The organism is Agrobacterium sp. T29 (assembly GCF_006970545.1).
GTDB lineage: Bacteria > Pseudomonadota > Alphaproteobacteria > Rhizobiales > Rhizobiaceae > Agrobacterium > Agrobacterium leguminum.
The window spans coordinates 1-56,867 of the sequence record NZ_CP040641.1 but is presented as its reverse complement, the minus strand read 5'-3'; the positions used below and the strand labels follow the sequence as shown (position 1 = coordinate 56,867).

General features: G+C 59.5%; 51 protein-coding genes and 7 pseudogenes (1 of these 58 running past the window's edge). 31 read left to right on the top strand and 27 right to left on the bottom strand.

What is annotated here, in order from left to right; translation table 11 throughout:
• From FGF54_RS15275 to FGF54_RS15265, 3 genes are all read right to left on the bottom strand, one after another.
• Positions 1-646: the 5' portion of an ABC transporter permease gene (locus FGF54_RS15275; RefSeq protein WP_142780294.1), read on the bottom strand. Its footprint begins 224 nt before the window's first position; 646 of the gene's 870 nt are visible here — the first part of the coding sequence; it begins with the start codon at positions 644-646; its stop codon lies off the left edge, out of view.
• The gene (locus FGF54_RS15270) at positions 643-1,638 is read right to left on the bottom strand and encodes an aliphatic sulfonate ABC transporter substrate-binding protein (protein WP_142780293.1); all 996 of its coding nucleotides are present in this window, start codon (positions 1,636-1,638) and stop codon (positions 643-645) included. Before FGF54_RS15270 ends, FGF54_RS15275 begins: the two co-directional genes overlap by 4 nt.
• Positions 1,639-1,791: 153 nt before the next feature.
• Positions 1,792-3,117: an LLM class flavin-dependent oxidoreductase gene (locus tag FGF54_RS15265; protein ID WP_142780292.1), complete on the bottom strand. Its 1,326-nt coding sequence runs from the start codon at positions 3,115-3,117 to the stop codon at positions 1,792-1,794.
• 375 nt (positions 3,118-3,492) lie between these two features.
• Between FGF54_RS15265 and FGF54_RS15260 the strand changes: the two genes are divergently transcribed.
• From FGF54_RS15260 to FGF54_RS15220, 9 genes are all read left to right on the top strand, one after another.
• Positions 3,493-4,992: an FAD/NAD(P)-binding protein gene (locus FGF54_RS15260; protein WP_142780291.1), complete on the top strand. Its 1,500-nt coding sequence runs from the start codon at positions 3,493-3,495 to the stop codon at positions 4,990-4,992.
• Entirely contained in the window at positions 4,985-5,629 is a 645-nt protein-coding gene (locus tag FGF54_RS15255) for a 2-hydroxychromene-2-carboxylate isomerase (protein WP_142780290.1), read from the top strand. Before FGF54_RS15260 ends, FGF54_RS15255 begins: the two co-directional genes overlap by 8 nt.
• Positions 5,626-6,627, top strand: a complete 1,002-nt coding sequence (locus FGF54_RS15250) for a dipeptidase (protein WP_142780289.1) — start codon at positions 5,626-5,628, stop codon at positions 6,625-6,627. Before FGF54_RS15255 ends, FGF54_RS15250 begins: the two co-directional genes overlap by 4 nt.
• A gap of 30 nt (positions 6,628-6,657) precedes the next feature.
• Positions 6,658-7,731, top strand: a complete 1,074-nt coding sequence (locus FGF54_RS15245) for an ABC transporter substrate-binding protein (protein ID WP_142780288.1) — start codon at positions 6,658-6,660, stop codon at positions 7,729-7,731.
• A 20-nt stretch (positions 7,732-7,751) separates the two neighbouring features.
• Positions 7,752-8,807 carry an ABC transporter ATP-binding protein gene (locus FGF54_RS15240; RefSeq protein WP_142780287.1) on the top strand — a complete coding sequence of 352 codons (1,056 nt, stop codon included), beginning with the start codon at positions 7,752-7,754 and terminating at the stop codon, positions 8,805-8,807.
• A complete protein-coding gene (locus FGF54_RS15235; RefSeq protein ID WP_142780286.1) occupies positions 8,807-9,682 on the top strand; it encodes an ABC transporter permease in 876 nt (291 codons plus the stop codon). The genes FGF54_RS15240 and FGF54_RS15235 overlap by 1 nt, the downstream gene beginning before the upstream one ends.
• 8 nt (positions 9,683-9,690) lie before the next feature.
• The gene (locus FGF54_RS15230) at positions 9,691-10,479 is read left to right on the top strand and encodes an ABC transporter permease (protein WP_080854750.1); all 789 of its coding nucleotides are present in this window, start codon (positions 9,691-9,693) and stop codon (positions 10,477-10,479) included.
• A 1-nt stretch (position 10,480) separates the two neighbouring features.
• Complete coding sequence (locus tag FGF54_RS15225) at positions 10,481-11,989, top strand: carboxylesterase/lipase family protein (protein ID WP_142780285.1); 1,509 nt, start codon at positions 10,481-10,483, stop codon at positions 11,987-11,989.
• 75 nt (positions 11,990-12,064) lie between these two features.
• Positions 12,065-13,012: a LysR family transcriptional regulator gene (locus FGF54_RS15220; RefSeq protein WP_142780284.1), complete on the top strand. Its 948-nt coding sequence runs from the start codon at positions 12,065-12,067 to the stop codon at positions 13,010-13,012.
• Between the two features lie 308 nt (positions 13,013-13,320).
• On the opposite strand, the gene FGF54_RS15215 is transcribed toward FGF54_RS15220, so the two are convergent.
• The 6 genes from FGF54_RS15215 to FGF54_RS15190 form a co-directional block, all read right to left on the bottom strand.
• On the bottom strand, positions 13,321-14,442 hold the full coding sequence (locus FGF54_RS15215; RefSeq protein ID WP_142780283.1) for a sn-glycerol-3-phosphate import ATP-binding protein UgpC: 1,122 nt from the start codon (positions 14,440-14,442) through the stop codon (positions 13,321-13,323).
• A 32-nt stretch (positions 14,443-14,474) separates the two neighbouring features.
• The gene (locus FGF54_RS15210) at positions 14,475-15,359 is read right to left on the bottom strand and encodes an ABC transporter permease subunit (protein WP_003520206.1); all 885 of its coding nucleotides are present in this window, start codon (positions 15,357-15,359) and stop codon (positions 14,475-14,477) included.
• 7 nt (positions 15,360-15,366) lie between these two features.
• Entirely contained in the window at positions 15,367-16,257 is an 891-nt protein-coding gene (locus tag FGF54_RS15205; protein WP_142780282.1) for a carbohydrate ABC transporter permease, read from the bottom strand.
• A gap of 82 nt (positions 16,258-16,339) precedes the next feature.
• Positions 16,340-17,683: an extracellular solute-binding protein gene (locus FGF54_RS15200; RefSeq protein ID WP_004432875.1), complete on the bottom strand. Its 1,344-nt coding sequence runs from the start codon at positions 17,681-17,683 to the stop codon at positions 16,340-16,342.
• 264 nt (positions 17,684-17,947) lie between these two features.
• Entirely contained in the window at positions 17,948-18,421 is a 474-nt protein-coding gene (locus FGF54_RS15195) for a VOC family protein (protein ID WP_142780281.1), read from the bottom strand.
• 129 nt (positions 18,422-18,550) lie between these two features.
• Entirely contained in the window at positions 18,551-19,141 is a 591-nt protein-coding gene (locus FGF54_RS15190; protein ID WP_142780280.1) for an isoprenylcysteine carboxylmethyltransferase family protein, read from the bottom strand.
• A 292-nt stretch (positions 19,142-19,433) separates the two neighbouring features.
• Between FGF54_RS15190 and FGF54_RS15185 the strand changes: the two genes are divergently transcribed.
• The 3 genes from FGF54_RS15185 to FGF54_RS15175 all read left to right on the top strand — a co-directional run bounded on the left by FGF54_RS15185 (position 19,434) and on the right by FGF54_RS15175 (position 23,024).
• Positions 19,434-21,218, top strand: a complete 1,785-nt coding sequence (locus tag FGF54_RS15185) for a PAS domain-containing methyl-accepting chemotaxis protein (RefSeq protein WP_142780279.1) — start codon at positions 19,434-19,436, stop codon at positions 21,216-21,218.
• A gap of 326 nt (positions 21,219-21,544) precedes the next feature.
• Positions 21,545-22,438, top strand: coding sequence for a transglycosylase SLT domain-containing protein (locus tag FGF54_RS15180; protein ID WP_142780278.1), 894 nt, complete (start codon positions 21,545-21,547; stop codon positions 22,436-22,438).
• Between the two features lie 172 nt (positions 22,439-22,610).
• The gene (locus FGF54_RS15175; RefSeq protein WP_142780277.1) at positions 22,611-23,024 is read left to right on the top strand and encodes a hypothetical protein; all 414 of its coding nucleotides are present in this window, start codon (positions 22,611-22,613) and stop codon (positions 23,022-23,024) included.
• 36 nt (positions 23,025-23,060) lie between these two features.
• On the opposite strand, the gene FGF54_RS15170 is transcribed toward FGF54_RS15175, so the two are convergent.
• Positions 23,061-23,963, bottom strand: a complete 903-nt coding sequence (locus FGF54_RS15170; protein ID WP_142780276.1) for a hypothetical protein — start codon at positions 23,961-23,963, stop codon at positions 23,061-23,063.
• A 191-nt stretch (positions 23,964-24,154) separates the two neighbouring features.
• Here FGF54_RS15170 and FGF54_RS15165 point away from each other — a divergent pair, with 191 nt between their 5' ends.
• The 6 genes from FGF54_RS15165 (at position 24,155) to FGF54_RS15140 (ending at position 30,342) form a co-directional block, all read left to right on the top strand.
• A complete protein-coding gene (locus FGF54_RS15165; protein ID WP_142780275.1) occupies positions 24,155-25,135 on the top strand; it encodes a 3'-5' exonuclease in 981 nt (326 codons plus the stop codon).
• A gap of 182 nt (positions 25,136-25,317) precedes the next feature.
• Positions 25,318-26,403, top strand: coding sequence for an ABC transporter ATP-binding protein (locus FGF54_RS15160; RefSeq protein ID WP_059758744.1), 1,086 nt, complete (start codon positions 25,318-25,320; stop codon positions 26,401-26,403).
• A gap of 30 nt (positions 26,404-26,433) precedes the next feature.
• The gene (locus tag FGF54_RS15155) at positions 26,434-27,723 is read left to right on the top strand and encodes a PotD/PotF family extracellular solute-binding protein (protein ID WP_142780274.1); all 1,290 of its coding nucleotides are present in this window, start codon (positions 26,434-26,436) and stop codon (positions 27,721-27,723) included.
• A 69-nt stretch (positions 27,724-27,792) separates the two neighbouring features.
• Positions 27,793-28,704 carry an ABC transporter permease gene (locus tag FGF54_RS15150; protein ID WP_142781541.1) on the top strand — a complete coding sequence of 304 codons (912 nt, stop codon included), beginning with the start codon at positions 27,793-27,795 and terminating at the stop codon, positions 28,702-28,704.
• 4 nt (positions 28,705-28,708) lie between these two features.
• Complete coding sequence (locus tag FGF54_RS15145) at positions 28,709-29,527, top strand: ABC transporter permease (protein WP_004432890.1); 819 nt, start codon at positions 28,709-28,711, stop codon at positions 29,525-29,527.
• An 11-nt stretch (positions 29,528-29,538) separates the two neighbouring features.
• Positions 29,539-30,342 (top strand): aspartate/glutamate racemase family protein, encoded by an 804-nt coding sequence (locus FGF54_RS15140; protein ID WP_142780273.1) that lies wholly within the window; start codon positions 29,539-29,541, stop codon positions 30,340-30,342.
• Here FGF54_RS15140 and FGF54_RS15135 read toward each other — a convergent pair.
• Complete coding sequence (locus tag FGF54_RS15135) at positions 30,234-30,860, bottom strand: hypothetical protein (protein ID WP_142780272.1); 627 nt, start codon at positions 30,858-30,860, stop codon at positions 30,234-30,236. The two genes, FGF54_RS15140 and FGF54_RS15135, sit on opposite strands and share 109 nt — an antisense overlap.
• Before the next feature lie 774 nt (positions 30,861-31,634).
• Here FGF54_RS15135 and FGF54_RS15130 point away from each other — a divergent pair.
• The 5 genes from FGF54_RS15130 (at position 31,635) to chrA (ending at position 37,302) form a co-directional block, all read left to right on the top strand.
• Complete coding sequence (locus tag FGF54_RS15130) at positions 31,635-32,603, top strand: hypothetical protein (protein WP_246666989.1); 969 nt, start codon at positions 31,635-31,637, stop codon at positions 32,601-32,603.
• A gap of 58 nt (positions 32,604-32,661) precedes the next feature.
• The gene (locus tag FGF54_RS15125) at positions 32,662-34,530 is read left to right on the top strand and encodes a tyrosyl-tRNA deacylase (protein ID WP_142780271.1); all 1,869 of its coding nucleotides are present in this window, start codon (positions 32,662-32,664) and stop codon (positions 34,528-34,530) included.
• Between the two features lie 219 nt (positions 34,531-34,749).
• Positions 34,750-35,292 (top strand): hypothetical protein, encoded by a 543-nt coding sequence (locus FGF54_RS15120; protein WP_142780270.1) that lies wholly within the window; start codon positions 34,750-34,752, stop codon positions 35,290-35,292.
• Between the two features lie 132 nt (positions 35,293-35,424).
• Positions 35,425-35,907 (top strand): hypothetical protein, encoded by a 483-nt coding sequence (locus FGF54_RS15115; RefSeq protein WP_059758764.1) that lies wholly within the window; start codon positions 35,425-35,427, stop codon positions 35,905-35,907.
• A 165-nt stretch (positions 35,908-36,072) separates the two neighbouring features.
• On the top strand, positions 36,073-37,302 hold the full coding sequence (gene chrA, locus FGF54_RS15110) for a chromate efflux transporter (RefSeq protein ID WP_142780269.1): 1,230 nt from the start codon (positions 36,073-36,075) through the stop codon (positions 37,300-37,302).
• 3 nt (positions 37,303-37,305) lie between these two features.
• Here chrA and FGF54_RS15105 read toward each other — a convergent pair whose 3' ends face one another.
• Positions 37,306-38,187 (bottom strand): LysR substrate-binding domain-containing protein, encoded by an 882-nt coding sequence (locus tag FGF54_RS15105; protein ID WP_142780268.1) that lies wholly within the window; start codon positions 38,185-38,187, stop codon positions 37,306-37,308.
• Positions 38,188-38,320: 133 nt separating this feature from the next.
• Between FGF54_RS15105 and ampC (FGF54_RS15100) the strand changes: the two genes are divergently transcribed.
• Positions 38,321-39,478, top strand: coding sequence for a class C beta-lactamase (ampC, locus tag FGF54_RS15100; RefSeq protein ID WP_142780267.1), 1,158 nt, complete (start codon positions 38,321-38,323; stop codon positions 39,476-39,478).
• A 104-nt stretch (positions 39,479-39,582) separates the two neighbouring features.
• Here the strand turns inward: ampC (FGF54_RS15100) and arsK are convergent, their stop codons facing one another.
• Together arsK and FGF54_RS15090 are read right to left on the bottom strand one after the other, a co-directional pair.
• Positions 39,583-40,761, bottom strand: coding sequence for an arsenite efflux MFS transporter ArsK (gene arsK, locus FGF54_RS15095; RefSeq protein ID WP_142780266.1), 1,179 nt, complete (start codon positions 40,759-40,761; stop codon positions 39,583-39,585).
• A 48-nt stretch (positions 40,762-40,809) separates the two neighbouring features.
• A complete protein-coding gene (locus FGF54_RS15090; protein ID WP_142780265.1) occupies positions 40,810-41,157 on the bottom strand; it encodes a helix-turn-helix transcriptional regulator in 348 nt (115 codons plus the stop codon).
• 42 nt (positions 41,158-41,199) lie between these two features.
• Between FGF54_RS15090 and FGF54_RS15085 the strand changes: the two genes are divergently transcribed.
• Positions 41,200-41,715, top strand: coding sequence for a DUF6428 family protein (locus tag FGF54_RS15085; protein ID WP_142780264.1), 516 nt, complete (start codon positions 41,200-41,202; stop codon positions 41,713-41,715).
• Positions 41,716-43,473: 1,758 nt separating this feature from the next.
• Here the strand turns inward: FGF54_RS15085 and FGF54_RS15070 are convergent.
• Positions 43,474-43,976: pseudogene (locus FGF54_RS15070) on the bottom strand (DUF6428 family protein).
• Between the two features lie 40 nt (positions 43,977-44,016).
• Here FGF54_RS15070 and FGF54_RS27560 point away from each other — a divergent pair.
• A pseudogene (locus FGF54_RS27560) lies at positions 44,017-44,412 on the top strand (ArsR/SmtB family transcription factor).
• Between the two features lie 1,268 nt (positions 44,413-45,680).
• Here FGF54_RS27560 and ampC (FGF54_RS27770) read toward each other — a convergent pair.
• A pseudogene (gene ampC, locus FGF54_RS27770) lies at positions 45,681-46,741 on the bottom strand (class C beta-lactamase).
• A gap of 180 nt (positions 46,742-46,921) precedes the next feature.
• Between ampC (FGF54_RS27770) and FGF54_RS15050 the strand changes: the two are divergent.
• Positions 46,922-47,786: pseudogene (locus tag FGF54_RS15050) on the top strand (LysR family transcriptional regulator).
• 82 nt (positions 47,787-47,868) lie between these two features.
• Here the strand turns inward: FGF54_RS15050 and FGF54_RS27805 are convergent.
• Positions 47,869-48,429: pseudogene (locus FGF54_RS27805) on the bottom strand (chromate transporter); the annotation flags it as partial.
• On the opposite strand from FGF54_RS27805, the gene FGF54_RS27245 reads away from it, so the two are divergent.
• Complete coding sequence (locus tag FGF54_RS27245) at positions 48,407-48,703, top strand: hypothetical protein (RefSeq protein WP_168208142.1); 297 nt, start codon at positions 48,407-48,409, stop codon at positions 48,701-48,703. The pseudogene FGF54_RS27805 and the gene FGF54_RS27245 sit on opposite strands and share 23 nt — an antisense overlap.
• A gap of 676 nt (positions 48,704-49,379) precedes the next feature.
• On the opposite strand, the gene FGF54_RS27545 is transcribed toward FGF54_RS27245, so the two are convergent.
• Positions 49,380-49,628 carry a hypothetical protein gene (locus FGF54_RS27545; RefSeq protein ID WP_246666987.1) on the bottom strand — a complete coding sequence of 83 codons (249 nt, stop codon included), beginning with the start codon at positions 49,626-49,628 and terminating at the stop codon, positions 49,380-49,382.
• Positions 49,629-50,033: 405 nt separating this feature from the next.
• On the opposite strand from FGF54_RS27545, the gene FGF54_RS27240 reads away from it, so the two are divergent.
• Entirely contained in the window at positions 50,034-50,249 is a 216-nt protein-coding gene (locus tag FGF54_RS27240; RefSeq protein ID WP_168208141.1) for a hypothetical protein, read from the top strand.
• Positions 50,250-50,674: 425 nt separating this feature from the next.
• Here FGF54_RS27240 and FGF54_RS27540 read toward each other — a convergent pair whose 3' ends face one another.
• The 3 genes from FGF54_RS27540 to FGF54_RS27530 form a co-directional block, all read right to left on the bottom strand.
• Positions 50,675-50,914 carry a hypothetical protein gene (locus tag FGF54_RS27540; protein ID WP_246666986.1) on the bottom strand — a complete coding sequence of 80 codons (240 nt, stop codon included), beginning with the start codon at positions 50,912-50,914 and terminating at the stop codon, positions 50,675-50,677.
• Between the two features lie 225 nt (positions 50,915-51,139).
• Positions 51,140-51,559, bottom strand: a complete 420-nt coding sequence (locus FGF54_RS27535; protein ID WP_246666985.1) for a hypothetical protein — start codon at positions 51,557-51,559, stop codon at positions 51,140-51,142.
• A 239-nt stretch (positions 51,560-51,798) separates the two neighbouring features.
• On the bottom strand, positions 51,799-52,038 hold the full coding sequence (locus FGF54_RS27530; protein ID WP_246666984.1) for a hypothetical protein: 240 nt from the start codon (positions 52,036-52,038) through the stop codon (positions 51,799-51,801).
• Between FGF54_RS27530 and FGF54_RS27525 the strand changes: the two genes are divergently transcribed.
• A complete protein-coding gene (locus FGF54_RS27525) occupies positions 52,037-52,219 on the top strand; it encodes a hypothetical protein (RefSeq protein WP_246666983.1) in 183 nt (60 codons plus the stop codon). The two genes, FGF54_RS27530 and FGF54_RS27525, sit on opposite strands and share 2 nt — an antisense overlap.
• A gap of 339 nt (positions 52,220-52,558) precedes the next feature.
• On the opposite strand, the gene FGF54_RS27520 is transcribed toward FGF54_RS27525, so the two are convergent.
• Both FGF54_RS27520 and FGF54_RS27515 read right to left on the bottom strand, forming a co-directional pair.
• Positions 52,559-52,828: a hypothetical protein gene (locus FGF54_RS27520; RefSeq protein ID WP_246666982.1), complete on the bottom strand. Its 270-nt coding sequence runs from the start codon at positions 52,826-52,828 to the stop codon at positions 52,559-52,561.
• A gap of 55 nt (positions 52,829-52,883) precedes the next feature.
• The gene (locus FGF54_RS27515; RefSeq protein ID WP_246666981.1) at positions 52,884-53,042 is read right to left on the bottom strand and encodes a hypothetical protein; all 159 of its coding nucleotides are present in this window, start codon (positions 53,040-53,042) and stop codon (positions 52,884-52,886) included.
• Between the two features lie 41 nt (positions 53,043-53,083).
• Between FGF54_RS27515 and FGF54_RS27510 the strand changes: the two genes are divergently transcribed.
• Positions 53,084-53,443 (top strand): hypothetical protein, encoded by a 360-nt coding sequence (locus FGF54_RS27510; RefSeq protein ID WP_246666980.1) that lies wholly within the window; start codon positions 53,084-53,086, stop codon positions 53,441-53,443.
• A 1,195-nt stretch (positions 53,444-54,638) separates the two neighbouring features.
• Here FGF54_RS27510 and FGF54_RS27735 read toward each other — a convergent pair.
• The 4 genes and pseudogenes from FGF54_RS27735 to FGF54_RS15010 all read right to left on the bottom strand — a co-directional run.
• Complete coding sequence (locus tag FGF54_RS27735; RefSeq protein ID WP_371734017.1) at positions 54,639-54,995, bottom strand: aspartate/glutamate racemase family protein; 357 nt, start codon at positions 54,993-54,995, stop codon at positions 54,639-54,641.
• Complete coding sequence (locus FGF54_RS15020; RefSeq protein WP_256366671.1) at positions 54,935-55,435, bottom strand: aspartate/glutamate racemase family protein; 501 nt, start codon at positions 55,433-55,435, stop codon at positions 54,935-54,937. The genes FGF54_RS27735 and FGF54_RS15020 overlap by 61 nt, the downstream gene beginning before the upstream one ends.
• A gap of 11 nt (positions 55,436-55,446) precedes the next feature.
• Positions 55,447-56,264 (bottom strand): annotated as a pseudogene (locus FGF54_RS15015) (ABC transporter permease).
• 4 nt (positions 56,265-56,268) lie between these two features.
• A pseudogene (locus tag FGF54_RS15010) lies at positions 56,269-56,867 on the bottom strand (ABC transporter permease); the annotation flags it as partial.

Below are 56,867 nucleotides of genomic sequence, written 5' to 3'. Positions count from 1 at the left end.
CGAGCGACAGCCCGTAACGCAGGCCCGTGAAGAGATGCGGCAGCGAGGCGGGAATGAAAATCCGCCACACCAGCACGGGCAGCGGCTGGCGATACATCTCGCCCACCTCCACCAGCTTGCGGTCGACATTTCGGATGCCGGAAAAGAGGTTGAGATAGACCGGGAAAAACGCGCTTTTGGCGATCAGCACGATTTTCGAGGTTTCGCCGATGCCGAACCAGATCATCAGCAGCGGCACCCATGCAAGGCTCGGAACCGCCCGTAGCGCCTGAAACGTCGGCTCGAGATAACGTTCGGCGGCAATCACCAGACCGACGAGCGAACCGACGAAGATGGCGAGCAGGGAGCCGATGACGAAGCCGACGAAGACGCGGGCGGTACTGGCCGCAACATTCGTCCACAGCGGACCCTCCGCAAGCCGCAGGAACGTATCGTAAAGTTCGGAAGGCGGCGGCAGCACATAGGGGCTGACCCAGCCGAGGCGAACGAAAAGCTCAAGCAGCAACAGCGATCCGACGGGCACGATTGCGCCGCGCAGGTCGAAACGGCCAAGGAAATTCCCCACCCTTTGCACAGGCGGCAATCGGGAAGGGAATTGTCCCGCAGTCTGTTTCACGCGCTGGAATTCGCGCGGATGGGAATTCATGCGCCAAGCGCCTTTTTCGCCGGTGCCGGATCGCTCAGCGAGGACAGGACATTGTCGACATTGACGCCGGGGCGCAGGACGTCGTCACCCAGAAGCGGCGTGACGATGCGGATCGAGTTCAGCAATTCCTCGCCCGGAACGGGATTGTTCCAGTCGCGCTTCTCGATTGTCAGCCGGGTGATCTTGGGATCGTTGCCGGTGACCTGCGCGACGAAATCGATGAATTCGCTTTTGTTTTCACGAATCCACTTCTGCGTCTGCACCCAGACGCCGAGAAGTCTGTCGACCGCTTTCGGATATTTGGCCAGAAACTCCTCGGAGACGCTGAAGACGCTGCCGTCGCGCCAGCTACGCTCGTCGAAAATCGCCCGGTCGCCGGCAAGCTCGGCCTGGGATGTGTGCGGATCGATGCCGACCCAGGCGTCCACCTGACCCTGCTGAAGCGCGTTGAACCCTTCCGGATGCTGCAGGTTCACGACCTTCAGGTCGTCGATGGACAGCTTGTTCTGGTCAAGCGCGCGGACGAGGGTGAAATAGGGCGCGGTGCCCTTGGTGACCGCAATGGTCTTGCCCTTGAGATCGGCGACGGTTTTGATGGGTGAATCCGGGCGCACCTGAATGATGGACGAACCGCCCCAGCTCGCCACATAGATCACCTTCAGCGGCACGCCGTTGGCGCGGGCGAGAAAGGCGGAAAGTGCGGCCGAGCCGGCAAAATCCGTCGAGCCGACCTTCAGGAATTCGAGCGAATTGTTGCTGCCGCGGGATTGTACCCAGGTGATCTTCGTGCTGACATCCTTGAAAGCCTCCTCAAGCCAGCCCTTGTTCTTTATCAGCAGCGTATGGGAGGAGTAAAATCCCCAGTCCAGCTTCAGCTCGGCAGGAAACTCCGGGGAACTCTGGGCCAGCGCCTTGCCCGTGGCAAGCGGCGCGGCAAGAGCGCCGGCAATGCCGAATTTGAGGATCTGGCGGCGGGAATGTTCAGCCTTCATATTAATTAACCTAATTTATGTATTTTGTGTATTTAAAGGGTATGGGCGGGTGTTTTCGAGGTCAATCCGCCCTTCTGGAACCACATGCCAAACTTTGCGAGCCGCGTGGAAAATCTCCCTACCGGGAGCGCGATCGGCGCGACGGCGCTTTATTCAGCTGAAAAAACGATTGGCCGGTCGTTGCAGGCCAAGATGGTCGCGCAATGTCGGCCCCTCATAGTCCTTGCGGAACAGCCCGCGCGTTTGCAGTTCCGGCACTACCTGCGTCGTGAAGTCGTCGAGGCCGGCAGGCAGGAAAGGGAAGGTGACATTGAAACCGTCCGAACCCTCCTCATGGAGCCATTGCTCCATCTCGTCGGCGATGGTCTTTGGCGTGCCGACGAAGGCAAGACCCGCATAACCGCCCAGCCGCTGGGCAAGCTGGCGCACCGTCAGGCCCTCGCTTCGAGCAAGCTCGATCACCCTTTCACGGCTGGATTTGCTGGCGTTCGTTTCCGGAATATCAGGCAGGGGACCATCGGGATCGAAGCCGGAAACATCGTGGCCGAGCGCAATCGAGAGCGAAGCGATTGCGCTGTCATAATGGACGAGACTGTCGAGCCTGGCGCGTTTGGCCTTGGCCTCTTCGACGCTGTCGCCGACGAGAACGAAAGCGCCCGGCAGGATGACAATTCCGTCGCGCGAACGGCCAGCGGCGACGGTCCTGTCCTTGACGTCCTTATAAAAAGCCTTGCCCGCCGCAAGCGTGGGGGTTGCGGCAAAAACCACCTCTGCCGTCTCGGCGGCAAGCTGGCGTCCCGGCTCGGAAGCTCCGGCCTGCACGATGACGGGCCAACCCTGCACCGGGCGTGCGATGTTGAGCGGTCCGCGCACTGAAAATTCAGGTCCCTTGTGGTCCAGCACATGCATCTTTTCGGGATCGAAGAACAGCCCGCTATCGACATCCCGGATAAAGGCGTCGTCGGAAAAGGAATCCCAGAGACCGGTGACGACATCGTAAAATTCCCGCGCGCGGCCATAGCGCTCGGCATGATCCGGCTGTTCCTCGCGGCCGAAGTTCCGGGCCGCGTCGGGATTTGACGTGGTGACGATGTTCCAGCCGGCGCGACCGTTGCTGAGGTGATCGAGCGAGGCGAAACGCCGGGCGACGTGATAGGGCTCATCGAAGGTGGTGGAGGCGGTGGCGACCAGCCCGATGCGGGAGGTGACGGCGGCGAGCGCCGAAAGCAGGGTGAAGGGCTCGAAGGAGGTGACGGTGTGGCTGCGGCGCAGCGCCTCGGTGGGCATATTCAGCACCGCCAGGTGATCGGCCATGAAAAATGCATCGAACTTCGCGGCCTCGAGTTGTTGTGCGAAGCGCGCCAGATGGGCGAAATTGAAATTCGCATCCGGGAAGGCGCCGGGATAACGCCATGCACCCGTGTGGAGACTGACGGGCCGCATGAAGGCGCCGAGATGCAGTTTGCGATCATTTGCCATTGGGCTTCACTTTCATCGATGTTTTGGCTTGCGCGGTGCGTTGCGGAAGGCTTCAGCCGCAGGCAGGCCCTTGCTCGTCGCGACGATATCCCCGCCGGGGGATTGGCGCGGCAAAGACTATTCCGATTATGATTTCCGAACCGAAAGATTTTTGCTGAAATTCTGCATTTGGCGATGATCCCGTCACCCGCGCCGGTCTCGTTTCCATCCCGTCGCGCGGAAGAATCGGCGGGTCGAGCTTCACTCCCTGCCGCTCGCGCGAAAATTTGCCGAAAACTGCGAATGATTAGAAGATTTTTGCTTTCCGGATTTCCGCTTCTGTGTTTCTTATAATGCTTAAATAGAATTTTTAACGCTCATTAATTCAGAAATAACATGATGGAAGATCGCAAAACCGACGCAGTGTCTGTGAATGCGGGCGGCTTGCCGGCGCTGGAGGCGAGGCTTGCGCAGGAACTCGCCCTGCTTGAGCGACCGGCAAAGCCGTGGGTGCCGCGCACCTCTCTCAACGGTTCCGAGGTGCTGGATGTCGCCGTCATCGGCGCCGGGCTCTGCGGGCTGACCGCGCTTGCGGCTCTTTCATTTGCCGGGATCGACAATATCCGCGCTTTTGACAGGGCGCCCAGCGGGCGGGAAGGCCCGTGGGTGACCAGTGCGCGCATGGAGACATTGCGCACCCGCAAGGAGCTGGCCGGGCCGGCGCTCGGCGTACCCTCGCTGACATTCCGCGCATGGTTCGAGGCGCAGTTCGGCGCGCGCGCCTATGAGGAGATGGTGCTCATACCGCGTGAAGCCTGGATGGCTTATATGGTCTGGTATCGCAATGTGCTGGCGCTGCCGGTGAGCAACGAAACCGAACTTGCCGGTCTCGTTCTGCGCGAGGATGGCCTGCTCGCTCTCGATTTTCTGGGGCCGGAAGGTCCAGCAAAAGTTCTGGCGCGTCGGGTGATCCTGGCGACGGGGCTCGATGGCCTCGGTGCGCCGCGCCTGCCGGATGTGGCGAAAACGGTTCCCGCCCGCTTCGTGCGCCATAGCGGCGATATATTCGACGTGGGCGCTTGGCGCGGCAAACGTGTCGCGGTGGTCGGCGCCGGCGCTTCGGCGATGGACAATGCAGCCGCAGCACTGGAGGCGGGGGCGGCCCGCGTCGATCTTTTCATTCGCAGGACCGATATCCCCCGGGTCGAAAAATTCGGCGGTATCGCCAGCCTCGGCATGACCCACGGTTATATCGGCCTGCCCGATGCCGACCGCTGGGCCTTTATGGTCGAGGCGGAGCGCACACAGATCCCGCCGCCGCGCCACAGCGTCCTCCGGGTCTCGCGCCATGACAATGCGTTCTTCCATCTGAGCAGTCCCGTTCTCAGCTTGACGGAAGCGGGCGATGCGGTGGAAATCGAGACCCCGAAGGGGCGCTATCCGGCCGATCTCATCATTTTCGCCACCGGCTTCGATGTCGATTTCGCCCGGCGGCCGGAATTTACCGCCTTGAGCGACCGCGTTCTGCTCTGGCGTGACGCCTATCAGCCGCCGGCCGGTGAGGAGAATGACGCGCTGGGGTCTTATCCCTATCTCGGGCCGGCTTTCGAGTTTCTGCCGAAACCGGGTCTGCCGGCCGCCGAGGCGGAGGCGATTTCCCGTATCCATTGCTTCGCCTATCCGGCTGTTCCCTCCCACGGGAAAATCACCAGCGGCATTCCGGCCGTCAGCCCGGGCGCGGAGCGTCTGGCGCAGGGCATCGCCCGGTCTCTCTTCGTCGAAGACCGTGCCCGTCATTTCGAAACTTTCATGAACCACGACGCCGCTGAAATCACCGGCGAGGAATGGCGCGATGCGGACGCGCAGGACAGGATCAAGGAGCATGCCAATGGCTGAAGCGGCGCTGAAACTGGAGATATTTTACGGCATTTCTTCGCCATGGGCCTATTTCGGCGCGCCACGGGCCGTGGAAGTCGCCCGCACACATGGCGCCGCAATCGTGCTGCGCCCCATCCGCATCATCGAGGCCAATGGCGGCATTCCGCTGCGCAGCCGCCCGGACGCCCGGCAGAGCTATCATGCCGTGGAGCTGGACCGGTGGCGGCGTTATCTCGACATGCCGCTCAACCTGACGCCGAAGTTTTACCCCTGCGCCACCATCGAACGGGCCGCTCAGCTCGTCATCGCCGCGCAGAAGGCCGGGCTCGATGCGATCAGCCTGTCCTTCGCCATCCAGCGCGCCTTGTGGAGCGAAGAGCGCGACATTGCCGATCTCGACACACTGCGTACCATCGCACAGGCCGTCCTCGGCTCGGAAGGTGCAGCCCTCGTTCGCGATCCGCAGCCGGAAGACATCGTGGCGGAATGGCAGGGAAATCTGGCAGAGGCCGAACGTCTCGGGATTTTCGGCGCGCCGACCTATGTGGTGAATGGCGAGCTTTTCTGGGGGCAGGACCGTCTGGAATTCGTCAGCCGCGCCCTTGGGGCGCTCAAGCAGCAGCTTTCGCAATCCGCAGTGAGGACATCCGCATGACCGATGCCGCAAAACTCCATAATGACGCCATCGTCATCGACGGTCTGCAAACCTGCCAGTGGAGCAGGTCGATATTCGAGGACATGCGCGCCGGCGGCCTCACCGCCGTCAATGTCTCCAGCGTGATCTGGGAAAACTTCCGCGAGGGCATCGGTTATGTCAGCGAATGGAAGCGTTTCCTGCGGGAAAACGACGACCTGATCCGCCCGGTGCGCACGGTCGCCGATATTCATGCGGCCAAGGCCGAGAACAGGACCGGAATCATCATCGGCTGGCAGAACACCTCGCCGCTCGAGGACAAGCTCGATTACGTCGAAATCTTCAAGGATCTCGGCGTCGGCATCATGCAGCTGACCTACAATACCCAGAATTATTCCGGCGCCGGGTATCTGGAGGAAAACGACAGCGGCCTGACCGGCTTCGGCCGCGAGGTACTGGCGGAGATGAACCGCGTCGGCGTGCTCTGCGATTTGAGCCATGTCGGCGACAGAACGACGGCGGATGTCATCGCCCGCTCGCAAGCGCCGGTCTGCATCTCGCATGTGCTGCCGCGGGCGCTGCGCGATGTGAAGCGCAACAAGCCGGATGAACTTTTCAAGGCCTGCGCGGAAAAGGGCGGCATCATCGGCATCAGTCTTTTTGCGCCGGGACTTGCTGCCGGAAACGACGCCACGGTCGAGGATTATCTCGACGCCATGGCCTATGTCATCGATCTCGTTGGCGAGGATCATGTCGGCATCGGCACGGATTTTTCGCAGGAACGGCCGCGTCCCGGCCCCTGGCAGCTCTGGGCCAACCGCGACAAGGGCACGGCCCGCACGCTGACGGAATTCGCGACGGTCAAGATTTCCAAGCCGAAGGGCATCGAGCGCATCGGCGAGGTGCCCAACATCACCGCCCGCATGCTGGCGCGCGGCTGGAGCGAAACGCTCGTTCTCAAACTTCTCGGCCAGAACTGGCTGCGTGTGCTGGATGCCGCCTGGCGGCCCGCAAACTGACAATATCGAAAACAAACGGAGGCAACTGAAATGAAAAATGCTCATCAGCGCCGCAAGGCCGCTCTCGTCGTCGGCATCGTTGCCGCCGGAATCGCATCGCTCTCGGGCACCGTCTTCGCACAGGATGCGACGAAGGGCACCGTCAACATCGTCGGCTTCTCCGGCGTTTTTGCGGATAACTACCAGAAATTCATCATCGACGCCTTCAAGGCCAAACATCCCGGCATCGAGGTGAATTATCAGCAGAGCAAGAATTCGGCCGAAACGCTGGCGCTCCTCACCCTTCAGCGCGCCGAGCCGAAGGTCGATGTCGCCCTGATCGACGTTTCGGTGGCGATCAAGGCGAACAAGGAGGAGCTGTTCACCAAGCTTGATGCCGCAAAGGTGCCGAACCTTGCCGAACAGCCGGAATGGGCGCGCATCGATGGCGACCGCGCCGTCGCCTTCTCGCAGGACAATCTCGCCATCCTCTACAATACCGACGCGGTGAAGGAGCCGCCGACCAGCTGGGCCGATCTCGGCGATCCGAAATATAAGGGAAAGATCGCCGCCAAGCTTTCCGATACGCGCGGCGTCATTCTCCTGCCGATCCTCACCAAGCTGAAGGGCGGCGACTACAAGACCTCCATCGATCCGGCCATCGATTTCCTGAAGGAGGTTGCACCGAGCGTCTCGACCTTCGAACCCGCGCCGGATTGTTATGCGGTGGTGCAGAGCGGCGAAGTCGATCTCTCCATCTGCTGGAACGGCCGCGCGCAATATCTGCACGACACGCAGGGCGGCAAGATCGGCGTGGCGCTGCCAAAGGAAGGTTCCATCGGCCAGACCAACACGATCGGTCTGGTCGAAGGCTCCGCCAACAAAGAGGCCGCCGAACTCTTCGTCAATTATGCGCTGAGCGCCGAGGCGCAGGCGACATTCGCCGAGAAGAGCTTTTACGGTCCGGTCAACAGCAAGGTTGCGCTGAGCGAACCCGTCGCCGCCCGCATCTATGGCAGCAAGGAAGCCCAGGCCGCGCAGTCTTCCCTCGACTGGAACTTCGTGGCGGACAAATATTCGGCGTGGATACAGCGGATCAACCGCGAGGTCATCGCGGCGAATTGAGACAGGAAGCAGAGGACGCCATGGCCGATCATCATGTCGAGATCGACAATCTCGTGAAGACCTATCCGGGCGCCCTCAAGCCCTCCGTGGATCACGTCAGCCTTTCCCTGCCGCGCGGGGAAATGCTGGCGCTGCTGGGGCCTTCCGGCTGCGGCAAGACGACGATCCTGCGCATGATCGCCGGCCTCATTCCGGTAACCTCGGGTGAAATCCGGCTGGACGGTCGCGATATTTCCGCAACCCCGGTCCACCGGCGCAATATGGGCATGGTCTTTCAGGCCTATGCCCTGTTTCCGCATATGAATGTCGCCGAAAACATCGCCTTCGGGCTGGAAATGCGCGGCATTGCGAAGTCCGAGCGCAAGGAGCGGGTGGCGAAGGCGCTCGATCTGGTCAAGCTTTCCGGCTTCGGCGAAAGGCGCGTCTCCCAGCTTTCCGGCGGCCAGCAGCAGCGGGCGGCGATTGCCCGCTCTCTCGTCATCGAACCCGCTCTGCTGCTGTTCGATGAGCCGCTTTCCAATCTCGATGCCAAGCTGCGCGACGAGATGCGCGATGAAATCCGCGATATCCAGAACCGCACCGGCGTCACCAGTATTTTCGTCACCCACGATCAGGACGAGGCCCTGTCCATGGCCGACCGGCTCGCGGTCATGTCCGAAGGCCGGCTGGAGCAGATCGGCACGCCGCGCGAGATTTTCGACCGGCCGAAAACGGATTTCGTCGCTTCCTTCATCGGCGCCGGCTCATTCCTTACGGGCACCGTGGTTGCGCCGGGCCGTGCGGAGATTCCCGGTCTCGGCTTCCTGCATTTCTCGGGCGCTGTCCCGGTCGGCCAGAAAGCGCGGTTTCTGGTCCGCCCGCACCGCTTTCTCCTCGGCGATGGCGTCAATGCTTTCTCCGGCATTGTCGAGCACGTCACCTATCGCGGGCAGATGTTGACGCTCGGCGTGCGTGCGGGCGATCATCGCCTGCAGGCCGATCTGCCCACCCATGCCGCCGCTTTGCCGGCAAAGGGCGAGCGCGTGACGCTGTCGGTTGCGCCGGAGGATGTGACGCTGATCGGGGAGGCGGCCTGATGGCGGCGGCAAGCCATGCTTCCGGCGGCGGCACGTCGCATCGCGGCGTTTTGCTTCTTCTGCTTCTGCCGGGCCTCGTCGCACTGCTGACGACGTTTCTGTTGCCGCTCATCTGGCTGGTGCGCGCCTCCTTCGCCTCCTCGTCCATGGCCGCCCTTCGCGGCGGCGACTGGACGCTCGAATCCTACAGAACCGTGCTGTTCGATCCGTTTTACTGGAAGATCGCCTGGAACACGCTTTATCTCGGGGTGAATGTCGCCATTTTCGCGGTCGTTCTTTCCTATCCCATCGCGCTTTTCCTTGCCCGCACCCAAAGCCGCTGGCGCGGCGTGCTGACAGCGCTGGCCGTCGCGCCGCTTCTCACCTCCTCGGTGGTGCGTACCTATGGCTGGATGGTCATTCTGGGGGATCGGGGCGTCATCAACACCGCGCTGCAATCTTCCGGGCTGACGGATGGTGTCATACGGCTCACCAATAATTATTTCGGTGCAACCGTCGCGCTGATCGAAATCCTGATGCCCTATGCGATCCTGGCGATGCTGAGCGGTTTCGGCCGGCTGAACACGCAGATGGAGGAAGCCGCCGCCATGCTCGGCGCGAACCGCCTGCGCGTGTTCACCCGCATCGTGCTGCCGCTTTCGTTGCCCGGCGTTCTCACCGCGGCACTTCTCGTTTTCGTGCTGGCGATTTCCTCCTTCGTCACACCGCGCCTGATGGGCGGCGGCCGTGTCTTTGTCATCGGCACGGAGGTTTATAACGAAGCGACGGTGACGCTGAACTGGCCGCTGGCGGCTGCACTTTCGGTGCTGCTGCTCGTGCTGTTCGGCAGCGTGATCGTAATTTACCAGCGCGCCATGCGCGCGCTTGAGACGTGAGGCCGGCCATGGATGCGAAATTCGGACGTCTTGCCCACGCGCTTCTGCTGACACTGCTTTACCTGTTTCTTCTGGCGCCGATCATCGTCGTCCTGATTATTTCCTTCGATACGCGGCAATATCTGGCTTTTCCGCCGGAAAGCCTGTCCTTCGGCTCCTATGCCAAGGTTTTCGCCAATGCCAAATTCATCTCCGCCTTCTGGCGAAGCCTCGGCATCGGTCTTCTTGTCGGTTTCGTCTCGATCTTCGCGGGGCTGCTTCTGTCGCTGGCGCTCTCACGGCACGAATTCCGCGGCAAGGGCGCGATCAATTTCCTCATTCTCGCCCCCTTCCTCGTGCCGCATATCGTGCTCGCCGTCGGCGTCATGCTGGTGCTCGGGCCGCTTGGCCTGCTGGACAGCTATACCGGCATTTTCCTCGCGCATCTCGGCATCACCACGCCCTATACGGTGCGCACCATCACCATGAGCCTGATGGCGGTGGATCGCCGTGTCGAGGAGGCGGCGCGCGTTCACGGGGCATCGCCGGCCATGGTGCTGTGGCGCATCACCCTGCCGCTGGTCCGACCCGGCCTCATCGCCGGTGCCGTCATCGCCTTCCTGATTTCTTTCGATGAGGCGACGATCTCGCTCTTCATCGTCTCGGTCAAATCCTCGACGCTGCCGACGGAAATCTATCATTATCTGGAATATTCCACCGATCCGCAGATTGCTGCTCTCTCCGTTATCCTCATCCTGATTTCGGTCATCGTCGTGGTGGCGGTCGAGCGGTTGATCGGGCTGCGCAAGGTGTTGTGACATGACGATGGTGAAAGTGGCAGCCGGTGCATTGCGGGGCAGTCTGGAAAACGGAATTCACACCTTTCTCGGTGTGCCCTATGCCGCGCCCGTCACGCCCGAACGCCGCTTCGAAGCGCCGCAGCCCGTGTCGCCATGGCAGGGCGCGCGGGATGCCACCCGGCTTGGCCCCGTCTGCCCGCAAATTCCCACTTACGGCCCGGTGGGCACCGCCGCGACCTCGAAACTGGCCTTCGGCGAGGATTTCCTCACCGTCAATATCCGCACGCCCGATCCGGCGGGCAGGGCGCCGGTGCTGTTCTGGATCCATGGCGGCGGTTACGCGGTCGGTTCCGCCAATGAACCGGTGCTGCAGAGCGGCGCTTTTGCGGCAAGCGGTATCGTTGAGGTCACGGTCAATTATCGCCTTGGCGCGCTCGGTTTCCTCCATCTTGAAGGCAGGCCCGACAATCGCGGTCTGCTCGATCTTGTCGCCGCACTGGAATGGGTGCGCGACAATATTGCCGCCTTCGGTGGCGACCCTGACCGGGTGACGCTGGCCGGGCGTTCGGCGGGCGGCTTTGCCGTCGCGGCGCTGATGGCCATGCCGGGCGCGCAGGGGCTTTTCCACCGGGCCATGCCGCAGAGCGGCGCAAGCACGGGCATCGCCTCGATGGACGATGCCGCCAAACTGACGCGCCGGTTTCTGGCGGCTGCAAATGCCGATGAGGCTTCGCTTGCAGCCCTGCCCATTCACCGGCTGCTCGAAATTCAGCGCGATCTCTGCAACCAGTCCTATGAGCAGCATGATTTTGCCCGCGACGGCGCAGCCTCGATGCTCGGCGTGCCCTTCGTCCCGGTTATCGATGGAGTAAGCCTGCCGGAACATCCGGAAACTGCCGCACGCGAAGGCCGCACCGCCGCCGTGCCGATGATGATCGGCTGCACGACGGGAGAATATGTGACCCATGCGACAGCGCAGCCGAAAATGGATTTCGCGCTTTGCGCGGAATTGCTGCATGAGCGGGTTCTGCCGCGTGGCCTCACCGGCTCCCTTATTGTCGAGCGTTATCGCAGGGCGCTGCCGAGCCACAGCCCACGCGGCATCTGGCGCGCGGTTGCCGGCGATCTCGTCTTCCAGCTTCCGGCGATCCGTTTCGCCGGGCTGCATGCCCGTTTCAATCCGGTCTATAAATATCTCTACGGCCCGCTGGAGGCCGATGAGCTGGGTGCGCCGCACGGGGCGGAGGTCGGCTCGGTCTGGTATCGCGATGGTTCGAATGGCCGCGAACTGCCCGAGCGCCAGCGGGTGGCGGATGCGGGCTTTGCAAGAGCGATCCACGATCTGTGGGCCTCCTTCATAAAGGACGAACGGCCCCGTGCCCCGAATGGTGAGTGGCCGCAATATCGTGCCGAAAAACCAATGGTTCTGCGGGCGGGTCCGGCCGGGTTTGGCGCTAATCCCGATCCTTTCGACGGGCGCGAGGCGCTTTGGCTGCCGGCTGGCCATGAGGATCGCGGGCCGGTATAGCGCTTGGTGACGATGAGGCAGAAACACAGGTCTTGAACACAGGCCTTGAATACAGGTCTTGGGGCGGAGTGGAAAATGGCGTCTGATTATCTCGATACGCGGCAGCTCGAGGCTTTCGTGGCCGTGGTGTCTATCGGCAGCATCACCGGCGCAGCCAGGGCGCTGGGCAAGTCTCAACCCGTTGTGACACGCCTCATTCAGGACCTTGAGGGTGAAATCGGCTTTGCGCTGCTGCACCGCAACGGCCCCCGCATCACGCCCACCGAAAAGGGGGTGGCCTTTTTCGCGCAGGCGGAGCTGTTCCTCGGCGGTCTCAGAACGATCAGCGAAAGCGCAAGGCGCATTCACGCCGCGCGCCGCACGGCTATCGAGGTCGCTTCCATTCCGGCGATTGCCGCAAGTCTCCTGCCACGGGCGCTCGCCGCCCTGCCGGCCGACCGGTTTCCCGATCATGTGCATCTCCAGAGCATTTCTTCGGAAAATGTCGTGCAGGCGGTGATGGCGGGCACGGCGGATCTTGGCGCCGTCAGCCTTCCACTCGACAATCCCGGTGTCGACATTCACTGGCTGGGGGAGGTGCCGTGCGTGGCTGTGGTGGCGGAAGATCATCCGCTCGCCCGGAAAGCGGTCATCTCGGCCGAAGACCTTGCCGGAAACCGGCTCATCGCTTCGGCAAACCCCTTCCGCCTGCGCATGCGGATCAACGATGTGCTTTCCAGCCTCGGCGTCGACCTTTCCTCCGTGATCGACAGCAATGCGACCTATGTTTCGCTTTCGCTGGCGCGCATGGGTCTCGGTGTCGCAATTGTCGAATCGATTACCCTCTGGGGCCTGCCGGTGGAGGGTGTTCGCGTCATACCGCTCTCGTTCCACATCCCGTTCCAGTGGGGCCTCGTGACGGCGGCCGGCCGGCCGGTTATCTTCGAGGTGGAGCAGCTCGTGGCCACGGCAAGACGGCTGGTGGTGGATATTCCCCAAGCAATTATTTACGATAAAATATCGCAAATTCAAAATTTTGATTGAATTTCCTGATGTAATTTGTGCGTTCCGCAAGCCGCAAGCCGCAAGCCGCAAGCCGCAAGCCGCAAGCCGCAAGCCGCAAGCCGCAAGCCGAAAGCCGCCAGTAGTATAATGTTCCCAAATCCGGCCGGACTCGGCCCGGCCCAATCCGATCCCGTGCGGCGGACTATATCCGAGACTCCAGCGGACGCGCCTTGCGCGGCCGCTGGAGCATTTTTGAGTAAAAAGCGAAATCGCTTTCACGTCCGGACAATGCGTTAAAACAGAAGGCCAGTGCACTCCCCCGCGAACCCCCGTTCACGGGAAATCTTCTAGACCGCCAGCAGTTTCTCGTTGCCGATGCGGGTTGTTTCGACGGCGCCCTCGGTTTCGATCCGTTTTCCCGTGGCCGGATCGAAGAAATGAAGGTGGGCGGCGGGGAGATCGAGGTGGATGCGCCGGCCGGGTTTTACCGAAAGGTCCTCACCGATCGCGGCGGAGAAGGTCTCGCCGGCGATATCGGCATGGACGATGCGACCCGAGCCCAGTTCTTCGACGAAATCCACGACCGCCGGCACACCGGCGCCATCCGTGCTGACCACGCACTGTTCCGGGCGGATGCCGACGGTCACGTCGCGGCCGCGCAGTTCCAGCGCGGTTTCGGGGAAGAGCTTTACGGGCGTGCCATGCAGCATCACGGCGGGGGATTCCACCTCTACCCTCGTGCTGAACAGGTTCATGGCGGGCGAGCCGATGAAGGAGGCCACGAAGGTGCTGGCCGGGCGGTGATAGATATCCAGCGGATGGCCGACCTGCTCGACATTACCCTTGTTCATCACCACCAGCCGGTCGGCCAGCGTCATGGCCTCCACCTGATCGTGGGTGACGAAGATAGAGGTGGCGGAGAGGCGCTGGTGCAGCTTGCGGATTTCGGCGCGCATGGTCACGCGCAGCTTGGCGTCGAGGTTGGAGAGCGGCTCGTCGAAGAGAAACACCGCAGGTTCGCGGATGATGGCGCGGGCCATGGCGACGCGCTGGCGCTGGCCGCCGGAAAGGGCCGCGGGCTTGCGCTCCAGATAATCGGAAAGGCCGACGATCTTTGCGGTTTCCTCGATGCGGCGCTGGCGTTCGGCCTTCGGAACGCCCGCGACCTTCAGCGCATAGCCGATATTGCCGGCCACCGACATATGCGGGTAAAGCGCGTAGTTCTGGAACACCATGGCGCAGCCACGCTCGCGCGGTTCCAGCGTGTTGACCACCCGCCCGCCAATGGCGATCTCGCCCGACGTGATGTCCTCCAGACCGGCGATCATGCGCAGAAGCGTGGATTTGCCGCAGCCCGACGGGCCGAGGATGACGACGAATTCGCCGGAGTCGAAAGTGAGGTCCACGCCGTGCAGGGTGGGCGTCTTGCCATAGGATTTGCGGACCTGACGGATATCGATCTGAGCCATGATGGGAAACCTTGTTGTTGAAAGCCGCGCTGTTACTTGTCGGACGAGACGAGGCCGCGGACGAACCAGCGTTGCAGGAAGGCCACGACGAGAAGCGGCGGCAGGATGATGATGAGGGAACCGGCCAGCGTGACGTTCCAGTCCGGCGTGCCGTCATCGGCGGGTAAAAGCGCGCGCAGCGACATCATCACCGTCTTGTAGGACGGGTCGGTGACCATCAGCAGCGGCCACAGATACTGGTTCCAGGCATAAACGAACATGATGGTGGTGAGCGCCAGCATGTTGGTGCGCGACAGCGGCAGCAGCATGTCCACGAAGAAACGCGCGGCACCCGAACCGTCCATGCGCGCGGCCTCCGCCAGCTCGTCCGGGATCGTCATGAAGAACTGCCGGTAGAGAAAGGTGCCGGTGGCCGTGGCGATCAGCGGCAGGGTGAGGCCGGCATAGGAGTTCAGGAGGTTCCATTCCAGCGTGACCTCGATGCCGAACAGGCCGAGGATGGAGCGGAACGGCTGGAAAAGATCGGCGGCGACGGAATAGGTCGGCACCACGCGCACTTCGAGCGGCAGCATCAGGGTGATGAACACCGTCCAGAAGAACAGGTGCCTGAGCGGCGAGCGGAAGAACACGATGGCGAAGGCGGTGAAAGCCGAAAGGGCCACTTTGCCGACGGTCACCAGCGTCGCCATGATCATGCTGTTGAGGAGGGCGTTGCCGAGATTGGCGCGTTGCCAGGCCGCTTGCGCATTGGTGAAGAATTCGCCCTGCGGCATGAAGTTGAAGGGGACGCTGTTGACCTGCTGGACCGACTGGCTGGCGCCGGAAATGACGACGATGAAGGGGCCGATGAGCAGGAAGAAGCCGGCCACCATGATCGCATAGGTCAGGGCGTCGGCATAGGGTGTGCGCTGGATCATCGCCGCCTCACTTGTAATGGACTTGCCGCTCGACGAAGCGGAACTGGATGAAGGTGAAGACCATGATGAGGCCGATGAGGACGAGGCTCTGGGCAGAGGCGCCGGAATAGTTCAGCCCCTCGAAGGCCTCGCTGACGATGCGGTAGACCATCACTTCGGTGGCGTGGTTGGGGCCGCCCTCGGTGGTGGAGGCGACGATGCCGAACGTATCGGCGCCGACGAAACCCTCGGTCATCATGATGACGGTGAGGAAGAACAGGGTGGGTGCAAGCAGCGGCACCTGAATGTCGATGGCGCGGCGAATGGGCCCGGAACCGTCCATGGCGGCGGCCTCCGTCAGCGAACGCGGCACGGATTGCAGGCCGGCGAACAGGAAGATGAAGGTGTAGCCCGCCCATTTCCAGATGAAGATGACGATGACGAGGATGAGCGCGTGCTCGCCATATTTGGCCGGGTTCCAGATATCGGGCCACCAGGAATTCAGCGATGCGGCGATGCCGCGTTCCGGCGACAGGATGAAGCGGAAGGCCATGCCGGCGGCGGGACCGGCAATCGCGTAGGGCAGGATATAAAGCACCCGAAAAAAGCCGGAGCCGGGAAGCTGGCGATCGACCGCAAGGGCGAGCACAAGGCCGATGAGGATCGCGAAAAACGGCCCGGCGACCGCAAAGATCAGGCTGGTGAGGATCGACTGCCAATAGAGCGGATCGCCGAAGGTTTCGATGAAATTGGCTAAACCGACGAATTCCGCCTTGCCGCCGAAGGGCGGCTCCAGGGTGAATGCCCAGTTCAGCACCGCCGCAACCGGCCAATAGAAGAACAGAAGGATAAGCAGAAACTGCGGCAGGGCGAAGAGCACAGGCAGCCATGTGCTTTTAAAGACGGTACGCTTTTCCATTGGAGTCCGGCAGAGTTCGAGATTTCGGCGGGCCTGCCCGAACGACTGTCCGGACAGGCCTTTGACGGCGAGGAAAGAACGCTTAGTTCAGCTTGGCGCCTTCATAGGTCTTTTCGAAGCGGCGCAGGCCTGTATTGGCGCGCTCGACGGCCTTGTCGAGTTCAGCCTGTATATCGGCGTTCTGCATGAAGATGGCTTCGAGCGAGGTGGCGACTTCCTTGCGGATCTGCGTGAAACCGCCGAGGCGGATACCGCGGGTATATTCGGAAGGCGGCGTAAAGGTCAGGCTCTCGATGGCCTTTTCGCGGCCCTTATAGGGGGCCTTGTCGTAAAAACCATTGGCCTTCATGGCGTCGAAGCCGGTCTTGGTGACCGGGATGTAACCGGTGACCGTCGACCACCACTCAACCATGTCGGGCTGGGCGATGAAGTTCAGGAATGCGGCAGCGCCCTTGTATTCGGCTTCCGGACGACCGGCCATGACCCACAGCGAAGCGCCGCCGACCAGCGAGTTGTGACGTTCGGTGCCCTTCCAGATCGGCAGCATGGCGACGTCCCACTTCACGCCTTCCGGCATGGACTTGCCGACGGTGCCGTGGTTGGCGATGGAAGTCATGAACATCTGGCAGGTCTGCGAGGTGAAGGCCGGCAGGATATCCATGCCGAGCTGCTTGGTCTTGACGACGAACAGCTTCTCGTCCTGCATCTTCTTGAAGAATTTCACGTGGTCGACGAACTTGGTCTTGTTGATCGCAAGTTCCGCGTCCAGACCCTGATAACCGTTGGCCTTGGTGGCGATTGGCTGGTTGTGGATGGCGGAGAACTGCTCCATCAGCATCCATGTGTCGAAGTTAAAGGCGAGCGGGCATTCGAAACCGGCGGCTTTCAGCTTCTTGGAAGCTTCTTCGACCTGTTCCCATGTGTCGGGCTTGAAGGTGATGCCGGCTTTTTCGAAAGCGTCGACATTGTAATAGAACATCGCGGTCGAAGAATTATAGGGGAAGGAGTTCAATTCACCCGAAGCCGTGGCGTAATAATTGGCGATGCCGGGGAAATAATTGTTCCAGTCGATCTTGTAGCCATTGTCGGCCATCAGCTTCTTGGCGGGAACGAAAGCCTTGGACAGCATCATGTCCAGCGTGCCGGCGTCATAAATCTGGGTGATGGCGGGCTGCTTCTTGGCGCGATAGGCGGCAATGGTGTTCTGCAGGGTGGATTCGTAATCGTTCTGCGAGGTGCAGACGATCTCGAATTCGGCCTGGGAGTCGTTGAACTTCTTGCAGGTGTCCTGCACGCGGTCGCCGAGATCGCCGGAAAGACCGTACCAGAATTCGAACTTGGTCTTTTCTGCCTGGGCGGCGGTGGCGCCGAAGGCGGCGGCGATGGCGACGCCGGCCACGAAGGAAGTCAGAGCGGAAGATTTCATGAGTTGAGCCCCGTTGCTGGAATGATGGCCTGCTCGGCAAGGACTTCACGTCCCCGGCACGAAGCCACGGAGGCTCTGCTAACAGCCGTCTTTGACGGATGGCTTACAGTTTATTGAACGTTTTATGATGACTGGCCGCGCAGCCCATTCTGCGCGGCAAAAAATGGGCGACAAACACGAAAAAACCGGATTTTAAGATTATTTATCAGTGGCTTACGGTTTTTTAGCCTGCCTCGCTACTTGCTGCTGAACAGCTTTCGCCAGTCAACCGCGACGTGCAGCCTCGATGGCGGCGACATCGATTTTCTTCATATCCATCATGGCATCGAAGGCGCGTTTGGCTTCCGCCCCGCCTGCCGCCATGGCGTCCATCAGCACGCGCGGGGTGATCTGCCAGGAGACGCCCCATTTGTCCTTGCACCAGCCGCAGGCGCTTTCCTCACCGCCATTGCCGACGATGGCGTTCCAGTAGCGGTCGGTTTCTTCCTGGTCTTCGGTCGATATCTGGAACGAAAAAGCCTCGGTCTGTTTGAAGACCGGGCCACCGTTAAGGCCGATGCAGGATACACCGGCAACGGTGAACTGCACCGTCAGCACATCGCCCTTCTTGCCGGAGGGATAGTCGCTCGGCGCATGGTGGACAGCCGTGACCGCGCTATCCGGAAAGGTTTCGGCATAAAATCTGGCGGCGGCCTCGGCATCCTTGTCGTACCAGATACAGATCGTATTCTTTTCCATGTGCGTGGTCCTCCCAAGTTGAAATTTTCCCCTGCCGGCGGGGAAACCCGACGGCCGGTTGCCGGTTCCCCATCAGGCATAAAATGCGGCTGTGGGACAAACGTTCCGAAAACGCCGTCCCGCCTGATGTCAAAGCCAGCGCCTTACCCTTTGCCGATAGGCATCATAGGCCGGGCCAAGCTCTTTGGTCAGCACGCGTTCTTCGATGCTGACCTGCAGCATCACAGCGACGATCAGGGCGATGGCGACGGCAAGCTGCACAACCGAGGTGAAAACCAGCACCAGCCCCGCAAAGAGAAGGATCTGCCCGACGAAGACAGGGTTTCTGGAAAGGCCGAAAGGCCCGGTATCCACGATGGCGCCGAGATGGCCTTCCGCCGCGCCGATGCGCCATGATTTGCCCATGTAATGCTGGGCGTAGAGCGCAAGCAGGCTTCCCGCCAGTACCATTGCAACGCCGAGGATGCGGATGGCTGCGCCGGCATCGCGGCGGTCCAGAAGCCAGCCGGGCTGTTGCGGTTCGAGCCACAGGGTGACAAGCGGCAGAAGCGCGCCGAGAAGAAAGGCGACACGGAAAAGCATGGCGGGAACAGCTTGACGTTCACGGCCTTTGGCGAAAAGCCAGATCGGCGCGCCCGTTTGTTTTGCCAATCGGGCCGTCAATACTAAAAATCCGCCGATATAGGCCCACACCGCCAGCACGGCTATCATGTCGATCATGTTTCCCCCAAAAGCATTGTCAAACCCTGCGATCCCCGGAGACAGCGAGCCTCCGACTCGAAACTCAAACTATAGGCACGAGTATTGCGTCGCCATGACGTCGGTTATACGGCTTCAGGCCGTGTGCGGAATTTTGCAGGCAAGTAGCGGAATTGCCTGCCTTCCGGCTCCGTAGTTCAACCATAGATTGAATGAAATCAAACTTACCCTTAAATATTATTTAACAATGTAATCATAATATTCGCGAATGATTTGCGGTAAAAATCATCCATTTTCCATCGGAGGATTGCGCGTGAGTATTCTTGATCGTGGTGCCAATGCTTTCGCGGTTCTTGCCGCGCTTTCAAAATCCCAGGCCATTATAGAATTCGACCTTTCGGGAAAGATTCTCACCGCCAACGAAAATTTCTGTCGGGCGCTCGGTTACGAGCTTTCGGAAATTGTCGGCAGGCATCACAGCATGTTCGTCGAGCCCTCCGTCGTGTCGTCGTCGGACTACAAATCCTTCTGGTCCAGGCTTTCGGCCGGCCAGTTCGATCAGCGGCAATATAAGCGCATCGGCAAGGCGGGCCGGGAAGTCTGGATCGAGGCCTCCTACAACCCGGTGTTTCGCCGCGGCAAGCCGGTAAAAGTGGTCAAGATCGCCACCGATATTACCGACCGCAAGCTGAAGGCGGCGGAAGATGCGGGCAAGATCGACGCCCTGTCACGGGCGCAGGCCATCATCGAATTCTCCCCGAACGGCGAGGTTTTGACCGCAAACGAGAATTTTCTGGCCGCGCTCGGTTATTCGCTGGCGGAAGTGCAGGGCAGGCACCATTCCATGTTCTGCGAACCGGCCTATACGCAGTCGTCGCAATATAAGCAGTTCTGGGAAAGGCTGGCCGGCGGCGATCTCGTGGCGGATGAGTTCATGCGGCTTGGCAAGGGCGGCCGCAAGGTCTTCATTCAGGCGTCCTATAACCCGATCTTCGATCTCAACGGCAAGGTGTTCAAGGTCGTCAAATTCGCGACCGACGTGACCGGCCGCGTCGAAAACGTCGAAAAGCTGGCGCAATGTCTCACCGATCTGGCCGAGGGCGATCTTGCCCAGAGCATCGACAAACCCTTCATCCCCTCGCTTGAAAGATTGCGCACGGATTTCAACGCGGCTTCGGAAAAGCTGAAAAGGGCCATGACGCTGGTGTCTGAAAATGCCGGCGCCATTTCTTCCGGTTCCAACGAGATCAGGTCCGCTGCCGACGATCTCGCCAGACGCACGGAGCAGCAGGCCGCCTCCATCGAGGAAACGGCAGCCGCGCTCGAAGAAATCACCACCGCCGTCAACGATTCAAGCCGCCGCGCGGAAGAGGCCGGCAAGATCGTCGCCCGCGCCCGCGACCATGCGGAACATTCCGGCCAAGTGGTGCGCGATGCGATTGGCGCCATGGACCAGATCGAAAAATCATCGCGTGAAATTTCCAACATTATCGGCGTGATCGACGAAATCGCCTTCCAGACCAATCTTCTGGCATTGAATGCAGGCGTGGAAGCCGCGCGCGCGGGTGAGGCGGGCAAAGGTTTTGCCGTGGTTGCGCAGGAGGTTCGCGAACTCGCGCAGCGTTCCGCAACGGCCGCCAAGGAAATCAAGAGCCTGATCAATGCCTCCGGCGCGCAGGTGGAAAACGGCGTCGGCCTCGTCACCAGGGCGGGTTCGGCCCTGCAGGAAATCGCCGAGCAGGTGCGGGATATCAACACCAATGTCGTGGCGATTGTCGATGCCGCGCGCGAACAGTCCACGGCGCTTGCGGAAATCAATCAGGCGGTCAACACCGTCGATCAGGGCACCCAGCAGAACGCCGCCATGGTCGAGGAACAGACCGCCGCAAGCCACAGCCTTGCGCGGGAAGCGGCGGCCCTGTTCGAACTTCTCGGGCAATTCCGGTTCGAGGACATGGCCCGATCCTCCGCCTCAGCGCGCAGCGGCTTCGAGCAGCAATCCGCGCCGGTGAGCTCGCATCGCAGCGCACCCCGCCCGCTTGCGGCGCGCGGTTCCGCCGCGGTTGCCGTCAAGCATGAGGAGTGGCAGGACTTTTAGGGTGAGGCCTCAGCAAGCCGAGCCAATCACGCCAACGTCATCCTCGGGCTTGTCCCGAGGATCTGCAACGTATTGATTTTATTCGACGTGATTACATCCGCGGCACAGGGCCGAGGATGACGCCGAGAGAATGTTGGCCCTCCACGACTGACTTTAAAAGGGGCTGCCCGCCGTCCGCGCCCCATCCGATCACGTCAGTCCATTCGATGTTCGATACGTGATGACAAGCCGCAAAGCTGGGCATATCTTCCGGTTTGGCCGATAATCGGCACATCGGGTCTGGAGTTTTCGGGGGCTTTCGCTTGGCAGGGATATCGACAAGCCGCATGGCTCTTGCCCTGTGTCTGCTGACCGCAGCCTTCGGCGTGGCGCAAGCCGAAGAGCCCGCCAGGGAAAAAGCCGCCTGCGCCTATAGCCATAATGTCGCGCCGGACCTGTGCATCAATGCAGGCAGTTACAATAACGATCTTTGCCATGCCATTGAGGTGCTCGCCGCCCGCCATGCCGTTCCGCCGGACTATTTCGCCCGGCTGATCTGGCGGGAAAGCCTGTTCCGGCCCAATGCGGTCAGTCCGAAGGGGGCGGAGGGCATTGCCCAGTTCATGCCGGGAACGGCGCGGTTGCGCGGTCTCGAAGACAGTTTCAACATCATCGCCGCGCTTGAGGCGTCTTCCCGATATCTCTCCGAATTGAACGTGCAGTTCGGCAATTTCGGCCTTGCCGCCGCAGCTTACAATGCGGGGGAGGCGGGCTTGCGGAACTTCATCGCCAACGGCCGCCTGCCCACCGAAACCCGCGATTATGTGTTCGCGATCACCGGTTATCCGGTGGAGACATGGAAGGACAATCCGCCGGAAAAGGCGGCGCCGGCGCTGGATGACAACCGTTCCTTCCTCGATGCCTGCGTGCGTCTCGCCGACACCCGCACCATGAACGATCCCGTTCTCATTGCATCGGCCGACTGGGCGCCCTGGGGCGTGCAGCTTGCGGCGCATTATAATCCGGCCGTGGCGAACCGGCTTTTCACCCGGGCGATCCTGCAGCTTTCGGAACCGCTGAATGCCGAGCGGGCTTTGATCGTGCGGCAGCGGGGTGGGAATTTCGGTTCGCGGCCGCGTTACGCCGCCCGCATCGGCCGGGAAACCAGAGCCGAAGCTAACGCGCTTTGTGGCGATATCCGACGGGCGGGCGTTCCCTGCACCGTGTTCCGCAACAGGTAAAAACGGCGCGCGCCGGACCGGTAAATCGGCTTCCCGCGACAGGGCTGATCATAAGAAGTTGATCGGCTTTGCGGCCGTTCCATCTTTCCGTGCAAAATGATCGTGCCTAGATTTGCCCCGGACGCCGGCCGAGAGCCGGGGCCGGTGACGTTTTGTAGGGAATGATCTGGAAATGAGATGGCTTGAAAGAGGATGTCTGGCGGCCGTGCTGGTCGTCGTTGCGGCGTGCACCAGCGCCGGCGAGACGGAGATTTCCCGCACTGTCGCCGGTTTCGTCGGGCAACCGCGCGAGGCCGCAGTCGCCCGACTCGGCCGTCCGAACAAGGTCATCATCGAAAACGGCGAAACCGAATCCTACTGGCTGAAAGTCGATAAGGAGACCTATGCCGGCCTCAGCAACAGGCGCGAAATCAAGACCGTCGACGGGCAGCCGCAGGTCTCGGAAACCGAGGGCATGAAGATCAAGGAACATCGCAGCGACTGCATCATCAAGATAACCGCAGATGCCGCCTCCATCATCAGGACAAGCGAGATCATCGGCAATCCGGCCAATTGCGAAAACCTTCTCGACAGCCAGGCCACCTGAGGAACTGCTGTCGCGGCCGCTCCGCTTCCCGAAGCCTCAAAGCTCCATCTTGATCGTCAGCATATATTCGGTGCCCTTCGCCCGGTCGCGCGTGCGGGAGACTTCGAGCGTGACCTTATCCATCTTGTGCCCAAGGGTTTCCTTGATCGTTCCTCCCGGCGTATCCTCGCGCCGGAACGAGGTGTCGCCGTAACCGACGCCGATTTTGCGGGTAATGGCGTTTTCCGTGTAGGTTCTTCCGAACATGGCGGAAGCCTGGCCGCTGCGCACCGTCGTTTCGAAACCGCGGGATTCGAGGTCGCGATAGGCCGAGGCGGCAATCGAATTGTCCGAGCTGCTATAGCTGCCGCCGGCGCTTATTCTGGCGAGGCGATGGCCGTCATGTTCCAGGGAAAAATTGCCATCGGCCGAAGGTCCGAAACGACCGCCGTTCATGGCATCCTTATAGGTGAAGCGGAAGCGGCCGCTGCGTGCGTCCACCTGATAATTATAGGAGGCGTCGCCGCTGCGGATCTGGATGCCCGGCGCGGGCTCGCTGCCGAGGATCGGCGAAACCTTGTCCGCGAACTGGAACAGGGGTTTGGTGACCTCTTCGAATTCCGACGTCGACAATGCCAGCGGCTTGCCATCCGGGTCGAACTTCCCGACCGCCAGGCACGGGCGCTGGTTGATGATGCTCTTCAGGGCAAAGACCGTGCAATTGTCGCTTGTTGTGCCGGCAATCGCGGCGTGGACGGAATTGCGCAGGGTGTAACTGCCGCAGCAGGAGAAGGCTTCATTGTCGAGGCTCGCATCGCGCGTATAGCCCGTAAAGACAATGCCGCTTGCCCCGTTGGTGAGGCCTGCATTGGCGAAATGCGGCCCGCTTTGCAGCGGAAACAGCTTCAGCCGGCTCTGGTCAGCGAGCGTTTTCGGGTTGGAAGGCGATGGAAGCGGCATTCTTCTTCTCTCCTGAAAAACGGGAACGGTGCGCTTTTTTTACCATCGTAAATTGAAGCCGCAACCCTTAACTGTACCCCGTGAGATATGCCGTTTCTGTGGATGAGAGCGACCGCTGTTGTTACCGTGAGCCTGTGCGCATATGCTGGAATACTCAATCTTGATTTCCGGGCAAGGCGGACAGGCGCATAATGACCTCCCAGTTGGATTTTTTTGCACCCGCGGCAGCGCGGCTTCCGCAGGCTGAAAGAGGGCGAAAAGCGAGTGGTCGCGAAACGGCCCAAAAGACCGGTACGGACGATGAGGCCCTTGCCGCATATCTTCAATCCACCGGTAATTATCGTGTCCTGCGGCGGCTGCAACCGCGCGCGGTCGTTGATCGGCCAAGGCCGGAATTTGCCCGTCAGGGCGTGATCCTCGATACGGAAACGACGGGTCTCGACCATCGCACCGACGAGATCATCGAAATAGGCGTCATCGCCTTCACATTCGACGATAGTGGCGCAATCGGCGATGTCACCGGCATCTATGGCGGGTTGCGGCAGCCGGGTATCGCCATTCCCGAAGAAATCACCCGCCTGACCGGTATTACCGACGAGATGGTCGCGGGACAGTCGATAGACATGGACCGGCTGACCTCCCTCATTGCCCATGCCGATCTGATCATCGCCCACAATGCCGGTTTCGACCGCCCCTTTTGCGAGGCCTTCTCGCCGATCTTCAGGGACAAGGCGTGGGCCTGCTCCGTTTCGGAAATAGACTGGCGCGCGCGTGGTTTCGAGGGCAACAAGCTCGGTTATCTGATCGGGCAATCCGGCTATTTCCACGATGGCCATCGCGCGGTGGACGATTGTTTCGCCCTGCTGGAGGTGCTGGAGCAGACGCGCCCCGGCCAGAGCAGCACGCCCTTTGCCGAACTCCATGACGCGAGCCGGCGCTCAAGGGTGCGCCTCTACGCGGAAAACAGCCCGTTCGACATGAAGGACCACTTGAAAAAGCGTGGCTATCGCTGGTCGGACGGCTCCGATGGCCGGCCGAAATCCTGGTGGGTGGAACTGCCGGAGGAAAAGCTCGAAGAGGAGCTGCATTTCCTGCGGACCGAAATCTACCGCTGGGACGCCGATCCCACCGTCAAATATCTCACCGCTTTCGACCGGTTCAAGGCCGGGTGAAGCGCGGGACATTTCGGGTTTTCAGATTGCATACAATTTCTGCAATGAATCGAAAACAATCGCTGTAAAATTGGGCAGGTCCGCGCAAGGGTCTCCAAAGCGCAGAAAAATATCATTTTACATCAATGGCTAAGCCGATTGGCACGCCTCCTGCATGACAAAGACGTCGCAGGAGAGTGTTTATGAGCAAAGCCGCAGCAATCGACATCGCGTCCGTATCCAAGATTTACGGCAACACCACCGCCGTGCATGCGATAAGCCTGAAGATTCCGGCCGGGAGTTATTGCTGCCTGCTCGGCCCGTCGGGCTGCGGCAAGACCTCGACATTGCGGATGATTGCCGGCCACGAAAGCATCTCCAGCGGCGATGTCCGGCTAGGCAATACAGTCGTCACCGATCTGCCGCCCGCCCGGCGCGGCACGGCGATGATGTTCCAGTCCTATGCGCTGTTTCCGCATCTCGATCTCGTCGACAATGTCGCCTTCAGCCTCAAGATGAAGGGCGTGGACAAGGAAAGCCGCCGGGCGAAGGCGCTCGAGATGCTGCGGCTGATGCAGCTCGAACCCTATGCCAGCCGCCGTCCGGCCCAGCTTTCCGGCGGGCAGCAGCAGCGCGTGGCGCTGGCGCGTGCGCTGATTACCGATCCCGAGGCGCTGCTGCTGGACGAGCCGCTTTCGGCGCTCGACCCGTTCCTCAAGATCCGCATGCGCGCCGAGCTGAAGAAGCTGCAGACCTCGCTCGGCATTACCTTCGTTCACGTCACCCACAGCCAGGAAGAGGCCATGGCGCTGGCCGATATCATCGTCGTCATGAATGACGGCCGCATCGAACAGGCGGCCACGCCGCGCGAGGTGTTCGAGCGTCCCGCCACCGCTTTCGTTGCCCGCTTCATGGGCGACCACAATGTCATTTCCGGGCGTTACCGGGAAAAAACGGACGATCTCGTCACGCTCGAAGTGGCGGGCGGCGGCACTTTCACGGCAAGCGGCGTCGCCCCGGATGACGGCGCGGTCGATATCGCCGTGCGCACCGACCGCGTCCGCGTCGGTGAAGCAGACCAGCCGGGCCTCGGTTTCACCGGCATCGTCTCGAATGTCGAATATCGCGGCGCAAGCGTGAAGATCGCCGTAACCGGCGCGGGCATCGAGGATTTCAACGTCATCCTCAGCGATGCCGCCTTCTTCGAAAATCCGGTCAGGACCGGCGACGCCATACCGCTTTCATGGAATGCGGCCGATGCCATCGTGCTCGGCCGGGTAGAGAAGTGACCCCAAAAATAACCAGAGGAGAACTTTGAAATGACCGATACCTCCAAGATCAAAACAGGCCTTTCCCGCCGCGGCCTTCTCAAGGCCGGTGCGGCGGCGACGGGTGCGGCGATCGGCTCCGGCCTCATTACCGGCTTCCCGACCATCTGGGCGCAGAACCCGATCACCATCCGCCAGTTCGGCACCGGTGTGTCGAACCTCAACGCCATTGCCGAAAAGTGCAAGGCCGATCTCGGCATCACGCTCGAAATGACGGCGACGGATTCCGACGCCGCCGCCCAGCGCGCCGTCACCCAGCCGAATTCCTACGACATCGCCGATATCGAATACTGGATTCTGAAGAAGGTCTATCCGGCCGGCGTCATCCAGCCGATGGAAATCAAGAAGCTGAAATATTACGACAAGATCGTGCCGCTGTTCAAAAACGGCAAGCTGAAGCCGGACAGCGTCGTGGCGCAGGGCACGGCCCCGCACACCGTTGGTTTCGTCGAAAAGCCCGGCGACAAGACATTTGCCAAGGGCGAGACCGATTATTTCACCATGGTCCCGACCATCTACAATGCCGATACGCTCGGCATCCGCCCCGATCTCGTCGGCCGCGATATCTCCAGCTGGGCCGATATCATGGACCCGAAGTTCAAGGGCAAGACCTCCATTCTCAACATCCCCTCCATCGGCATCATGGATGCGGCGATGATCATGGAAGCCATGGGCAACATCAAATATGCCGACAAGGGCAACATGACCAAGGAGGAGATCGACAAGACCATCGACTTCCTCATCAAGGCGAAGAAGGACGGCCAGTTCCGCGCCTTCTGGAAGAGCTTCGACGAAAGCGTCAACCTCATGGCCTCGGGCGAAGTCATCATCCAGTCCATGTGGTCGCCCGCCGTCGCGGCGGTCCGTTCCAAGGGCATCGCCTGCAAATATCAGCCGCTGAAGGAAGGTTATCGGTCCTGGGGCGGCGGTCTCGGGCTTGCCAAGCACCTCTCTGGCGCGAAACTCGATGCGGCCTATGAATATATCAACTGGTACACCTCGGGCTGGGTCGGCGCTTACCTCAACCGTCAGGGTTATTATTCCGCCGCCATGGAAACGGCCAAGGAGCACATGACCGCCGACGAGTGGGGCTACTGGGTCGAAGGCAAGCCGGCGCAGGGCGATATCATCGCGCCCGACGGCAAGGTCATGGAAAAGGCCGGCGCGGTGCGCGATGGCGGCTCCTTCGAGGAACGCATGGGCAAGGTCGCGTGCTGGAATTCCGTCATGGATGAAGACCGCTACATGGTCCGCCGCTGGAACGAATTCATCGCGGCCTGATGTCCTGAAAAGACGGCGCCGGCGGTCAATGCCGCCGGTGCCTGCCCACAAACAGCGAAAGGCTTCATGATGGTGACGGTCAGACTCATCGGCGTCAGCGATAAAAAGAACAGGCCGCCCCGCAGCTTCGCGTTGCCGCAAAAGCTTGTGTCCTATGTTCAGGCCGCGCCGCTTTTGCTGATCCTCGGCTTTTTCCTGGCTCTGCCGATCCTCATGATCGCCGTCGTCAGCTTCTGGGATTACGATTTCGCCCAGATGTATCCGGATTTCGTGACGTTCAACTATCTGGAAACGCTCGGCTCCTCGGTCACCTGGCAGACCTATCTCAACACCCTGAAATATGCCGCCATGGTCTGGGCGATCACGCTGTTCTGCGGTTTCTGGGTCGCCTATTTCCTTGCCTTCCACATCCGCACCACCACCATGCAGATGGTGCTCTTCCTCGTCTGCACCGTGCCCTTCCTGACGTCGAACATCATCCGCATGATTTCCTGGATTCCGGTGCTGGGGCGAAACGGCCTCGTCAACAGCGCCCTGGTCGGCACCGGCATCATTCCCGAACCGATCGAATGGCTGCTTTATTCGGATTTCGCCGTGGTGCTCGCCATGGCGCATCTTTATACGCTGTTCATGGTCACGCCGATCTTCAACACGCTGATGCGCATCGACAAATCGCTGATCGAGGCGGCGCGGGACGCCGGCGCGACGGGCTGGCAGACGCTCAGTAACGTCATCATTCCGCTTGCCAAGCCCGGCATGGCCATCGGCAGCATCTTCGTCGTCACGCTGGTCATGGCCGATTTCTCCACCGTTCAGGTCATGTCCGGCGGCCAGAGCGCCTCGGTGGCGCTGATGATGAAGAACCAGATGTCGCTGCTGCAATATCCGGCCGCCGCTGCGAACGCCGTCATCCTGCTCATCCTCGTTCTTCTGATGGTCGCGGGCATCCTGCGCATCGTCGATATCCGCAAGGAGCTTTGATCCCATGCATCAGGAAAAACGCGGCCGCGAATTCTACATCCTCGCCTTCTTTTTCGCCCTCTTCGTGCTGTTCCTTTACGGTCCGTTGTCGGCCATCCTCATCCTCGCCTTTCAGGGGCCGAATGGCGGCCTGACTTTCCCGCTGAACGGCGTTTCGCTGCACTGGTTCGGCAATCTCTTCGAACAGCAGGCCGTCGGCGATTTCGGCGGCTCCTTCCGCCGTTCCTTCGCTCTCGGGCTGATGGTCATGGCCGTTACCGTGCTGGTTTCGCTGCTGGCGGGCCTTGCCTTCCGGCGCAAATTCATCGGTGCGACGCCGTTGTTCTATCTGTCGGTCGCAAGCCTCGTGGTGCCGTCAATCATCATTTCGCTCGGCATCGGCGTTCTGTTCCAGCAGCTCGGGCTGGAGCCGTCATGGTATACGTCCGCCTTCGGTGCGCATCTCACCTGGACGCTGCCTTTCGGCGTGCTCATCATGCTGGCCGTCTTCAACCGCTTTTCGCCGTCCTATGAGGAAGCGGCCCGCGATCTCGGCGCGTCTTCCTGGCAGACCTTCGCCCATGTGGTCTTGCCGATGATCGCGCCGAGCCTGATCGGCGTCGGCCTCTTCGGCTTCACGCTTTCTTATGATGAGTTCGCCCGCACATTGATGACGTCAGGCACCTACAACACGCTGCCGCTGGAAATCTACGGCATGACCACCAATGTCACGACGCCGGTGCTTTATGCGCTCGGTGCTGTTACAACCCTGTTTTCCTTCCTGGTGATTGCGGCCACGCTCGGCCTGATCGTCACGCTCAATCGCCGCCATTCACGCGGATAAAGAAACGTAAAATGCGCATTCTCGTTATCAATCCCAACACCACGCAATCCATGACCGCGACCATTGCCGACGCCGCGACGCGGATAGCCGGCCGCGATACGGACATACTGGCCGTAACCTCTTCCATGGGGCCTGTCTCCATCGAAGGTTATTACGACGAGGTTTTCGCCGTGCCCGGCCTGCTGCTGGAACTGGCAAAAGCGCCGGCGCTTGGAGCCGACGCGGCGGTCATCGCCTGTTTCGACGATACCGGGCTCGATGCCGCTCGGGCTCTCGCCGATATTCCCGTTATCGGCATCTGCGAGGCGGCGGTCTCCGCCACCGCCTTCATCGCCCAGAAATTCACCATCGTCACGACGATGGAACGCTCGCGGCTACCGCTGGAACATCTCGTCCATCGTTATGGCATGTCCGCCCGCTGCAATGTGCGCGCCGCCGATATTCCGGTTCTGTCGCTGGAAGATTCCGCCTCGAACGCTCGTGAAAGGCTGCGCGAGGAAATCTCGCTGGCCCTGAAAGAGGACAGGGCGGAGGCGATCGTGCTCGGCTGCGCCGGCATGGCGGACCTTGCCGCCGAACTGCGCGATGAATTCGGCGTCCCGGTTGTCGATGGCGTCGCGGCGGCCGTCAAGCAGGCGGAATCGCTGGTGTCCATGGGGTTGTCCACCGCCAAGCGCGGCGCTTATGCCACGCCGCTCGCCAAGCCCTATCGCGGATTGCTGGAGCCATTCCGGCCGGACCGGCTCTCCGGGGCATCAGCAGACGGCGGAGACGTTCTCACCGCTTCCGCCCATAAAACGACGAAGGCGAGCTGATAGGCCAGATCGCGCTGGACGTTCTGCAATGCCAGCTCGCTCAGAACTATTCTGGGTCCGTTTCTTTGCAAGATGTTCAACCGCTCGGCCCTGGCGAGTATGGCCGTGACATGGGCGCGGCTGACCCCATAGGCGCGCGCCGTCGCCTTGCGGGAGAACACGCAACCCGTCGCATCGCACGCGTCCGTCTTCGCGGCGGACAGCAGGTCCAACAGGATCAGGAAACCAGGCGCATGCCCAAGGAACATCCGCATTCCCTCTGAGAGAAAAGGCAAATCCTGCGCGTGCCGCAGAAACCAGCTCACACCGTCGATCAGCGCGCCCGTTCCGATGGCTTCCTCCGCAGGCGTCTCCGTTGCCGGGAGGGTTTGCCATGGCGAGGCCGCGACGCAATAGGTGCTGGCAAGCCTCTCGATTGCCGAAATAATCCAGCCATTTAGCGACCATGGCCGCTCACGGTTATCGCCGCCGGGCGGGTGACGCTGCGCGGTATTTTCCAGTTCCAGCCAGTCGATCAAGGCGCGTGTCCTGCGGCTGGATGCCCAGCCGGGTGGAACGACGACTGCCTGAACCGCCGCCAGCGTAAATTGCCCGCCATGGACCGATGCGATACCCACGGCGCACATGACGGTGGCGAATGCGCCGAAGTCTCCGAGCGCACGGACGAGGCGCTGCTCCTGTTTGAAGGCGTTCGATAGGTGGGTGCAAAGATAGGCGACAGCATCACCAAAGGCATCGTCGTTCAGGATTCGGTTCGCAAGTAGGTCCAGCCTCTCTCGAAGCATGTCCGGCCGAGGCCGGGCGAAGTCCCTCCTCGGGTGCGTCTTTGAAGCTGGGGCGCCTGCTTTTCCGGATACCTTTCTCCCGTGGTTTTTTGCGCATCGCTACTTTATGGCGAATTCGAAAACGTGAGTTCTGTTCGCTGACAACGGCCGTGCAGGGCAGTCGTGACAGCCGGAAGGTTCCCCTCCGTAAGATGCGTGCATTTTGTTGCACTCCCCCGAGGCCCTGTTGAGCGGTATTAAAAAATACTCTCATAAATTGAATGTTAAGGGGCGCGTAAAAATGTGTTCCCTTTTGAAACGGTTTGCGGGAGTAACGCTGACAATAGCGTTATATGCTGTTTTTATTGCATAATTTAATGAAGCGTCGGATGTGGAATCTTTCGTCCATTTTCCCGGAATGCAATCTTTGATGGTTGCTTTTTAGGTCTTGACGACGTTGCAGACGATGCGTCCGAAACCGCCTGATATCCGAATGTTACTGCCATGTCTCCGGCAGGGCCGGCAGCGATGCCGGGCGGCGCATGGAGCCCGTCATGCCTTTTATTCATCCCCAATTCTCCAGAGGAGGTTGAAATGATGCAACTTAAACACGTTGTTTTTGCCGGCCTTGCGGCCTTCGCAATGGAATTCGATATCCCTTCCATGGGCCAGCCGGCCATTGCGAACGCGGCCACCCTCACCGCCGAGCAGACGGCGGCTTTCAAGTCGAAACTGGAACAGGCGGAAGCGAGCCGCGAGCTGCTCGGCCGCCGATCCGTGTGCCTGATGGACCATCTGACGGCGCAACAGCAGCTCAGCGCCGACCGCGAGAAGGCGCTGGGGGAGGCCATGTACCTGCAGATCGAGCTGGAGCGGCAGGTGGTGCAGTCCGAAACCAGCGTGAAGGGCTACGAGGAGCTGGTTCAGTCCGAAAACGAGAACGTTAAGGCGCGCCAGGCCACCTTCGAAAAAGCCCGGAAGGAAAGGGACGAGCAGGCCAAGCGAGTAAAAATATGCAGCGGCGTCCTCTTCTTCCTGCCGGGAATTTGCCAGGCCGGTGACGCCGCGGTGAAGGCGCTGGGCTGGATGAATGATGCGGAGCGGGAATACCGGACCGCGCAGCCACGGCTGGACAATGCCCGGGCGGCTCTTGAAGGCGTTCGCAACCAGCTCGAAAACAATCGCCGCCAGCTTGCGGCGGCACAGCAGAGCCACGCGGAAAACCAGAAGGCGGTGAAAACTCTGGAGGAGCAAATCACCAAGCTCAAAGCGGCGATCTCCACCATCAACGTCAAGGTTCAAGACTTCAACATTCAGGTCGGCAACTTCACCAGCGCACTGAAGGAAGCGAGCGAGGTCAATCCTGACGACGCGAAAATACGTCAGGTTACGCGGCTGTCCGCCGAGATCGACGGCCTGACCAAAGACGTGCCGCAGTTCATTTCCTCCACCGAGGCCGGACTGCCGGACGACGCGAAGAAACAATGCGGATCGTGAACGATCACTCCCCCAAAAAAATGACTCTCCGTAACCACCCATCAACAGGAGCATGAAAATGAACAATGTCGTGACTTTCGAAAGCCGGACCGCCCAGATCAACAGCGCAATCGACGCCGGCGTCGACGCTATCGTTTCGCAACCGAATTTCAGCCTTCCCAAGTCGGATACGGCGCTTGTCCGGTCTTATGTCGATAAGATCCAGGGGACCTATGATGTCGAGCGCGCCAAGCGCGACACCGACAATGCGATCGATCTGCTTTACATCGCCTATAACACCACGCCGCAGGAAAACGGCGATATTCGCGTCCGCATCAGCGCTATCATGAACAGGCTGATCACGTCCCAGCAGAAAAGCGAAATAGTCATGAAGAACGCGATGGAGGCAGCCACCCGCATCGGCCTGTCCATCGCCGATCTTTTCCCGGACTGGCTCGATGTCAGGGAAGAAAACGATCAGGCCGAAATCAAGGCATTTGTCTCCAACGATCTGATAAAGCTCGCAACGAATATCCGGGATAGGGCTCTCAGCGTTCGAGACGAGCTTCTTGCCCTTGCTGCGACCTATGACGCCATCATCAGGGACACGGCGCAAACCACGGATATGAGCGAAACTGCCTTGAGCAAACGCCTCGCCGATAAAGCGGTGATGGAACGGGAAATCCGGGAGGCGGACGCACGGCGGGAACAGCTCGAATCGCTTGTCAACGATCTCAAGGAACAGGTCGCGACATTCGAAAAGAAGGCCCGGGAATATGAGCAGCGGGCCAATACGGCCGAGCAGCGTGCTTTTGTCATGTCAATCGTCCGGGTCGGCGCGCAGATGATTTCAAGCGCAATTCCCGCCATCGCCATGGTGGCGGGCGGTCCCGCCTCCATGCTGGCCTCGTCGGTTGGCGGCGCGCTTTCGGGACAGTCCAAGGCCGGACAGGATGCGGATGGTCAGGGGCAGGGCGGCGGCTCCCGCACCCCGTCAGGCGGCGGAAGCAAGGCCGATGCGGCCGCCAAGCAGAGCGAGCTTTCCGAAAAGAAAGCCGAGCTTCGCAAGAGCGAGGAAAAACGCGACGCTCTGAAGGGAGATGTCAAGTCGCTCGAGGACGCCAAGGCGAAGCTTGCGGACGACGCGGAAAGCGCCGACCCCAAATCGAGCAAGGCCATCGAACTTGCCGAACTCGATAAACGTCTGGCTGCACGTGCCGCGGAACTCAAGGCGCAGGAAGAAAAGATCGCCGCTCAGCAAACGGTTATTTCCAGCCTGCAGGCTTCGCTCGATGCTTTGGACAAGGGGCTGGGCAAGCTCTCCGAAGAGCAGCAGCAACAGGCGGCCAGCCTGCGCGAAATCCAGATGCAGATGATCGACAAGGCGGAGGCCTATGAGAAGGAGCGCCGTACCCAGGCGGCCGAGCTCATCAGGATCAACGCTCTCCTGAAGGGAAAGCAGGCCGAGGATGACAAGATCAAGCTTGCGGTGCAATCGCTCAATGTCAGCATTTCGGCGCTGAAACGCATGAAGGAAATCGTTGAAGAAATCGCCTTCTTCTTCAAGGGCTTCGCCGATTTCATGCAGGCGGTTGCAGATGATGCCCAGCATCAGATCACCGGCATTGAAAATGTCGCCGGGCAGGAGACGCTGCGAAAGAACCGCTTCGCGCAGCTCATCCGCTCCGTCGACGAGTTCTTCGTCAGGCAAACCGCCCAGTGGCACGCGGTGGTGATCGTCTCCGACCGCTTCAACCGCAGCTTTGCTGAAGGATGGTCGAAGCTGAACACGTTGCAGGGCTCATATATCGGTGAGAAGCATCTGCCGGCTTATCTGGCGGGTGTCGCGGAAAAGCTCTCGGCCATCGTCGCCGAACGCGAGGCCGCTGCGGACGCAAAAATCGCGTCGTTGCAGGCCTATCGTCAGGATCTGAGCAAGACCGCCTGATCCCCTGAGAGCCTGCCGTTCCTGTCCCGGCCCGGCAGGAAGAGTTTCCATGGTCCCGGCCGAACACGTCCCCTCGGGCATGGGATCATGGGCAATGTCCTGCCGGTGCATATGCCGGCAGGACGGCCGCCGAAACTTTGACATTCACCAAATCAACGACAGGCATCCGGCCGCCATCGAAGCGCCCCATGCCACGTCATTTTCAGAAAGGAGAAGACCATGCCGACAGTCAACAAACCTCCCGTTTTGGTGCCTCAGGACACCCCCGCCTGGTGCTTTGCCGCCGTCGAGCAGATGGTGCGGGCCTATTACGGGCTTCCCGCCGCCACCCAATACGAGATTGCAAGGCGCAACACCGAAGCGCTTGCCACCGTCGATCTGCAGGTTCAGGAACGCTGGGAGCTGGCGCAGGTTCTGGATCAATCCGCCGGCATCGATGAACAGGGCGGGGCAAATCCGAACAGCAATGTCGTCAAGCTGGTTTCCAGCCAGTGGAACGCCTTCGATCACACCACGACGGGCGGCCACTTCGTCAATGGCCTGACGGCAGATATCGTCAGACACGAGATCGATAACAACCGCGTCTTCGTGATCGGAACGGAGTACCACTATTACCTCGTCTACGGCTACACCGTGAACGGCAAGGATCTCGAACTTCATATCCTCGATCCATGGCCGGCCGGGCGGGGCGGCGCCAGAACCCGCATCGGCCTGCAGGAGTTTCTGGCAATGCCGGCCCGCGTCGCCATCACCTTCGGCTAGGTTGGCAAGCCGGCCGCGTTCCCCTCGATTGCCAGAGATATCCGGCACCCAATCAACCCACAGATCCCACCATGCGATCCCGCACGTCAACGTTCGGGAACAGGTGGCCCATGTCCAAAAAAGGAGATACACATGCCACTTCTCAGCAATTTCGTCGTCAAGCATATCCGACCCTTCGGCGAAGCGGGCTATGATGCTTTCGGCAATGCGCAGACCATCGAATTCCTCTCAAGCCTCGGGCTCAGCACGGGGGATATCGCCAATATCTTCGCCGCATGGCGCCTGGCGGCCCTGGCCGATCCCGTCGGTGAGAGCAATCTTCTCGTTGCGGCAGCGAATGCGCTGGCGCAGGCCCGATGGGAAAACCTCTATGAGACGCAGATGAGCACGGTGCTTTTCCTCGACGATGTCCAGCTCGAATCCCTCAGCCATCTCGAGCCCGGGGCGAACCGCAACTTTTCGTGGCGATCCCCAACCCCCATCGCCGCCGCGGTGACCATTCATAACGGCAGCAACAGGCATCACATCATCTGGGAGGCAACGGGTTTTTCCGGCGGCACCGATGAAAATGGCTGGATTTCGCACTTCGCCGACCTGTTGCCGACTGGGCGATAGGCTCTTCGCCGGATAATCGCCAGACGACGCCGGAATGTTATCGCAACGTTTCGGCGTCGATGCCGCCAGCCCCTTCATATCCCTGTCATAATGGTGTCTGATACCGAAACCGTTTTGAGGCTGATATGTGTTGACGACGAGCCGTTGCACGCAGGGAGTTCTTTGGTGAAATCGTCAACGCGAAGCATAGAGACCGAAGTGCACAGCCAGAGACACGGCACGCCCGGTGAGGTTTTTGCGGCCTTCCTGAAGCTCGGCGTCACCTCCTTCGGCGGCCCCATCGCCCATCTCGGTTATTTTCGCGATGAACTTGTCGTGCGGCGCAAATGGATCGACGAGGCCGGTTATGCCGATCTCGTGGCGCTCTGCCAGTTTCTTCCCGGCCCGGCTTCCAGTCAGGTGGGGTTTGCGCTTGGGCTGCTGCGGGCAGGCCCGCTCGGTGCGCTGGCGGCCTGGACGGCCTTTACCCTGCCATCCGCCATTCTCCTCTTTTTCTTCGCCATGGTCGCTGCCTCCATCGAAGGGCCGGTCGGCACCGGCCTGCTGCATGGGCTGAAAATCGTCGCCGTCGCCGTCGTGGCGCAGGCGGTCTGGGGCATGGCAAAAAGCCTTGCGCCGGATCGTGAGCGGGCCAGCATCGCGCTTGCCGGCATCGTCTGCGTCGTGTTTGTCGCCGGCGCCTTCGGGCAGATCCTGGCGCTTGCCGTCGGCGCGCTCGCCGGGCTTGTCTTCTGTCGTGCCGATGCGGCGCGGCAGGCCACCCATCTTGCCTTCCGGGTGCCGAAAAGCGCCGGATACATTGCGCTCGCCACCTTCGCCCTGCTTCTCGTCCTCCTGCCGCTGCTTGCGGCAGTTGCGGCGTCACAGGGCCTTTCTTTGTTCGATGCCTTTTATCGCGCCGGCGCGCTGGTCTTCGGCGGCGGCCATGTGGTGCTGCCGCTGCTGCAATCGGAAGTCGTCGCGACAGGCTGGGTCACGGAAGATGCCTTCATCGCGGGTTATGGCGCAACCCAGGCCGTTCCCGGCCCGCTTTTCACCTTCGCCGCCTATCTTGGCGCGGTGGTGGGGCCGCAGCCCAATGGCGTCGCAGGCGCGGCCGTCGCCCTTGTCGCGATCTTCCTGCCGGGCATGCTGCTGCTCGTCGGCGCACTGCCCTTCTGGGAAGGGTTCCGCAAGCACCTTGTGGCGCAGGCCGCCATGCGCGGCGCAAATGCCGCCGTTGTCGGCATTCTGGGCGCCGCACTTTATGATCCGGTCTGGACAAGCGCCATCTTCACCCCGAGGGATTTCACCCTGGCGTTCACTGGCTTCATCCTGTTGACGATCTGGAAAACCCCGCCATGGGCCGTGGTGGTCCTCTGCGCGGCCGGCGGCGTTCTGCTCGCCCTGGCATAAGCCTTATCCCGCAGCGCCTATGCTGTCGAACATCCAGTCGGAAAAGGCCTGCATGGCGGGTGTCGGCGGTTTCGATTGCAGCCGGGTCAGCCAATAGCTCCCGAGCGAAATGGTAACCGGAAAAGGCTGGATGATCGCGCCAGAGGCCAGATGCCGCGAAAACATCGATGGCGGCGCCAGCGCCACGCCCAGCCCCTGCAGGGCCGCCTCCATCATGCCCAGAGACGTATCGAAAACGATGCCGGCATTCACCTGCGCCGCGGGCATCACGCCGGCCGCGGCAAACCAGTTGCTCCATTCATCGGCCCTGTAGCTGCGCAGCAGCGTCGCTTCCATCAGATCAGCGGGCGTTTTCAGCGTCTCCGCCAGCTCCGGCGTGCAGAGCGGGGAGAGAGGCGCCTCGAATAACCGAAAGGCATCCGTGCCATGCCAGGAGCCCTGGCCGAAACGAATGGCGAAATCCAGCCCTTCAGCCGCCATATCCACCCGGTTATTATTGGTGGAGACCCTGACATCGATGAAGGGATGCTGCTTCTGAAACGCCTTCAGCCGGGGCAGCAGCCAGCCCACGGCAAAGGTTCCCACAACACCCAGAAACAGCAATTCACGCACCTGCCCGGCCTCGATCCGGTCGAGCGTCGTCGCCATCTGGTCGAAAGAGCTGGTTACCGTCGGCAGCAGGGCCTCGCCTTCGGCGGTAATCTTCAGGCCGCGCGGAAGCCGCTGAAAAAGCGAAACGCCAAGCCGCTTTTCCAGCCCTTTCACCTGCTGGCTCACAGCCGCCTGCGTCACACACAATTCGATGGCCGCGCGGGTGAAGCTCAGGTGCCGCGCCGATGCTTCAAAAGCCCGTAAGCCGTTCAGGGGAAGAAATTGCCGAACCATTCAAGACCTAGATTTTCTTGTGTCTACTCCGAGATATCATGATTTGTTCGCGCAATGTAGGCCGGTTAAACGTCTTTCGCTGGGAACGGCCCACGGGCTGAAAATCCACCCAAGGTTTTGGAGAACGCGAAAGATGAAACTTAATCGCAGACATATCGCACTGGCCACTTTGCTTTCGACGGGCCTGTTCACGCAGGCGCTTGCCGCCGATGATGCCAGGCTGAAAGCGATAACGGATGCCGCGATCAAGCCGGTCATGGAGAAAAACGGCATTCCGGGTCTGGCCGTCGGCATCAGTATTGATGGTGAGAACCACGTCTTCACCTATGGTGTCATGTCCAAAAGCACAGGCCAGCCCGTCACCCCGCAGACGCTTTTCGAACTCGGCTCCATCTCCAAGGCATTCACGGTCACCCTCAGCACCTATGCTGAAATGAACGGCCAGCTTTCGCTTTCCGGAAAGGTCGAAGATTATCTTCCTTCCATGAAGGGCAAGCCCTTCGGCAATGTCGCGCTGATGCATCTCGGCACCCACACCGCCGGCGGCTTTCCTCTGCAGGTGCCGGATAACGTCAAGACGGAGCAGCAGTTGATGGCCTATCTCAAGGCCTGGAAACCCTCATACAAACCCGGAACACACAGAACCTACGCCAATCCCAGCATCGGAATGCTCGGATACATCACCGCAAAGGCCATGGGCCAAAGCTTCGATAGCGCCATGCAAGACATGCTGTTTCCCACGCTGGGCCTGAAGAACACCTTCACCGTGGTGCCCAAGGCAAAGATGGCCGATTACGCGCAAGGCTATAAGAGAACCGGCGAACCGGCCCGCGTGACACCCGCCATCCTCTCTTCAGAGGCTTACGGGGTAAGATCGACAGCGACCGACATGATCCGCTTCGTCAGTGCTAATATGGGTCTGGAAAAGCTGGACGGAAAAATCCAACAGGCGGTCACCAACACCCATACGGGATATTTTAGCGTCGGCGCCATGTTGCAGGATATGGTCTGGGAGCAATATGCCTACCCGGCCGCCCTGAAAACGCTGACCGAATTGAACTCCGGCGCCCTGCTCAAAACAGTCCCGGTCTCCGAAATCTCACCGCCTATGAAACCGCGTCAGGATGTCTTCATCAACAAGACCGGCTCCACCAATGGTTTCGGCGCTTATGTCGCGTTTATACCCAGGCAGAAACTCGGCATCGTTATTCTGGCCAATAAAAACTATCCCAATGAGGAGCGTGTCTCTGCGGCCTATGAGATTTTGACGGCGCTAGGCGAAGGAAGGTAACGGTCGCTTTGCTGCGAAACATACGGCCAAAAGTGATTGGCGCAGGAGGAGGCCACTCTTGCGCCGAATCCTGCGCTTACGCTGAAAGCAGTCAACGTCGGTCCCTACCGCAATAGTCTTACAACTTGACAGAATATGATGACCGCCAATCCGCCGAGAGCTGCCGTCACTGCGAGCGACGAACCGATACCGATCCCTGACATCGCCAGCGCTAGCATGAACGGCGCCAGAGCAGACAGAATCAGGCGGGCCGCCATCGTCTTTCCTTGGAGGTGGCCATAGCCCTCGCTTCCAAATAGGTATAGTGGCAGCGACCCGGTGACGATGCTGAGCAGGCCATTGCCCATACCAAAAACTACCGCAAACAGCATAGCGCCTGGCACCGAAGGGGCCGTCAACAAGAGGATGATTACACCGCTGGGGATCATTCCGGCAGCGACCAAGGCGAGATGGGGTGCTTTAACGTTCTTTCCAAACACCATGTTGATCAGGCGACTCGCAACTTGTGATGGCCCAAATAGTGTTCCGACGACTGCCGCCGTTGCTCCAAGCCCAAGTCCCGACAGTATTGGGACCATGTGGACCAATACAGCAGAGCTGGCCAGCGACATGAGGGAGAAGCCTGAGACCATCAGGAGGAACCCAACCCTACGGCTTGCCATTGGCAAATGCCCTTCGACCTGAGCAGAAGTCTTTCGTCCAACAGCTTGATATCTTGAGGCACCGTGCGCGAGCCAAGCGTGGATCGGCAGACATACCAGCAGGTTGAGACCAGCGAACGCTAAATAGACCTGCTGCCATGACATATATGTGTGCAGGGCCGTTGTGATCGGCCAGAACAAGGTAGATGCAAACCCGGCTATAAGCGTCAGATATGTGATGCTACGCGATGCGGCTTGAGGCTGAAGTTGAACGAGAAGCGCAAACGCGGCCCCGTACTGGACAAGATTTGCCGCGACTTCCACGGCGATCAAGGCCACGACGAAAGACGTTCTATCCGGCGCGTAAGCACATGCCACCAAAGCTGCAGCGGCTACCGCTGAGCCAATAGTCATTACCCGCCCGGCGCCGAGCCGGTCGAATAGCTTTCCGAGCCAAGGCGCTGTTAGCCCACCGATCAACAATGCGGCCGACAATGCGCCGAATATCCACTCGGGCGATAGCGCAAAGTGGATTGCCATGTTTGGAGCAAGGATGCTGAAGCTGTAGTAAAGGGTGCCGTAGCCAATGTTTTGGGTTATACCCAATAATAAGACCGCAACTATCGGCACTCGCTCAGACATAATGGCCTTCGAGCGCTTGAGCGATCAGACAATGCGTGAAACTTTTCATTAGATATTGTCCGTCGAGGGAGTGCGGCAGGTGGCAGCGGTTGCCGGAACCATAATTTGGGGGTGTCCGCTACAACAGTCTTCCATTAGGAAGCGCACCAATTCACTCAAGGCGTCGTAGTTTGCTGTGTATATGATTGAACGAGCTTCTCGTCGTTGATCGATAAGTCCCGCGCGGTCCAGCTCCTTGAGGTGGAACGAGATATTTGACGGCGAGACTTCTAGGCGTTCTGCTATAGAACCCGCTGACATTCCATCAGGACCGGCCACCACCAGCATCCTGACGATTTGTAATCGCGTCTCCTGAGACAAAGCACCGAATGATGCCAGGGCTTGACGTTCTTCCATATTTCGATAATCCTTTAAATATTGAAGCAAGGAGTAACGTAGATGAGTGCAATTGACAAGGCCCTATCTTCCGACATCAATCTTGGGTTTCTATTCGACGCGCTGGCGAAGACGCCTAACTTACCGCTCATCTTCCTCTATGATGGGGGTACAGTGAAGCCGGGATACCACGTCACTGAAGTTAAGGCCGGGCAGTTCTCTGCGCTGGACTGCGGTGCGAATCCGGAGGCATGGGCTGAGATATTCGTGCAGCTTTGGGATATCGAAGAAGGTGAGCGGACGCACATGCTCGCCAGTAAGTTCGTGACGATCATTCGCAAGGTTTCCGAGCATATGCAACTCGACGGTTCGGCTCGACTGACGTTCGAAGTCAGCGATGGCGCGCGCCCATTGCAACTCTATTACGCAGCTTCTCCGACGGTCTGGGAGGGGGCGGTCTATGTTTCTCTTGAACCCCGGCCTGCCAGTTGCAAACCGCGTGATCGTTGGCTTACAGAACGGCTCATTCCTACTTCATCGTCGTGCTGCGCGTCGATAGCCGGGGCGTGCTGCGGTTAAATCCATCGAATTCATAATCGCTTTATTCCGTCTGGTTTTTGCAGGGCTTTATTTCCCCTTTTATCCCACCTATTTGCCTGAGCTATACTGCCCTGTTCGGCAATGAAGCGGAACCGGCGCGGCTGTGAGAGAGGACGTCACTCTCATATTTCGGGTCTGACAAGGAAGTCTCTGTCAATGAACGAGGAGAGATGGATTGGGTTTGTGGTGAGCCTTTCTCTTTCTCCGAAGGTTGTTGGCTGGTGGGGCTGGCTTTGCCAGGCATAAGCCGCTGATGCGGGGCACTGATAAGTGTCTTTATTTCCCTAGGTGGCAATTTTCAGTGCCCCGTTGCAATGCCCATCGAGCTGAAAAGGCTGATGGGAAAAAGAGATGAAGCCATGACACGGTCGCAACTGCGTCGCGTGATAGGAAAGGTGTGTTCAATGGGTATTTATGAGATGTACGTCCTTGCTGCTCGTGCAGATACAGCCCTGATGAGGCGAAGAGTGACGAAGATTATGAATCGTCTGCTCAAGAAGCAATATTTGCACAACCAGAAGAAGAATTTGAATTTGGAGGGTGAGCGAAATAGGGGAGGCCACCTGCGATCCGGGAGGATTCCATAAACGTATATTTATATAAATACCCAAACGAAAACATATAAAATATATGTTGCGATGAATTATATATGAATAATTGAGGGCAGATGAGAATCTGCGCGCAAAAATTTGCTTTTACGGCTGCAATTTGCGGATTGCGGGACGGTGGCGTGTAAATATATGATTTTTATATTGAAATTGTCAGCTTGGCTGGGAAAGATTATATGTGGAAACTATATGAGTGAGATGGATTTGATTGGAGCGGAGATCATATTTGAGCGGCGATCGATCATAATAACATATCATGATATTGTTATTATGATCGATCGCCGCTCAAATATGATCTCGCTCCAATCAAATCATCTCACTCATATAGTTTCCACATATAATCTTTCCCAGCCAAGCTGACAATTTCAATATAAAAATCATATATTTACACGCCACCGTCCGCAATCCGCAAATTGCAGGCCGTAAAAGCAAATTTTTGCGCGCAGATTCTCATCTGCCTCAATTATTCATATATAATTCATCGCAACATATATTTTATATGTTTTCGTTGGGTATTTATATAAATATACGTTTATGGAATCCTCCCGGATCGCAGGTGGCTCCCTATTCGGCTCACCTCCAAATTCAAATTCTTCTTCTGGTTGTGCAAATATTGCTTCTTGAGCAGACGATTCATAATCTTCGTCACTCTTCGCCTCATCAGGGCTGTATCTGCACGAGCAGCAAGGACGTACATCTCATAAATACCATTGAACACACTTTCCTATCACGCGACGCAGTTGCGACCGTGTCATGGCTTCATCTCTTTTCCCATCAGCCTTTTCAGCTCGATGGGCATTGCAACGGGGCACTGAAAATTGCCACTAGGGAAATAAAGACACTTATCAGTGCCCGCATCAGCGGCTTATGCCTGGCAAAGCCAGCCCACCAGCAAAACCTTCGAGAAAGAGAAAGGCTCACCACAAACCCAATCCATCTCTCTCGTTCATTGACAGAGGACTTTCTTGTCAGACCCGAAATATGAGAGTGACGTCCTCTCTCACAGCCGGCGCCGGTTCCGCTTCATTGCGAACAGGGGCAGTATAGCTCAGGCAAATAGGGTGGGGATAAAAGGGAAATAAAGCCCTGCAAAACCAGACGGAATAAAGCGATTATGAATTCGATGGATTTAACCGCAGCACGCCGGTATCGACGCGCAGCACGACGATGAAGTAGGAATGAGCCGTTCTGTAAGCCAACGATCACGCGGTTTGCAACTGGCAGGCCGGGGTTCAAGAGAAACATAGACCGCCCCTCCCAGACGTCGGAGAAGCTGCGTAATAGAGTTGCAATGGGCGCGCGCCATCGCTGACTTCGAACGTCAGTCGAGCCGAACCGTCGAGTTGCATATGCTCGGAAACCTTGCGAATGATCGTCACGAACTTACTGGCGAGCATGTGCGTCGCTCACTTCTTCGATATCCAAAGCTGCACGAATATCTCAGCCCATGCCTCCGGATTCGCACCGCAGTCAGCGCAGAGAACTGCCGGCTTAACTTCAGTGACGTGGTATCCCGGCTTCACTGTACCCATCATAGAGGAAGATGAGCGGTAAGTTAGGCGTCTTCGCCAGCGCGTCGAATAGAAACCCAAGATTGATGTCGGAAGATAGGGCCTTGTCAATTGCACTCATCTACGTTACTCCTTGCTTCAATATTTAAAGGATTATGAATATGGAAGAACGTCAAGCCCTGGCATCATTCGGTGCTTTGTCTCAGGAGACGCGATTACAAATCGTCAGGATGCTGGTGGTGGCCGGTCTGATGGAATGTCAGCGGGTTCTATAGCAGAACGCTAGAAGTCTCGCCGTCAAATATCTCGTTCCACCTCAAGGAGCTGGACGCGCGGGACTTATCGATCAACGACGAGAAGCTCGTTCAATCATATACACAGCAAACTACGACGCCTTGAGTGAATTGGTGCGCTTCCTAATGGAAGACTGTTGTAGCGGACACCCCAAATTATGGTTCCGGCAACGCTGCACTGCCGCACTCCTCGACGGACAATATCTAATGAAAAGTTTCACGCATTGTCTGATCGCTCAAGCGCTCGAAGGCCATTATGTCTGAGCGAGTGCGATAGTTGCGGTCTTATTATTGGGTATAACCCAAAACATTGGCTACGGCACCTTTACTACAGCTTCAGCATCCTTGCTCCAAACATGGCAATCACTTTGCGCTATCGCCCGAGTGGATATTCGCGCATTGTCGGCCGCATTGTTGATCGGTGGGCTAACAGCGCCTTGGCTCGGAAAGCTATTCGACCGGCTCGGCGCGGGCGGGTATGACTATTGGCTCAGCGGTAGCCGCTGCAGCTTTGGTGGCATGTGCTTACGCGCCGGATAGAAGTCTTTCGTCGTGGCCTTGATCGCCGTGGAAGTCGCGGCAAATCTTGTCCAGTACGGGGCCGCGTTTGCGCTTCTCGTTCAACTTCAGCCTCAAGCCGCATCGCGTAGCATCACATATCTGACGCTTATAGCCGGGTTTGCATCTACTTGTTCTGGCCGATCACAACGGCCTGCACACATATATGTCATGGCAGCAGGTCTATTTAGCGTTCGCTGGTCTCAACCTGCTGGTATGTCTGCCGATCCACGCTTGGCTCGCGCACGGTGCCTCAAGATATCAAGCTGTTGGACGAAAGACTTCTGCTCAGGTCGAAGGGCATTTGCCAATGGCAAGCCGTAGGGTTGGGTTCTCCTGATGGTCTCAGGCTTCTCCTCATGTCGCTGGCCAGCTCTGCTGTATTGTCACATGGTCCAATACTGTCGGGACTTGGGCTTGGAGCAACGGCGGCAGTCGTCGGAACACTATTTGGGCATCACAAGTTGCGAGTCGCCTGATCAACATGGTGTTTGGAAAGAACGTTAAAGCACCATCTCGCCTTGGTCGCTGCGGAATGATCCCCAGCGGTGTAATCATCCTCTTGTTGACGGCCCCTTCGGTGCAGGCGCTATGCTGTTTGCGGTAGTTTTTGGTATGGGCAATGGCCTGCTCAGCATCGTCACGGTCGCTGCACTATACCTATTTGGAAGCGAGGGCTATGGCACCTCCAAGGAAAGACGATGGCGGCCGCTGATTCTGTTGCTCTGGCGCGTTCATGCTAGCGCTGGCGATGTCAGGGATCGGTATCGGTTCGTCGCTCGCAGTGACGGCAGTCTCGGCGGATTGGCGGTCATCATATTCTGTCAAGTTGTAAGACTATTGCGGTAGGGACGACGTTGACTGCTTTCAGCGTAAGCGCAGGATTCGGCGCAAGAGTGGCCTCCTCCTGCGCCAATCACTTTTGGCCGTATGTTTCGCAGCAAAGCGACCGTTACTTCCTTCGCCTAGCGCCGTCAAATCTCATAGGCCGCAGAGACACGCTCCTCATTGGGATAGTTTTTATTGGCCAGAATAACGATGCCGAGTTTCTGCTGGGTATAAACGCGACATAAGCGCGAAACCATTGGTGGAGCGGTCTTGTTGATGAAGACATCCTGACGCGGTTTATAGGCGGTGAGATTTCGGAGACCGGGACTGTTTTGAGCAGGGCGCCGGAGTTCAATTCGGTCAGCGTTTTCAGGGCGGCCGGTAGGCATATTGCTCCCAGACCATATCTGCATCATGGCGCCGACGCTGAATATCCCGTATGGGTGTTGGTGACCGCTGTTGGATTTTTCCGTCCAGCTTTTCCAGACCCATATTAGCACTGACGAAGCGGATCATGTCGGTCGCTGTCGATCTTACCCCGTAAGCTCTGAAGAGAGGATGGGGGTGTCACGCGGGCCGGTTCGCCGGTTCTCTTATAGCTTGCGCGTAATCGGCCATCTTTGCCTTGGCACCACGGTGAAGGTGTTCTTCAGGCCCAGCGTGGGAAACAGCATGTCTTGCATGGGCTATCGAAGCTTTGGCCATGGCCTTTGCGGTGATGTATCCGAGCATTCGATGCTGGATTGGCGTAGGTTCTGTGTGTTCCGGGTTTGTATGAGGGTTTCCAGGCCTTGAGATAGGCATCAACTGCTGCTCCGTCTTGACGTTATCCGGCACCTGCAGAGGAAAGCCGCCGGCGGTGTGGGTGCCGAGATGCATCAGCGCGACATTGCGAAGGGCTTGCCCTTCATGGAAGGAAGATAATCTTCGACCTTTCCGGAAAGCGAAAGCTGGCGTTCATTTCAGCATAGGTGCTGAGGGTGACCGTGAATGCCTTTGGAGATGGAGCCGAGTTCGAAAAGCGTCTGCGGGGTGACGGGCTGGCCTGTGCTTTTGGACATGACACATAGGTGAAGACGTGGTTCTCACATCAATACTGATGCCGACGGCCAGACCGGAATGCCGTTTTTCTCCATGACGGCTTGATCGCGGCATCCGTTATCGCTTTCAGCCTGGCATCATCGGCGGCAAGCGCCTGCGTGAACAGGCCCGTCGAAGCAAAGTGGCCAGTGCGATATGTCTGCGATTAAGTTTCATCTTTCGCGTTCTCCAAAACCTTGGGTGGATTTTCAGCCCGTGGGCCGTTCCAGCGAAAGACGTTTAACCGGCCTACATTGCGCGAACAAATCATGATATCTCGAGTAGACACAAGAAAATCTAGTCTTGAATGGTTCGGCAATTTCTTCCCTGAACGGCTTACGGGCTTTTGAAGCATCGGCGCGGCACCTGAGCTTCACCCGCGCGGCCATCGAATTGTGTGTGACGCAGGCGGCTGTGAGCCAGCAGGTGAAAGGGCTGGAAAAGCGGCTTGGCGTTTCGCTTTTTTCAGCGGCTTCCGCGGCCTGAAGATTACGCCGAAGGCGAGGCCTGCTGCCGACGGTAACCAGCTCTTTCGACCAGATGGCGACGACGCTCGACGGATCGAGGCGGGCAGGTGCGTGAATTGCTGTTTCTGGGTGTTGTGGGAACCTTTGCCGTGGGCTGGCTGCTGCCCGGCTGAAGGCGTTTCAGAAGCAGCATCCTTCATCGATGTCAGGGTCTCCACAATAATAACCGGGTGGATATGGCGGCTGAAGGGCTGGATTTCGCCATTCGTTTCGGCCAGGGCTCCTGGCATGGCACGGATGCCTTTCGGTTATTCGAGGCGCCTCTCTCCCGCTCTGCACGCCGGAGCTGGCGGAGACGCTGAAAACGCCCGCTGATCTGATGGAAGCGACGCTGCTGCGCAGCTACAGGGCCGATGAATGGAGCAACTGGTTTGCCGCGGCCGGCGTGATGCCGCGGCGCAGGTGAATGCCGCATCGTTTTCGATACGTCTCTGGGCATGATGGAGGCGGCCCTGCAGGGGCTGGGCGTGGCGCTGGCGCCGCATCGATGTTTTCGCGGCATCTGGCCTCTGGCGCGATCATCCAGCCTTTTCCGGTTACCATTTCGCTCGGGAGCTATTGGCTGACCGGCTGCAATCGAAACCGCCGACACCCGCATGCAGGCTTTTCGACTGGATGTTCGACAGCATAGGCGCTGCGGGATAAGGCTTATGCAGGGCGAGCAGAACGCCGCGGCCGCGCAGAGGACACACGGCCATGGCGGGGTTTTCCAGATCGTCAACAGGATGAAGCCAGTGAACGCCAGGGTGAAATCCCTCGGGGTGAAGATGGCGCTTGTCCAGACCGGATCATAAAGTGCGGCGCCAGAATGCCGACAACGGCGGCATTTGCGCGCGCATGGCGGCCTGCGCCACAAGGTGCTTGCGGAACCCTTCCAGAAGGGCAGTGCGCCGACGAGCAGCAGCATGCCCGGCAGGAAGATCGCGACAAGGGCGACGGCCGCGCCTGCGACGCCATTGGGCTGCGGCCCCACACGCGCCAAGATAGGCGGCGAAGGTGAAAAGCGGGCCGGGAACGGCTGGGTTGCGCCATAACCCGCGATGAAGGCATCTTCCGTGACCCAGCCTGTCGCGACGACTTCCGATTGCAGCAGCGGCAGCACCACATGGCGCCGCCGAAGACCAGCGCGCCGGCGCGATAAAAGGCATCGAACAAAGAAAGGCCTGTGACGCCGCAACTGCCGCAAGCAGCGGCAGGAGGACGAGAAGCAGGGCGAAGGTGGCGAGCGCAATGTATCCGGCGCTTTTCGGCACCCGGAAGGCAAGATGGGTGGCCTGCCGCGCCGCATCGGCACGACAGAAGACAAGCCCGGCGAGCGCGCGACGGCAAGCGCCAGGATCTGCCCGAAGGCGCCGGCGACAAACACGACGCAGACGATGCCGGCAAGCGCGATGCTGGCCGCTCACGATCCGGCGCAAGGCTTTTTGCCATGCCCAGACCGCCTGCGCCACGACGGCGACGGCGACGATTTTCAGCCATGCAGCAGGCCGGTGCCGACCGGCCTTCGATGGAGGCAGCGACCATGGCGAAGAAAAAGAGGAGAATGGCGGATGGCAGGGTAAAGGCGTCAGGCCGCCAGCGCACCGAGCGGGCTGCCCGCAGCAGCCAAGCGCAAACCCACCTGACTGGAAGCGGGCCGGGAAGAAACTGGCAGAGCGCACGAGATCGGCATAACGGCCTCGTCGATCATTTGCGCCGCACGACAAGTTCATCGCGAAAATAACCGAGATGGGCGATGGGGCGCCGAAGGAGGTGACGCGAGCTTCAGGAAGGCCGCAAAAACCTCACCGGGCGTGCCGTGTCTCTGGCTGTGCACTTCGGTCTCTATGCTTCGCGTTGACGATTTCACCAAAGAACTCCTGCGTGCAACGGCTCGTCGTCAACACATATCAGCCTCAAAACGGTTTCGGTATCAGACACCATTATGACAGGGATATGAAGGGGCTGGCGGCATCGACGCCGAAACGTTGCGATAACATTCCGGCGTCGTCTGGCGATTATCCGGCGAAGAGCCTATCGCCAGTCGGCAACAGGTGGCGAAGTGCGAAATCCAGCCATTTTCATCGGTGCCGCCGGAAAAACCGTTGCCTCCCAGATGATGTGATGCCTGTTGCTGCGTTATGAATGGTCACCGCGGCGGCGATGGGGGTTGGGGATCGCCACGAAAAGTTGCGGTTCGCCCGGGCTCGAGATGGCTGAGGGATTCGAGCTGGACATCGTCGAGGAAAAGCACCGTGCTCATCTGCGTCTCATAGAGGTTTTCCCATCGGGCTGCGCCAGCGCATTCGCTGCCGCAACGAGAAGATTGCTCTCACCGACGGGATCGGCCAGGGCCGCCAGGCGCCATGCGGCGAAGATATTGGCGATATCCCCGTGCTGAGCCGAGGCTTGAGAGGAATTCGATGGTCTGCGCATTGCCGAAAGCATCATAGCCGCTTCGCCGAAGGGTCGGATATGCTTGACGACGAAATTGCTGAGAAGTGGCATGTGTATCTCTTTTTTGGACATGGGCCACTGTTCCCGAACGTTGACGTGCGGGATCGCATGGTGGGATCTGTGGGTTGATTGGGTGCCGGATATCTCTGGCAATCGAGGGAACGCGGCCGGCTTGCAACCTAGCGAAGGTGATGGCGACGCGGGCGGCATTGCAGAAACTCTGCAGGCGATGCGGGTTCTGGCGCCGCCCGCCCGGCCGGCCATGGATCGAGGATATGAAGTTCGAGATCCTTGCCGTTCACGGTGTAGCGTAGACGAGGTAATAGTGGTACTCCGTTCCGATCACGAAGACGCGGTTGTTATCGATCTCGTGTCTGACGATATCTGCCGTCAGGCCATTGACGAAGTGGCCGCCGTCGTGGTGTGATCGAAGGCGTTCCACTGGCTGGAAACAGCTTGACGACATTGCTGTTCGGATTTGCCCGCCTGTTCATCGATGCCGGCGGATTGATCAGAACCTGCGCAGCTCCCAGCGTTCCTGAACTGCAGATCGACGGTGGCAAGCGCTTCGGTGTTGCGCCTTGCAATCTCGTATTGGGTGGCGGCGGGAAGCCCGTAATAGGCCGCACCATCTGCTCGACGGCGGCAAAGCACCAGGCGGGGGTGTCCTGAGGCACCAAAACGGGAGGTTTGTTGACTGTCGGCATGGTCTTCTCCTTTCTGAAAATGACGTGGCATGGGGCGCTTCGATGGCGGCCGGATGCTGTCGTTGATTTGGTGAATGTCAAAGTTTCGGCGGCCGTCCTGCCGGCATATGCACCGGCAGGACATTGCCATGATCCCATGCCGAGGGGACGTGTTCGGCGGGACCATGGAAACTCTTCTGCCGGGCCGGGACAGGAACGGCAGGCTCTCAGGGGATCAGGCGGTCTTGCTCAGATCCTGACGATAGGCCTGCAACGACGCGATTTTTGCGTCCGCAGCGGCTCGCGTTCGGCGACGATGGCCGAGAGCTTTTCCGCGACACCCGCCAGATAAGCCGGCAGATGCTTCTCACCGATATATGAGCCTGCAACGTGTTCAGCTTCGACCATCCTTCAGCAAAGCTGCGGTTGAAGCGGTCGGAGACGATCACCACCGCGTGCCACTGGGCGGTTTGCCTGACGAAGAACTCGTCGACGGAGCGGATGAGCTGCGCGAAGCGGTTCTTTCGCAGCGTCTCCTGCCGGCGACATTTTCAATGCGGTGATCTGATGCTGGGCATCATCTGCAACCGCCTGCATGAAATCGGCGAAGCCCTTGAAGAAGAAGGCGATTTCTTCAACGATTTCCTTCATGCGTTTTCAGCGCCGAAATGCTGACATTGAGCGATTGCACCGCAAGCTTGATCTTGTCATCCTCGGCCTGCTTTCCCTTCAGGAGAGCGTTGATCCTGATGAGCTCGGCCGCCTGGGTACGGCGCTCCTTCTCATAGGCTCCGCTTGTCGATCATCTGCATCTGGATTTCGCGCAGGCTGGCCGCCTGTTGCTGCTGCTCTTCGGAGAGCTTGCCCAGCCCCTTGTCAAAGCATCGAGCGAAGCTGCAGGCTGGAAATAACCGTTTGCTGAGCGGCGATCTTTCTTCCTGCGCTTGAGTTCCGCGGCACGTGCAGCAGACGTTTATCGAGTTCGGCAAGTTCGATGGCCTTGCTCGATTTGGGGTCGGCGCTTTCCGCGTCGTCCGCAAGCTTCGCCTTGGCGTCCTCGAGCGACTTGACATCTCCCTTCAGAGCGTCGCGTTTTTCCTCGCTCTTGCGAAGCTCGGCTTTCTTTTCGGAAAGCTCGCTCTGCTTGGCGGCCGCATCGGCCTTGCTTCCGCCGCCTGACGGGGTGCGGGAGCCGCCGCCCTGCCCTGACCATCCGCATCCTGTCCGGCTTGACTGTCCCGAAAGCGCGCCGCCAACCGACGAGGCCAGCATGGAGGCGGGACCGCCCGCCACCATGGCGATGGCGGAATTGCGCTTGAAATCATCTGCGCGCCGACCCGGACGATTGACATGACAAAAGCACGCTGCTCGGCCGTATTGGCCCGCTGCTCATATTCCCGGGCTTCTTTTCGAATGTCGCGACCTGTTCCTTGAGATCGTTGACAAGCGATTCGAGCTGTTCCCGCGTGCGTCCGCCTCCCGGATTTCCGTTCCATCACGCTTTATCGCGAGGCGTTTGCTCAAGGCAGTTTCGCTCATATCCGTGGTTTGCGCCGTGTCCTGATGATGGCGTCATAGGTCGCAGCAAGGGCAAGAAGCTCGTCTCGAACGCTGAGAGCCCTATCCCGGATATTCGTTGCGAGCTTTATCAGATCGTTGGAGACAAATGCCTTGATTTCGGCCTGATCGTTTTCTTCCCTGACATCGAGCCAGTCCGGGAAAAGATCGGCGATGGACAGGCCGATGCGGGTGGCTGCCTCCATCGCGTTCTTCATGACTATTTCGCTTTTCCTGCTGGGACGTGATCAGCCTGTTCATGATAGCGCTGATGCGGACGCGAATATCGCCGTTTTCCTGCGGCGTGGTGTTATAGGCGATGTAAAGCAGATCGATCGCATTGTCGGTGTCGCGCTTGGCGCGCTCGACATCATAGGTCCCTGGATCTTATCGACATAAGACCGGACAAGCGCCGTATCGACTTGGGAAGGCTGAAATTCGGTTGCGAAACGATAGCGTCGACGCGGCGTCGATTGCGCTGTTGATCTGGGCGGTCCGGCTTTCGAAAGTCACGACATTGTTCATTTTCATGCTCCTGTTGATGGGTGGTTACGGAGAGTCATTTTTTTGGGGGAGTGATCGTTCACGATCCGCATTGTTTCTTTCGCGTCGTCCGGCAGTCCGGCCTCGGTGGAGGAAATGAACTGCGGCACGTCTTTGGTCAGGCCGTCGATCTCGGCGGACAGCCGCGTAACCTGACGTATTTTCGCGTCGTCAGGATTGACCTCGCTCGCTTCTTCAGTGCGCTGGTGAAGTTGCCGACTGAATGTTGAAGTCTTGAACCTTGACGTTGATGGTGGAGATCGCCGCTTTGAGCTTGGTGATTTGCTCCTCCAGAGTTTTCACCGCTTCTGGTTTTCCGCGTGGCTCTGCTGTGCGCCGCAAGCTGGCGGCGATTGTTTTCGAGCTGGTTGCGAACGCCTTCAAGAGCCGCCCGGGCATTGTCCAGCCGTGGCTGCGCGGTCCGGTATTCCGCTCCGCATCATTCATCCAGCCCAGCGCCTTCACGCGGCGTCACGGCTGGCAAATTCCCGGCAGGAAGAAGAGGAGCCGCTGCATATTTTTACTCGCTTGGCCTGCTCGTCCTTTCCTTCCGGGCTTTTTCGAAGGTGGCCTGGCGCGCCTTAACGTTCTCGTTTTCGGACTGAACCAGCTCCTCGTAGCCCTTCACGCTGGTTTCGGACTGCACCACCTGCCGCTCCAGCTCGATCTGCAGGTACATGGCCTCCCCAGCGCCTTCTCGCGGTCGGCGCTGAGCTGCTGTTGCGCCGTCAGATGGTCCATCAGGCACACGGATCGGCGGCCGAGCAGCTCGCGGCTCGCTTCCGCCTGTTCCAGTTTCGACTTGAAAGCCGCCGTCTGCTCGGCGGTGAGGGTGGCGCGTTCGCAATGGCCGGCTGGCCCATGGAAGGGATATCGAATTCATTGCGAAGGCGCAAGGCCGGCAAAACAACGTGTTTAAGTTGCATCATTTCAACCTCCTCTGGAGAATTGGGGATGAATAAAAGGCATGACGGGCTCCATGCGCGCCCGGCATCGCTGCCGGCCCTGCGGAGACATGGCAGTAACATTCGGATATCAGGCGGTTTCGGACGCATCGTCTGCAACGTCGTCAAGACCTAAAAAGCAACCATCAAAGATTGCATTCCGGGAAAATGGACGAAAGATTCACATCCGACGCTTCATTAAATTATGCAATAAAAACAGCATATAACGCTATTGTCAGCGTTACTCCCGCAAACCGTTTCAAAAGGGAACACATTTTTACGCGCCCCTTAACATTCAATTTATGAGAGTATTTTTTAATACCGCTCAACAGGGCCTCGGGGAGTGCAACAAAATGCACGCATCTTACGGAGGGGAACCTTCCGGCTGTCACGACTGCCCTGCACGGCCGTTGTCAGCGAACAGAACTCACGTTTTCGAATTCGCCATAAAGTAGCGATGCGCAAAAAACACGGAGAAAGGTATCCGGAAAAGCAGGCGCCCCAGCTTCAAAGACGCACCCGAGGAGGGACTTCGCCCGGCCTCGGCCGGACATGCTTCGAGAGAGGCTGGACCTACTTGCGAACCGAATCCTGAACGACGATGCCTTTGGTGATGCTGTCGCCTATCTTTGCACCCACCTATCGAACGCCTTCAAACAGGAGCAGCGCCTCGTCCGTGCGCTCGGAGACTTCGGCGCATTCGCCACCGTCATGTGCGCCGTGGGTATCGCATCGGTCCATGGCGGGCAATTTACGCTGGCGGCGGTTCAGGCAGTCGTCGTTCCACCCGGCTGGGCATCCAGCCGCAGGACACGCGCCTTGATCGACTGGCTGGAACTGGAAAATACCGCGCAGCGTCACCCGCCCGGCGGCGATAACCGTGAGCGGCCATGGTCGCTAAATGGCTGGATTATTTCGGCAATCGAGAGGCTTGCCAGCACTATTGCGTCGCGGCCTCGCCATGGCAAACCCTCCGGCAACGGAGACGCCTGCGGAGGAAGCCATCGGAACGGGCGCGCTGATCGACGGGTGAGCTGGTTTCTGCGGCACGCGCAGGATTTGCCTTTTCTCTCAGAGGGAATGCGGATGTTCCTTGGGCATGCGCCTGGTTTCCTGATCCTGTTGGACCTGCTGTCCGCCGCGAAGACGGACGCGTGCGATGCGACGGGTTGCGTGTTCTCGCAAGGCGACGGCGCGCGCCTATGGGGTCAGCCGCGCCCATGTCACGGCCATACTCGCCAGGGCCGAGCGGTTGAACATCTTGCAAAGAAACGGACCCAGAATAGTTCTGAGCGAGCTGGCATTGCAGAACGTCCAGCGCGATCTGGCTATCAGCTCGCCTTCGTCGTTTTATGGGCGGAAGCGGTGAGAACGTCTCCGCCGTCTGCTGATGCCCCGAGAGCCGGTCCGGCCGGAATGGCTCCAGCAATCCGCGATAGGGCTTGGCGAGCGGCGTGGCATAAGCGCCGCGCTTGGCGGTGGACACCCCATGGACACCAGCGATTCCGCCTGCTTGACGGCCGCCGCGACGCATCGACAACCGGGACGCCGAATTCATCGCGCAGTTCGGCGGCAAGGTCCGCCATGCCGGCGCAGCCGAGCACGATCGCCTCCGCCCTGTCCTCTTTCAGGGCCAGCGAGATTTCCTCGCGCAGCCTTTCACGAGCGTTCGAGGCGGAATCTTCCAGCGACAGAACCGGAATATCGGCGCGCGCACATTGCAGCGGGCGGACATGCCATAACGATGGACGAGATGTTCCAGCGGTAGCCGCGAGCGTTCCATCGTCGTGACGATGGTGAATTTCTGGGCGATGAAGGCGGTGGCGGAGACCGCCGCCTCGCAGATGCCGATAACGGGAATATCGGCGAGAGCCGAGCGGCATCGAGCCGGTATCGTCGAAACAGGCGATGACCGCCGCGTCGGCTCCAAGCGCCGGCGCTTTTGCCAGTTCCAGCAGCAGGCCGGGCACGGCGAAACCTCGTCGTAATAACCTTCGATGGAGACAGGCCCCATGGAAGAGGTTACGGCCAGTATGTCCGTATCGCGGCCGGCTATCCGCGTCGCGGCGTCGGCAATGGTCGCGGTCATGGATTGCGTGGTGTTGGGATTGATAACGAGAATGCGCATTTTACGTTTCTTTATCCGCGTGAATGGCGGCGATTGAGCGTGACGATCAGGCCGAGCGTGGCCGCAATCACCAGGAAGGAAAACAGGGTTGTAACAGCACCGAGCGCATAAAGCACCGGCGTCGTGACATTGGTGGTCATGCCGTAGATTTCCAGCGGCGCGTGTTGTAGGTGCCTGACGTCATCAATGTGCGGGCGAACTCATCATAAGAAAGCGTGAAGCCGAAGAGGCCGACGCCGATCAGGCTCGGCGCGATCATCGGCAAGACCACATGGGCGAAGGTCTGCCAGGAAGACGCGCCGAGATCGCGGGCCGCTTCCTCATAGGACGGCGAAAAGCGGTTGAAGACGGCCAGCATGATGAGCACGCCGAAAGGCAGCGTCCAGGTGAGATGCGCACCGAAGGCGGACGTATACCATGACGGCTCCAGCCCGAGCTGCTGGAACAGAACGCCGATGCCGAGCGAAATGATGATTGACGGCACCACGAGGCTTGCGACCGACAGATAGAACAACGGCGTCGCACCGATGAATTTGCCCGCCGGAAGGCAAGGCCCGCCAGCAGCGAAACCAGCACGGTAACGGCCATGACATCAGCCCGAGAGCGAAGGAACGGCGGAAGGAGCCGCCGAAATCGCCGACGGCCTGCTGTTCGAAGAGATTGCCGAACCAGTGCAGCGAAACGCCGTTCAGCGGGAAAGTCAGGCCGCCATTCGGCCCCTGAAAGGCGAGGATGAGGATGGCCGACAACGGACCGTAAAGGAACAGCACGAAAGGGCGAAAAAGAAGGCGAGGATGTAGAATTCGCGGCCGCGTTTTTCCTGATGCATGGGATCAAAGCTCCTTGCGGATATCGACGATGCGCAGATGCCGCGACCATCAGAAGAACGAGGATGAGCAGGATTGACGGCGTTCGCAGCGGGCGGCCGGATATTGCAGCAGCGACATCTGGTTCTTCATCATCAGCGCCACCGAGGCGCTCTGGCCGCCGGACATGACCTGAACGGTGGAGAAATCGGCCATGACCCAGCGTGACGACGAAGATGCTGCCGATGGCCATGCCGGGCTTGGCAAGCGGAATGATGACGTTACTGAGCGTCTGCAGCCCGTCGCGCCGGCGTCCCGCGCCGCCTCGATCAGCGATTTGTCGATGCGCATCAGCGTGTTGAAGATCGGCGTGACCATGAACAGCGTATAAAGATGCGCCATGGCGAGCACCACGGCGAAATCCGAATAAAGCAGCCATTCGATCGGTTGGGAATGATGCCGGTGCCGACCAGGGCGCTGTTGACGAGGCCGTTTCGCCCAGGCACGGAATCCAGGAAATCATGCGGATGATGTTCGACGTCAGGAAGGCACGGTGCAGACGAGGAAGAGCACCATCTGCATGGTGGTGGTGCGGATGTGGAAGGCAAGGAAATAGGCGACCCAGA

Coding starts and splice junctions, on each gene's coding strand:
- FGF54_RS15270 (WP_142780293.1), bottom strand. CDS start 1,638: ATGAAGGCTGAACATTCCCGCCGCCAGATCCTCAAATTCGGCATTGCC.
- FGF54_RS15265 (WP_142780292.1), bottom strand. CDS start 3,117: ATGGCAAATGATCGCAAACTGCATCTCGGCGCCTTCATGCGGCCCGTC.
- FGF54_RS15260 (WP_142780291.1), top strand. CDS start 3,493: ATGATGGAAGATCGCAAAACCGACGCAGTGTCTGTGAATGCGGGCGGC.
- FGF54_RS15255 (WP_142780290.1), top strand. CDS start 4,985: ATGGCTGAAGCGGCGCTGAAACTGGAGATATTTTACGGCATTTCTTCG.
- FGF54_RS15250 (WP_142780289.1), top strand. CDS start 5,626: ATGACCGATGCCGCAAAACTCCATAATGACGCCATCGTCATCGACGGT.
- FGF54_RS15245 (WP_142780288.1), top strand. CDS start 6,658: ATGAAAAATGCTCATCAGCGCCGCAAGGCCGCTCTCGTCGTCGGCATC.
- FGF54_RS15240 (WP_142780287.1), top strand. CDS start 7,752: ATGGCCGATCATCATGTCGAGATCGACAATCTCGTGAAGACCTATCCG.
- FGF54_RS15235 (WP_142780286.1), top strand. CDS start 8,807: ATGGCGGCGGCAAGCCATGCTTCCGGCGGCGGCACGTCGCATCGCGGC.
- FGF54_RS15230 (WP_080854750.1), top strand. CDS start 9,691: ATGGATGCGAAATTCGGACGTCTTGCCCACGCGCTTCTGCTGACACTG.
- FGF54_RS15225 (WP_142780285.1), top strand. CDS start 10,481: ATGACGATGGTGAAAGTGGCAGCCGGTGCATTGCGGGGCAGTCTGGAA.
- FGF54_RS15220 (WP_142780284.1), top strand. CDS start 12,065: ATGGCGTCTGATTATCTCGATACGCGGCAGCTCGAGGCTTTCGTGGCC.
- FGF54_RS15215 (WP_142780283.1), bottom strand. CDS start 14,442: ATGGCTCAGATCGATATCCGTCAGGTCCGCAAATCCTATGGCAAGACG.
- FGF54_RS15210 (WP_003520206.1), bottom strand. CDS start 15,359: ATGATCCAGCGCACACCCTATGCCGACGCCCTGACCTATGCGATCATG.
- FGF54_RS15205 (WP_142780282.1), bottom strand. CDS start 16,257: ATGGAAAAGCGTACCGTCTTTAAAAGCACATGGCTGCCTGTGCTCTTC.
- FGF54_RS15200 (WP_004432875.1), bottom strand. CDS start 17,683: ATGAAATCTTCCGCTCTGACTTCCTTCGTGGCCGGCGTCGCCATCGCC.
- FGF54_RS15195 (WP_142780281.1), bottom strand. CDS start 18,421: ATGGAAAAGAATACGATCTGTATCTGGTACGACAAGGATGCCGAGGCC.
- FGF54_RS15190 (WP_142780280.1), bottom strand. CDS start 19,141: ATGATCGACATGATAGCCGTGCTGGCGGTGTGGGCCTATATCGGCGGA.
- FGF54_RS15180 (WP_142780278.1), top strand. CDS start 21,545: ATGGCTCTTGCCCTGTGTCTGCTGACCGCAGCCTTCGGCGTGGCGCAA.
- FGF54_RS15175 (WP_142780277.1), top strand. CDS start 22,611: ATGAGATGGCTTGAAAGAGGATGTCTGGCGGCCGTGCTGGTCGTCGTT.
- FGF54_RS15170 (WP_142780276.1), bottom strand. CDS start 23,963: ATGCCGCTTCCATCGCCTTCCAACCCGAAAACGCTCGCTGACCAGAGC.
- FGF54_RS15165 (WP_142780275.1), top strand. CDS start 24,155: ATGACCTCCCAGTTGGATTTTTTTGCACCCGCGGCAGCGCGGCTTCCG.
- FGF54_RS15160 (WP_059758744.1), top strand. CDS start 25,318: ATGAGCAAAGCCGCAGCAATCGACATCGCGTCCGTATCCAAGATTTAC.
- FGF54_RS15155 (WP_142780274.1), top strand. CDS start 26,434: ATGACCGATACCTCCAAGATCAAAACAGGCCTTTCCCGCCGCGGCCTT.
- FGF54_RS15150 (WP_142781541.1), top strand. CDS start 27,793: ATGGTGACGGTCAGACTCATCGGCGTCAGCGATAAAAAGAACAGGCCG.
- FGF54_RS15145 (WP_004432890.1), top strand. CDS start 28,709: ATGCATCAGGAAAAACGCGGCCGCGAATTCTACATCCTCGCCTTCTTT.
- FGF54_RS15140 (WP_142780273.1), top strand. CDS start 29,539: ATGCGCATTCTCGTTATCAATCCCAACACCACGCAATCCATGACCGCG.
- FGF54_RS15130 (WP_246666989.1), top strand. CDS start 31,635: ATGCCGGGCGGCGCATGGAGCCCGTCATGCCTTTTATTCATCCCCAAT.
- FGF54_RS15125 (WP_142780271.1), top strand. CDS start 32,662: ATGAACAATGTCGTGACTTTCGAAAGCCGGACCGCCCAGATCAACAGC.
- FGF54_RS15120 (WP_142780270.1), top strand. CDS start 34,750: ATGCCGACAGTCAACAAACCTCCCGTTTTGGTGCCTCAGGACACCCCC.
- FGF54_RS15115 (WP_059758764.1), top strand. CDS start 35,425: ATGCCACTTCTCAGCAATTTCGTCGTCAAGCATATCCGACCCTTCGGC.
- FGF54_RS15105 (WP_142780268.1), bottom strand. CDS start 38,187: ATGGTTCGGCAATTTCTTCCCCTGAACGGCTTACGGGCTTTTGAAGCA.
- ampC (WP_142780267.1), top strand. CDS start 38,321: ATGAAACTTAATCGCAGACATATCGCACTGGCCACTTTGCTTTCGACG.
- arsK (WP_142780266.1), bottom strand. CDS start 40,761: ATGTCTGAGCGAGTGCCGATAGTTGCGGTCTTATTATTGGGTATAACC.
- FGF54_RS15090 (WP_142780265.1), bottom strand. CDS start 41,157: ATGGAAGAACGTCAAGCCCTGGCATCATTCGGTGCTTTGTCTCAGGAG.
- FGF54_RS15085 (WP_142780264.1), top strand. CDS start 41,200: ATGAGTGCAATTGACAAGGCCCTATCTTCCGACATCAATCTTGGGTTT.
- FGF54_RS27245 (WP_168208142.1), top strand. CDS start 48,407: ATGGGTGGCCTGCCGCGCCGCATCGGCACGACAGAAGACAAGCCCGGC.
- FGF54_RS27545 (WP_246666987.1), bottom strand. CDS start 49,628: ATGCCACTTCTCAGCAATTTCGTCGTCAAGCATATCCGACCCTTCGGC.
- FGF54_RS27540 (WP_246666986.1), bottom strand. CDS start 50,914: ATGAAGGAAATCGTTGAAGAAATCGCCTTCTTCTTCAAGGGCTTCGCC.
- FGF54_RS27535 (WP_246666985.1), bottom strand. CDS start 51,559: ATGGTGGCGGGCGGTCCCGCCTCCATGCTGGCCTCGTCGGTTGGCGGC.
- FGF54_RS27525 (WP_246666983.1), top strand. CDS start 52,037: ATGACTATTTCGCTTTTCCTGCTGGGACGTGATCAGCCTGTTCATGAT.
- FGF54_RS27530 (WP_246666984.1), bottom strand. CDS start 52,038: ATGAAGAACGCGATGGAGGCAGCCACCCGCATCGGCCTGTCCATCGCC.
- FGF54_RS27515 (WP_246666981.1), bottom strand. CDS start 53,042: ATGTACCTGCAGATCGAGCTGGAGCGGCAGGTGGTGCAGTCCGAAACC.
- FGF54_RS15020 (WP_256366671.1), bottom strand. CDS start 55,435: ATGCGCATTCTCGTTATCAATCCCAACACCACGCAATCCATGACCGCG.